At 56.0% G+C, this 57,671-nt stretch carries 47 protein-coding genes (1 of these 47 running past the window's edge); 22 read left to right on the forward strand and 25 right to left on the reverse strand.

The annotated features are described in order from the left end of the window. Positions 1 to 127: 127 nt before the first annotated feature. The 6 genes from ACR0IM_RS17575 to ACR0IM_RS17600 form a co-directional block, all read right to left on the reverse strand. Positions 128 to 1,531 (reverse strand): NAD(P)/FAD-dependent oxidoreductase, encoded by a 1,404-nt coding sequence (locus ACR0IM_RS17575; protein WP_480682698.1) that lies wholly within the window; start codon positions 1,529 to 1,531, stop codon positions 128 to 130. A 37-nt stretch (positions 1,532 to 1,568) separates the two neighbouring features. Continuing rightward, positions 1,569 to 1,955: a nuclear transport factor 2 family protein gene (locus tag ACR0IM_RS17580; RefSeq protein WP_480595686.1), complete on the reverse strand. Its 387-nt coding sequence runs from the start codon at positions 1,953 to 1,955 to the stop codon at positions 1,569 to 1,571. A gap of 26 nt (positions 1,956 to 1,981) precedes the next feature. Continuing rightward, positions 1,982 to 2,476 (reverse strand): universal stress protein, encoded by a 495-nt coding sequence (locus tag ACR0IM_RS17585; RefSeq protein ID WP_480595684.1) that lies wholly within the window; start codon positions 2,474 to 2,476, stop codon positions 1,982 to 1,984. A gap of 18 nt (positions 2,477 to 2,494) precedes the next feature. Continuing rightward, positions 2,495 to 3,835 (reverse strand): TRAP transporter large permease, encoded by a 1,341-nt coding sequence (locus ACR0IM_RS17590; RefSeq protein ID WP_480595682.1) that lies wholly within the window; start codon positions 3,833 to 3,835, stop codon positions 2,495 to 2,497. A 17-nt stretch (positions 3,836 to 3,852) separates the two neighbouring features. After that, a complete protein-coding gene (locus ACR0IM_RS17595; protein ID WP_480595680.1) occupies positions 3,853 to 4,389 on the reverse strand; it encodes a TRAP transporter small permease in 537 nt (178 codons plus the stop codon). A 67-nt stretch (positions 4,390 to 4,456) separates the two neighbouring features. Beyond that, a complete protein-coding gene (locus ACR0IM_RS17600) occupies positions 4,457 to 5,473 on the reverse strand; it encodes a TRAP transporter substrate-binding protein (protein WP_480642687.1) in 1,017 nt (338 codons plus the stop codon). A gap of 155 nt (positions 5,474 to 5,628) precedes the next feature. Here ACR0IM_RS17600 and ACR0IM_RS17605 point away from each other — a divergent pair, with 155 nt between their 5' ends. From ACR0IM_RS17605 to ACR0IM_RS17625, 5 genes are all read left to right on the forward strand, one after another. Next, positions 5,629 to 6,561 carry a LysR family transcriptional regulator gene (locus ACR0IM_RS17605; protein ID WP_480682699.1) on the forward strand — a complete coding sequence of 311 codons (933 nt, stop codon included), beginning with the start codon at positions 5,629 to 5,631 and terminating at the stop codon, positions 6,559 to 6,561. 281 nt (positions 6,562 to 6,842) lie between these two features. Next, complete coding sequence (locus ACR0IM_RS17610; protein ID WP_480595674.1) at positions 6,843 to 7,892, forward strand: patatin-like phospholipase family protein; 1,050 nt, start codon at positions 6,843 to 6,845, stop codon at positions 7,890 to 7,892. Between the two features lie 133 nt (positions 7,893 to 8,025). Beyond that, positions 8,026 to 9,039, forward strand: coding sequence for a catalase (locus ACR0IM_RS17615; RefSeq protein ID WP_480682700.1), 1,014 nt, complete (start codon positions 8,026 to 8,028; stop codon positions 9,037 to 9,039). Positions 9,040 to 9,042: 3 nt separating this feature from the next. After that, on the forward strand, positions 9,043 to 9,759 hold the full coding sequence (locus tag ACR0IM_RS17620) for a hypothetical protein (protein ID WP_480642682.1): 717 nt from the start codon (positions 9,043 to 9,045) through the stop codon (positions 9,757 to 9,759). Further along, the gene (locus ACR0IM_RS17625; RefSeq protein WP_480682701.1) at positions 9,756 to 11,153 is read left to right on the forward strand and encodes a Dyp-type peroxidase; all 1,398 of its coding nucleotides are present in this window, start codon (positions 9,756 to 9,758) and stop codon (positions 11,151 to 11,153) included. Before ACR0IM_RS17620 ends, ACR0IM_RS17625 begins: the two co-directional genes overlap by 4 nt. Here ACR0IM_RS17625 and ACR0IM_RS17630 read toward each other — a convergent pair. From ACR0IM_RS17630 to acdA, 6 genes are all read right to left on the reverse strand, one after another. Then, the gene (locus ACR0IM_RS17630) at positions 11,150 to 14,335 is read right to left on the reverse strand and encodes an ATP-binding protein (RefSeq protein ID WP_480682702.1); all 3,186 of its coding nucleotides are present in this window, start codon (positions 14,333 to 14,335) and stop codon (positions 11,150 to 11,152) included. The genes ACR0IM_RS17625 and ACR0IM_RS17630 overlap by 4 nt on opposite strands. 137 nt (positions 14,336 to 14,472) lie before the next feature. After that, positions 14,473 to 15,396, reverse strand: coding sequence for an SMP-30/gluconolactonase/LRE family protein (locus tag ACR0IM_RS17635; RefSeq protein ID WP_480682703.1), 924 nt, complete (start codon positions 15,394 to 15,396; stop codon positions 14,473 to 14,475). After that, positions 15,387 to 15,788 carry a hypothetical protein gene (locus tag ACR0IM_RS17640; RefSeq protein ID WP_480682704.1) on the reverse strand — a complete coding sequence of 134 codons (402 nt, stop codon included), beginning with the start codon at positions 15,786 to 15,788 and terminating at the stop codon, positions 15,387 to 15,389. The genes ACR0IM_RS17635 and ACR0IM_RS17640 overlap by 10 nt, the downstream gene beginning before the upstream one ends. A gap of 222 nt (positions 15,789 to 16,010) precedes the next feature. Continuing rightward, positions 16,011 to 16,541 (reverse strand): aminotransferase class I/II-fold pyridoxal phosphate-dependent enzyme, encoded by a 531-nt coding sequence (locus tag ACR0IM_RS17645; protein WP_480682705.1) that lies wholly within the window; start codon positions 16,539 to 16,541, stop codon positions 16,011 to 16,013. Between the two features lie 426 nt (positions 16,542 to 16,967). After that, positions 16,968 to 18,590 carry a thiamine pyrophosphate-binding protein gene (locus tag ACR0IM_RS17650; RefSeq protein WP_480682706.1) on the reverse strand — a complete coding sequence of 541 codons (1,623 nt, stop codon included), beginning with the start codon at positions 18,588 to 18,590 and terminating at the stop codon, positions 16,968 to 16,970. A gap of 8 nt (positions 18,591 to 18,598) precedes the next feature. After that, positions 18,599 to 19,816, reverse strand: coding sequence for a 3-sulfinopropanoyl-CoA desulfinase (acdA, locus tag ACR0IM_RS17655; protein ID WP_480682707.1), 1,218 nt, complete (start codon positions 19,814 to 19,816; stop codon positions 18,599 to 18,601). Between the two features lie 95 nt (positions 19,817 to 19,911). Here acdA and ACR0IM_RS17660 point away from each other — a divergent pair, with 95 nt between their 5' ends. Then, positions 19,912 to 20,793: a LysR family transcriptional regulator gene (locus tag ACR0IM_RS17660; protein WP_480682708.1), complete on the forward strand. Its 882-nt coding sequence runs from the start codon at positions 19,912 to 19,914 to the stop codon at positions 20,791 to 20,793. 256 nt (positions 20,794 to 21,049) lie between these two features. Here ACR0IM_RS17660 and ACR0IM_RS17665 read toward each other — a convergent pair whose 3' ends face one another. Both ACR0IM_RS17665 and ACR0IM_RS17670 read right to left on the reverse strand, forming a co-directional pair. Then, complete coding sequence (locus tag ACR0IM_RS17665; protein ID WP_480682709.1) at positions 21,050 to 21,334, reverse strand: hypothetical protein; 285 nt, start codon at positions 21,332 to 21,334, stop codon at positions 21,050 to 21,052. Between the two features lie 133 nt (positions 21,335 to 21,467). Further along, positions 21,468 to 22,424 carry a homocysteine S-methyltransferase family protein gene (locus ACR0IM_RS17670; protein ID WP_480682710.1) on the reverse strand — a complete coding sequence of 319 codons (957 nt, stop codon included), beginning with the start codon at positions 22,422 to 22,424 and terminating at the stop codon, positions 21,468 to 21,470. Between the two features lie 166 nt (positions 22,425 to 22,590). On the opposite strand from ACR0IM_RS17670, the gene ACR0IM_RS17675 reads away from it, so the two are divergent. After that, a complete protein-coding gene (locus ACR0IM_RS17675) occupies positions 22,591 to 24,144 on the forward strand; it encodes a winged helix-turn-helix domain-containing tetratricopeptide repeat protein (RefSeq protein ID WP_480682711.1) in 1,554 nt (517 codons plus the stop codon). On the opposite strand, the gene ACR0IM_RS17680 is transcribed toward ACR0IM_RS17675, so the two are convergent. Further along, on the reverse strand, positions 24,119 to 25,150 hold the full coding sequence (locus ACR0IM_RS17680; RefSeq protein ID WP_480682712.1) for a hypothetical protein: 1,032 nt from the start codon (positions 25,148 to 25,150) through the stop codon (positions 24,119 to 24,121). The genes ACR0IM_RS17675 and ACR0IM_RS17680 overlap by 26 nt on opposite strands. Before the next feature lie 886 nt (positions 25,151 to 26,036). Here ACR0IM_RS17680 and ACR0IM_RS17685 point away from each other — a divergent pair. Beyond that, on the forward strand, positions 26,037 to 26,876 hold the full coding sequence (locus tag ACR0IM_RS17685; protein ID WP_480682713.1) for a bifunctional allantoicase/(S)-ureidoglycine aminohydrolase: 840 nt from the start codon (positions 26,037 to 26,039) through the stop codon (positions 26,874 to 26,876). Between the two features lie 10 nt (positions 26,877 to 26,886). On the opposite strand, the gene bhcR is transcribed toward ACR0IM_RS17685, so the two are convergent. After that, entirely contained in the window at positions 26,887 to 27,735 is an 849-nt protein-coding gene (bhcR, locus tag ACR0IM_RS17690) for an HTH-type transcriptional regulator BhcR (RefSeq protein ID WP_480682714.1), read from the reverse strand. Positions 27,736 to 27,904: 169 nt separating this feature from the next. On the opposite strand from bhcR, the gene bhcA reads away from it, so the two are divergent. The 4 genes from bhcA to bhcD all read left to right on the forward strand — a co-directional run bounded on the left by bhcA (position 27,905) and on the right by bhcD (position 32,352). Beyond that, positions 27,905 to 29,095, forward strand: a complete 1,191-nt coding sequence (gene bhcA, locus ACR0IM_RS17695; RefSeq protein WP_480642663.1) for an L-aspartate--glyoxylate aminotransferase BhcA — start codon at positions 27,905 to 27,907, stop codon at positions 29,093 to 29,095. Beyond that, on the forward strand, positions 29,095 to 30,063 hold the full coding sequence (gene bhcB, locus ACR0IM_RS17700) for a beta-hydroxyaspartate dehydratase BhcB (RefSeq protein WP_480595693.1): 969 nt from the start codon (positions 29,095 to 29,097) through the stop codon (positions 30,061 to 30,063). Before bhcA ends, bhcB begins: the two co-directional genes overlap by 1 nt. A 42-nt stretch (positions 30,064 to 30,105) precedes the next feature. After that, a complete protein-coding gene (gene bhcC / locus ACR0IM_RS17705) occupies positions 30,106 to 31,269 on the forward strand; it encodes a 3-hydroxy-D-aspartate aldolase BhcC (protein ID WP_480642662.1) in 1,164 nt (387 codons plus the stop codon). 117 nt (positions 31,270 to 31,386) lie between these two features. Continuing rightward, complete coding sequence (gene bhcD / locus ACR0IM_RS17710; protein ID WP_480682715.1) at positions 31,387 to 32,352, forward strand: iminosuccinate reductase BhcD; 966 nt, start codon at positions 31,387 to 31,389, stop codon at positions 32,350 to 32,352. Positions 32,353 to 32,900: 548 nt separating this feature from the next. Here bhcD and ACR0IM_RS17715 read toward each other — a convergent pair. The 3 genes from ACR0IM_RS17715 to puuE are packed head-to-tail and all read right to left on the reverse strand — an operon-like array spanning position 32,901 to position 36,274. Further along, positions 32,901 to 34,325 (reverse strand): uracil-xanthine permease family protein, encoded by a 1,425-nt coding sequence (locus tag ACR0IM_RS17715; RefSeq protein WP_480642660.1) that lies wholly within the window; start codon positions 34,323 to 34,325, stop codon positions 32,901 to 32,903. 54 nt (positions 34,326 to 34,379) lie between these two features. After that, complete coding sequence (locus ACR0IM_RS17720; RefSeq protein ID WP_480642659.1) at positions 34,380 to 34,865, reverse strand: ureidoglycolate lyase; 486 nt, start codon at positions 34,863 to 34,865, stop codon at positions 34,380 to 34,382. Continuing rightward, a complete protein-coding gene (puuE, locus tag ACR0IM_RS17725) occupies positions 34,862 to 36,274 on the reverse strand; it encodes an allantoinase PuuE (protein WP_480595627.1) in 1,413 nt (470 codons plus the stop codon). The genes ACR0IM_RS17720 and puuE overlap by 4 nt, the downstream gene beginning before the upstream one ends. 147 nt (positions 36,275 to 36,421) lie before the next feature. On the opposite strand from puuE, the gene uraH reads away from it, so the two are divergent. Further along, positions 36,422 to 36,775 carry a hydroxyisourate hydrolase gene (gene uraH, locus ACR0IM_RS17730; RefSeq protein ID WP_480595623.1) on the forward strand — a complete coding sequence of 118 codons (354 nt, stop codon included), beginning with the start codon at positions 36,422 to 36,424 and terminating at the stop codon, positions 36,773 to 36,775. A gap of 5 nt (positions 36,776 to 36,780) precedes the next feature. On the opposite strand, the gene ACR0IM_RS17735 is transcribed toward uraH, so the two are convergent. Then, positions 36,781 to 37,701 carry a LysR family transcriptional regulator gene (locus ACR0IM_RS17735; RefSeq protein ID WP_480595621.1) on the reverse strand — a complete coding sequence of 307 codons (921 nt, stop codon included), beginning with the start codon at positions 37,699 to 37,701 and terminating at the stop codon, positions 36,781 to 36,783. A 101-nt stretch (positions 37,702 to 37,802) separates the two neighbouring features. On the opposite strand from ACR0IM_RS17735, the gene ACR0IM_RS17740 reads away from it, so the two are divergent. Next, on the forward strand, positions 37,803 to 39,035 hold the full coding sequence (locus tag ACR0IM_RS17740) for a urate hydroxylase PuuD (protein WP_480642658.1): 1,233 nt from the start codon (positions 37,803 to 37,805) through the stop codon (positions 39,033 to 39,035). Between the two features lie 71 nt (positions 39,036 to 39,106). On the opposite strand, the gene ACR0IM_RS17745 is transcribed toward ACR0IM_RS17740, so the two are convergent. Then, positions 39,107 to 40,009: a LysR family transcriptional regulator gene (locus ACR0IM_RS17745; protein ID WP_480682716.1), complete on the reverse strand. Its 903-nt coding sequence runs from the start codon at positions 40,007 to 40,009 to the stop codon at positions 39,107 to 39,109. A 156-nt stretch (positions 40,010 to 40,165) separates the two neighbouring features. On the opposite strand from ACR0IM_RS17745, the gene xdhA reads away from it, so the two are divergent. The 5 genes from xdhA to guaD all read left to right on the forward strand — a co-directional run bounded on the left by xdhA (position 40,166) and on the right by guaD (position 47,920). Beyond that, positions 40,166 to 41,629 (forward strand): xanthine dehydrogenase small subunit, encoded by a 1,464-nt coding sequence (gene xdhA, locus ACR0IM_RS17750; RefSeq protein WP_480682717.1) that lies wholly within the window; start codon positions 40,166 to 40,168, stop codon positions 41,627 to 41,629. A 15-nt stretch (positions 41,630 to 41,644) separates the two neighbouring features. Beyond that, positions 41,645 to 43,963, forward strand: coding sequence for a xanthine dehydrogenase molybdopterin binding subunit (gene xdhB, locus ACR0IM_RS17755; RefSeq protein ID WP_480682718.1), 2,319 nt, complete (start codon positions 41,645 to 41,647; stop codon positions 43,961 to 43,963). 3 nt (positions 43,964 to 43,966) lie between these two features. Beyond that, positions 43,967 to 44,848, forward strand: coding sequence for a xanthine dehydrogenase accessory protein XdhC (gene xdhC / locus ACR0IM_RS17760; protein WP_480682719.1), 882 nt, complete (start codon positions 43,967 to 43,969; stop codon positions 44,846 to 44,848). Positions 44,849 to 44,891: 43 nt separating this feature from the next. Then, positions 44,892 to 46,493 (forward strand): xanthine/uracil/vitamin C permease, encoded by a 1,602-nt coding sequence (locus tag ACR0IM_RS17765; protein ID WP_480642654.1) that lies wholly within the window; start codon positions 44,892 to 44,894, stop codon positions 46,491 to 46,493. Between the two features lie 62 nt (positions 46,494 to 46,555). Further along, a complete protein-coding gene (guaD, locus tag ACR0IM_RS17770) occupies positions 46,556 to 47,920 on the forward strand; it encodes a guanine deaminase (RefSeq protein WP_480682720.1) in 1,365 nt (454 codons plus the stop codon). 607 nt (positions 47,921 to 48,527) lie between these two features. Here guaD and ACR0IM_RS17775 read toward each other — a convergent pair. Together ACR0IM_RS17775 and ACR0IM_RS17780 are read right to left on the reverse strand one after the other, a co-directional pair. After that, positions 48,528 to 48,944 carry a VOC family protein gene (locus ACR0IM_RS17775; RefSeq protein WP_480595601.1) on the reverse strand — a complete coding sequence of 139 codons (417 nt, stop codon included), beginning with the start codon at positions 48,942 to 48,944 and terminating at the stop codon, positions 48,528 to 48,530. A gap of 145 nt (positions 48,945 to 49,089) precedes the next feature. After that, positions 49,090 to 50,334 (reverse strand): MFS transporter, encoded by a 1,245-nt coding sequence (locus ACR0IM_RS17780; protein WP_480682721.1) that lies wholly within the window; start codon positions 50,332 to 50,334, stop codon positions 49,090 to 49,092. A gap of 17 nt (positions 50,335 to 50,351) precedes the next feature. Between ACR0IM_RS17780 and ACR0IM_RS17785 the strand changes: the two genes are divergently transcribed. After that, on the forward strand, positions 50,352 to 51,215 hold the full coding sequence (locus ACR0IM_RS17785; protein WP_480682722.1) for a helix-turn-helix domain-containing protein: 864 nt from the start codon (positions 50,352 to 50,354) through the stop codon (positions 51,213 to 51,215). 269 nt (positions 51,216 to 51,484) lie between these two features. Then, positions 51,485 to 53,983 (forward strand): tetratricopeptide repeat protein, encoded by a 2,499-nt coding sequence (locus tag ACR0IM_RS17790; RefSeq protein WP_480642649.1) that lies wholly within the window; start codon positions 51,485 to 51,487, stop codon positions 53,981 to 53,983. Positions 53,984 to 54,159: 176 nt separating this feature from the next. Here ACR0IM_RS17790 and ACR0IM_RS17795 read toward each other — a convergent pair whose 3' ends face one another. Further along, on the reverse strand, positions 54,160 to 54,789 hold the full coding sequence (locus ACR0IM_RS17795) for a LysR family transcriptional regulator (RefSeq protein WP_480642693.1): 630 nt from the start codon (positions 54,787 to 54,789) through the stop codon (positions 54,160 to 54,162). A gap of 216 nt (positions 54,790 to 55,005) precedes the next feature. Here ACR0IM_RS17795 and ACR0IM_RS17800 point away from each other — a divergent pair, with 216 nt between their 5' ends. Further along, positions 55,006 to 57,468 (forward strand): CoA transferase, encoded by a 2,463-nt coding sequence (locus ACR0IM_RS17800; RefSeq protein WP_480682723.1) that lies wholly within the window; start codon positions 55,006 to 55,008, stop codon positions 57,466 to 57,468. Between the two features lie 88 nt (positions 57,469 to 57,556). Here the strand turns inward: ACR0IM_RS17800 and betA are convergent, their stop codons facing one another. After that, positions 57,557 to 57,671 carry the 3' end of a choline dehydrogenase gene (betA, locus tag ACR0IM_RS17805; protein ID WP_480682768.1) on the reverse strand. 1,622 nt of this gene lie beyond the right edge of the window, so only the last 115 of its 1,737 coding nucleotides appear in the window; its start codon lies beyond the right edge, outside the window; it ends in the stop codon at positions 57,557 to 57,559.

Here is a 57,671-nt window from a genome sequence, read left to right on the forward strand (position 1 = left end):
CATCGCCGAACCAATGATACCAAACGCGTGTTCAATACCGTGAAGCTGCAGAACCTTAACAAAGGCCTCTTCCGTCGTCATTTTCATCTGTTTCTGTCCTTGTTTGAGACGTCAAAGCGTTGGTGAGTTAGAGAATTTCGTCCCTGAGGTAGTAGCCGACATAAGCCATGCGCTGGCCCAATCGTCGGAAGGGTGTGAGGATGCCGTGGCTTGGCAGCGGGGACGTGAAGATTGGCAGGTCAAATGCCTTGTCTTTTTCACCGGCAACCAACTGCGCCATGCGTCGCCCGGCCTGTGCTGAATACATGACGCCATTGCCGCCATACCCCATCGCGTAGAACACGCTTTGATCAGGGTCTGGCTGGAAGATACGGGGCATCATGTCGTGGCTGACATCGACCCACCCCCACCACGAGTAGTCGAGGTTGATATCTTCCAGCGCCGGGAACTTGCGGGCAAGACCTTTTTTCAGCAGTTCCAAGTGCTTGTTGTTTTCGGCATCCCGCCCTGTCACGGCACTGCGGCTGCCGATCTGCATCCGATTGTCCGGCAAAAGGCGATAATAGTGCCGTAACGTGCGGGTATCGGTCAGGGGCGACTTGGTCTGGATGCCACACTCGTCCAGTTCGGACTGGGTCAAGGGCCGTGTGACCATCGAGTTTGACAGGATCGGCATCAAGCGGTGTTTGGTCCGGTTGTTCAAACCGGGCGGCGTGTAACCGGCGGTTGCCAGAGCCACGGTCTTTGCCCGAACAATACCCCCCGGCGTGCGCAGATGATGAACGCCGCTTTTGGTCTCCCACCCCATTACCGGGCTGCCGGTGTGGATTTTCACGCCCAACCGGCGGGCCATGTTGACATAACCAAAGGCCAGTTTGCCAGCATGGATGCAGGTGCCATCAGGCTCCCACATGGCACCTGCTGCCTCCATGTCACGCACGTGGCTTTCGTGCAGCTCATCGCGGTAAATGATGCGCGATCCATAACCGAACACATCATTCAGCAGCTTGCTCTCTTTCTTGAGCGACGGCATCACCTTGTCCCGGTGGGCAATATAATAATGTCCCCCCGGCTGCGGATCGCAGTCGATATCGTCCGAAGCGATCAGATCATTGAAAAGCTCAAAGGCTTCGGTCACTTCTGCGTGCATGCCTTTGGCCACGTCTATGCCCCACCGCTCGATCCACTGCGAGCGTTTCAACCGCCCGGAGGAAATCTGGGCCTGCCCACCATTGCGGGTCGAACAGCCCCAAGCCACGGTGTTCGCCTCCAGAACCACGGCCTGAATGCCATGCTCCTTGGCCAGGTGAATGGCGGTCGACAAGCCGGTATAGCCCGAGCCGATAACAACGACGTCGGCATCCATGTCACTGGACACCGGGCCATCATCCGCAGGCCGTGTGCCCGCAGTGCCAATCCAGTATGTTGGCGCGTGGTCACGATTGTGACCCGGACCCGCATCTATGATGGGGTCATACTTGGGGTCATAGCTGGCCTTGGGCCAGTGACGCGGGATGTTGTTGTCCACCATTCTTGTTACTCTCCGAAGCTACGCGCAGGGCGGCGGATCAGGCTTTGAACATTGGGCGCGTTTTGCGAAGCGCCTGTTTCACTATGATTTTCCCGTCACGCACGGTGAACAAATCGGCGCCCTCGGCCTCGATGCGCATGCCGTTGGCGTCGGTGCCGGAAAAAGTCCACTCCGATACAGCCCTATCACCGTGCACAAAGTGGCTGTGGTGATCCCAATGCGCGTCTTTCATACCAGCCCATACGCCCGAGAACGCAGCAGCGATGGCCTCTGCGCCTTCGACCTTGTTGCCGTATTTCTTGTCACCGGCGACGGTGTAGAACACGCAGTCATCAGCAAAATGGGTCATCACACCGTCGATGTCGTGACGGTTGAACGCGTCGAACGTGTCGGCCAGGTCCTGCGCGGTCAGGGTCTTGCTCATATTGTGTTTCCTTTTCAGAGGGGTTGTTAGGTTTCGTTCGGGTTCGGAACGATCAGTGTCGGGATCTTGGACCGCCGCAAAACGCGTTTGGCGACGGTGCCGAGGAAGGTATGGGAAAAGCCGTGGTCGTGCGCGCCGAGCACGATCAGATCACAGCCCAACTCAACCGAACGGCGCAGGATCACTTCGGCGGGGTGACCGTCGGTGACCTCGACCGAGGTTACCTGTTCACGAATCCTGGCATCATCGCCTTCGAAGCGTGCCCAGAACTTTGCCTGCCGTTCTGCCAATACCTGTCGAACCATCTCGTGGCGGCGCGACAGCGCGGTTTTACGGGTTTCCGCGTTTAGGATGAACATTTCCATCGTGATTTTGGCGTCTTCTGAAAGCGGCTCGTTAACGTGCAGCACGTGAATCTGCGCCCCTGTGGCCTGCGCGATGCTGGCAGCATGGCGCAGGGCGTGGGGTGAGTTCGCCGACAGGTCGGTGGCAAACAGGATGTTGGTGATCAATTGTTTCATGTCGTCATCCTTTCCGGGTCAGTAGCCCAGCAGCCGTGGCAACCACAGCGACAGCTCAGGGAAGAAGGCGATGATGAAGATCGCGGCCGTATTAGCGGCTGCAAATGGCAGCGCCCGCAGTGAGATCTGTTCGATCGAGATGTTCGAAATTCCCGAGGCGATGAACAGGTTCTCACCCAGCGGCGGGGTCTGGAAGCCGATGCCCAGCGTACAGACCATCACCACGCCGAAGTGGATCGGGTCGATGCCCACCGAGTAGGCTACCGGCAACATCACCGGAACCAGGATCAGGATGGTGGCCAGCGTCTCCATGAACATGCCGACAAACAGCAGGAAGAAGATGATCAGCGCCCAGATCACATAGAGGTTGTCGGTAAAGCTGAGCATCGAGTCCGCGATGATCGCCGGGATCTGGTTCTCCACCAGCAGGCGGCCAAACACGGTGGCGGTGAAGAGGATCAACAGAACCCGGCCGGTCAACCATGTGGTGGCTTCCAGCGATTGGAAAAGCGTTTGCCACGTCAGTTCGCGGTAGATCACTACACCCACGACCAGCGTGTAGAAGATCGCAACAATTGCGGCCTCGGTCGGGGTGAAGAAACCGGTGTAAATGCCACCTAGGATCACCAGCGGTGCCATCAATGACCAGAATCCACGGTACATCTCGCAGAAAACATTACGGATGGACCAACCTTCGGCCGATCCTTTGTAGCCGCGCTTTTTCGACATGAAAAAGTTCAGGATCAGCAGGCTGGTGGCGATCAGGAAGGCCGGAACGAAGCCTGCGATGAACAGTTTCGAGATTGAGACCGACTGGAAGGTACCGAATTTCTCGACCGCTTCGACCGGAGGTGCCATGCCGAGCGCGGCAATGCCGAAGATCACCATCGGGATGGAGGGAGGAATGATAATCCCGAGGCCGCCAGAGGACGCAGTGATCGCCGAGGCATAGCCGCGCTCATATCCGCGGTTGATCATCGCGGGGATCATCAGCATCCCCACCGCCGCGGTCGTTGCCGGGCCTGAGCCCGAAATGGCGCCAAAAAACAGACAGGCCATGACAGTTGCCGCCGAGATGCCACCGGTAAAGGGACCGGCGAGACTTTCAGCGACGTTTATCAGCCGTTTTGAGATACCAGCGGCCTCCATCAAGGCTCCGGCCAGGATAAAGGCTGGCAGCGCCATCAGAGGGAAAGCACCCACCGAGGTAAAGGCAATCTGCACGAATTTGATGGGATTCTCGCCCAGATACAGGAACGAAAATAGCGATGCCACACCCAGAGCAACCGTAATCGGTGCGCCGATGAGCAACAGAAGAAGAAACGATCCAAATAGGATTGTGACGATTTCGGATTCCATGACGTTTTCTCCCTGCCTTAGTCGTTCTTGGCTGCTTCAGTGGCAGCTTTGATTTCGTCGAGGTCGATCTGATCGGGGTCGTGGATTTCTTCACCCTTGACCAGGCGGCGGTAGTTCACCTGAATGACGCGGAAGGTCATCAGCGCAAAGGCGATGGGCAGCACCATGTAGATGTACTTCATCTCGATGCCCAAAGTCTGCGACTTCCAGAACTTGTTCATCTTGTTGAAGACAAAATCCGTTGACAGATACAAGAAGTAGACATTGAAGAAGAGCCAGAAGAGATCGGCAAAAGCCTCAATGTATTTGATCGCGCCGTCGGGTAAAAACTTGAACTGGAATGTCACCCGGTTATGTGCGCCCTTCAAAGCGGCGTAACTGGCGCCGAAATAGACGAACCAGACGAACATGTAGACCGAGAGTTCCTCAATCCAGCTGATCGAAAAGCCGAAGACTTCGCGCGCGACGATCTGTACGAACAAAAGGCAGACGAAACCGGATAATAAAACCCGGCATATTACGCTTTCTATATTGTCCAGAAATTTCCAGAACATGTGGGTTCCCTCCTCCCTGAGATGAGAAGAGCGCCGTAGCGCTCTTCCCTGTATCGCTCTACGGCGATTACTGTTGGACCGGGTCGCGGCCGATGGCTTCGAGAACAGCGTTCAGTTTGTCGACGCCACCGATGGAGTCGTAGAACTGCGGCCATACGGCACCGGTTGCCAGTTCAATGAACTCGGCTTCGTCGTTTTCTGGATCGATGATTTCCATGCCCTTGGCGGTCAGCTCTTCTTTGATGGCCGCTTCTGAATCACGAAGGAACTGAGCCGAGGCCAAAGTTGCCTCTTGTCCTGCTTCCAAGATCATCTGTTGTTCTTCTTCGGACAGATCCTGGAAGACAGCTTCGGAAATGATCAGCGGTTCGATCGAGAAAATATAACGCAGGTTGGTTACGTGGTCCTGTACCTCGTAGAACTTCATTGCGTTGATGGTCAGGTATGGGTTGTCCTGGCCGTCGACGACCTTGGTCTGAAGACCGGTGAAGGTCTCTGACCATGCCATCGGGGTCGGGTTGATGCCCCAGGACTTGTAGGTTTCGATCATGATCTCGTTCTTGGGAACGCGGATGATCAGATCCTGTAGGTCGGCAACCGAGCTGACCGGCTTTTTCGAGTTGGTCAGGCGGCGGAAACCGGTATAGGTCCAGCCGATGATGCGCACGCCCGCATCGCGGATCGTGTTTTCGACCAGTTCCTGACCGATCGGACCCTGAGTCAGCGTCTCAGCGTCTTCCAGGCTCAGGATAACGTAAGGCAGCGTGAATACGCCCACCGAAGGCGAGAAGGGTGTGATGTTGTTGATCGCCAGCAGCGACATGTCCAGCGTGCCGATGGCGGCTTCGTTGACGGTGTCCTGCTCAGAGCCTAACTGACCGTTCAGGAATAGGGTCGCAGTATGCTCGCCGCCCGATTTCTCTTCGAGCGCTTTGACAAATGCTATTCCAAGAGCTTCCTGTGCGCTACCTGCGCTGTCGCCAACCGCAATTTTGAAGTTTTTCGCGTCGGCTGCGCCTGCAGCCATCAGCGCCGCCACAGATACTGCAGCGGTGATGGTGCCAAGCTTTTTGATAAATGACATGGATTTCCTCCCATTTTCAGATTTCGAGGTGCGCGCTGACCTGGGGAGAGTTGGCCAGTCCGATTCTACCTCGGCGCGGAAACACTAGCTTGGACAAAGTGTTTCTTCGTTGCTAAACTTTGCGCGATAGGTTTCACATATATCGAACTTGAAAAATGAAACTCGACACGCTTTCCACTCGCATAGGCGACACCGACATACGGCTGTTGCGGATATTCAAAACCGTTGTTGAAAGCGGTGGGCTTTCGGCTGCCGAAGTTGAGTTGAACATTGGCAAATCGACCATCTCCAAGCATATTTCGGATCTTGAACTGCGCCTGGATTTGAAACTCTGCAACCGTGGGCCTTCTGGTTTCTCGCTGACCGAAGACGGCGAAAAAGTGCTGCGCGCCACCGAAGACCTACTGATATCCGTCTCGCAGTTTCGAACCGAAGTGAACGAAATCAAGGAACAACTGGCGGGTACAATTCGGGTGGCGCTGTTCGATCAATGCACCTCGAATCCAGAGGCGCGGCTGGCCCGCTCAATTCATAAATTCAACGAAGCCGCGCCCACAGTTCAAATCGAACTTTCGATGGAACCACCTAACGTGATCGAAACGATGGTCATTACCGGGCATCTGGATATCGGAATCATCGCGTTGCACCGTCCGTCCGCCAGCCTTGATTATGTTCCACTATATGGTGAGGACATGTTTCTGTATTGTGGGAACGAACACCCTTTGTTTGACCGTTCAGAAATTGATCTAAGCACGGACGACCTGCGCAAGTACAACTATGCAGGCCTCAGCGTGAATTCCCCAAATCTTATCGTTGGTCAGCAATTGGGCTTAAGGCGCGCAGCAAAGGTTCAAAGCGAACAAGCACTTGCTATTTTGATCCTTTCCGGCAGGTATCTTGGTTTTTTGCCAGGCCACCTTGCCCAGCAATTCGTTGACCAGAACCTGATGAAGAAGGTTTTGCCGAGCAAAACGCAGTATCGAACGCGTTTTGCGGCTGTGACCCGAAGGCAACCGGCACCAACACGCATCACTAAACTTTTTATGAGTGTTTTGAGCCAACAACACGACAACGGAAATATTGCATAGATTTGACCACGCGGCGTCTCGTCATCGGTCGGATCGGAACTAAACAGCCAGATCACAGAAATGACGCGTAGCATTCAATTCTTCACAACGGATTCCCTTAGAAAAGCTTGCGACAAAGTCGGCAAAACCTCAGATTAATTCCTGCTAGCCCAAATGGTGTCAGGCTATGCACCTTATAACGCTAAGCTTGTTTTTCCCCTTGGTCAGCGTCAAAAGAACAAAAAACTGGCGCCCAGCTCTGACCGGGGCCAGGCTGCGGGCAAGAACACGAGGCACATCAAATGGCATTTAAGTTGGTTTCCTGCGATGGGGGTGGGATACGGGGATACCTGACCTGCCTGATCCTGCAGAGCCTTCACGAAGAAACCGGATTTCTGGATAAGGCGGACGGCTTTGCGGGCACATCGACAGGCGGTCTGATTGCCGTGGCACTGGCGGATGGCCGGACGCAAGGCAAGGATATGAGCGTTCTGGTCGGTGAGTTGGCCGCGCATTACCGCGGCGACGCGGATCAGATTTTTCTGGAGAACGAACGCGGAGTTCTGGACAAAGCGCTCGACAAGGTCATGCGTCGCCTCAGGCTTGGGGGTGGTCCGGGAATTATGGCGTCGCAATACCATGCCTCGGGTCTTGAACGCATTGGAACTTCGCTCGTCGAAGACCGAACCATTGGATCGCTGTCGTCGGATCTGGTTCTGGCCGTCAACACAGTTTGCCTGCATCGCAGCGACAAAATCGGCTGGTCGCCTTTCACGATCACAAACCAGAACCTTGAACACGAGGCCTGGCTGGATATGACAGCGGTCAAACTGCTGGATGTGGCGATGGCAAGTTCTGCCGCACCGTCTTATTTCCCGCCGCATCTGATCGTGGCCGACGGTGTCGACTACGGCTATTTCGCCGATGGCGGGACCTTTGCGAACAACCCGGTGATGAATGGGATCAACGTTGCCATCGCCGCTGATCGGGCCAAGGGGGTTACGGATATCGAAGCGTTGTCGATCGGGACGGGTCAGCAGCCGACGGACATATCCGAGGAAATGATCAAGAATCCCGATGATTGGGGCCTGTTGAAATGGTTCGGGGTGACATCGGGCGCGCCCAAAGGCGCATTGATCGAGTTGCTTCTGACCACCTCGGCGGAAAACCAGTATTGGATGGCGCGTATGGTTTTGAAAAACCGTCTGGTGCGGATAAATCCACCACTGCCAAAGATCGTTGGTTTGGCGACCCACAAACCTGAGTCCTACAGGTTGATGGACGAAGCTTTCCAGGCCAGCAAGCAGAGCAAATACTGGGCGAATGCCGTCGAAATGCTGCAAAAGTGGTGACTCTGTGTACCATTGGAAAACGTACTGCAGTTACAATACCGCCATTGCGTTGTTTTTGTTGCCTTTGAAGGCTTAGCATTTATGGTTAACGCGAAATTTTCAGCGGGTTTCAACGACTGAAAAGGGGAGAGGTATGAGCGATCCCGGCATTGCCGAAAAGCTGGTTGCGGTATTGCAGCGCCCGGATGGCGATACGGCTCTGCGCCCGGTGCACAGCATTGGAATCAGTGCGACGGGGAGTTTTGAACCCTCACCGATCGCCCGCAATTATTGTATCGCAGACCACTTCCGTGCGGAAAAGACGGATGTGATCGTACGGTTCTCGAACGGATCAGGTTGCGCTGCGGTACATGACGGCTGGTCCGACGTGCGCGGCATGGCGGTCCGGTTTCATCTGGATGATGGCACCGATACCGATCTGATCGCGATGACCCTGCCCGAGTTTTTCGCCCCAACTCCCGAGACCTTTCTGGACTTCGCAGAAGCCGCAAAACCAAGGTTGTATAAGGCGGAGTCTCCCTGGCGAAAGATCAGCAATTACCTACAACTGATCCTGCCCAAACGCGATCCCTATCCGGGGGAAACCATAAGCCCGGATGATGGTGCCATCGAGTTCGCAGACCAGAACGCCTATTCCCAATTGGGTATCATGCAAGCCGCCCAGATCGGTGCGCCGACCAGCTATGTCAGGGCGGCGTATCATGCCGTGCATACATTCGTCGTCACCGGTTCTGACAACACACGCCGCTGGGTGCGGTTTTCGTGGCAACCGATTGCAGGAGTTCTTAGGACCGACCCCAACAAAGCACCGGTCGATGATTATCTGAGGGCCGAACTGAAAGACCGTCTTGCCAAAGAGCCCGCGCGGTTTTCGCTGATGATGATGATTGGCGAGGTAGGCGACGATTTCAACAACTCGTCCCGTCCCTGGCCACCACATCGGAAACGGATCATGATGGGCACGCTGACACTGGACGCGGTGCCCGAGGACCAGATCGCCGACTGCGAAAAGCTCAGCTTTAATCCGGGCCTGCTAACCAACGGGATCGAAGCATCGGACGATCCGGTCCTGAAGGTGCGCATAGACACCTACAGAATATCAAGCAATTGGCGTGGCGGATCGCCCTGCCCATTCTCGGAGAGTTAGGTCATGACAAGCCAGAACAGCTGGTTCAACAGCTACGTCAACAGCCTGCCCGAGCGCGGATGGTTCAAGTTCCTGTCGCGTTACATCGTGGTGCCTTATTGGCACTGGCGTGATCCAAAGCCGAAACTTCCTGGCGGTCCGCGCCCCTCGCCCCAGCCCAGCGAGAACGTACAGCGGATGATGAACCTGATCATGCCGCTGAAAGACCCGTCACCGGCTGGGCGTGCACGGGCGACTCTGGCAGTCGCTCAGAATGTTGATGAGATTTTTGCCGGGCTCGACAATGTCGGCACGGTACACTTCGCGCGATTTCTGCTGATCGACAACAATATCTGTATGATCTCGGTCTATGACGGGGATTTCAGCAATTATATCCGCGATTTCATCACCACCATCGGCAGTGTCTTCAATGACGTCATCTCGCTGGTCGACGGTGCCGAACACCTGATCCCGACCGAGCGCAACGTCGAAGAATTTATCGACTGGGTGCACGCGCATGACCTGTTTCAGGCGAATGACTTCCCGACCAACCTGTTTGGCCTGCAGGATGCGGCCAAGGGGCTGCCGCCGAACGAACCGCCGCACAGGCTGGAAACCCTGCCACGGGAATTTGTTCTACAACTGCACGCCAATCGCAATATCTCACTGGGGGGCGGCTATCGCGCTTATCCCGGAGTTTCTGCCGCGCAGGTGCGCCAAAAATTCGGACAGGGCTGGTGACTACAAAACTCGATCTCGCCGACATTCAGGGCAACATTTTGCGCGGATATCGCCGCGATCTGGTGCGCCATCTGATCCTCGAAGTCACCGACCGCGCGGCCGCGCGTCGGTTTCTGGCCACCGCGGTCGATGGTGGCAGCGACACGGTGCCCGAAATCACCCGCGGCCTGTTGTGGGAGGTCAGGCCACCTTTTTGCTTTAACATCGGAATCACCTATGCGGGGCTGCGGGCTTTGGGCACGCCGCCCGAGCATTTGAAGACCTTTCCGACCGAATTCGTTCAAGGCATGACACAGCGGGCGATGAAACTCGGGGATTTTGGGGACAGCGGGCCCGAGAACTGGCCCACCCCTTTCGACCGTCCCGACCGCATACATCTGATAGCATCGGTGCATTCGGATGATCCCGAACACCTCGATACCGTCGAACAACAGGTTGCAGGAGCATTCAGCATTCTGGGCGTACGTAACGGGCGAAACCTACCCGAGGGTAAGGTGTTTTTTGGCTATGTCGACGGGATCTCTCAGCCACGTTTCGAACAGGTCTATGACCCCGACCAAGAAGGCGTGGACGAGCCCATCGACCCGCTCGGCACTGCGCTGCTTGGCTATCCAACGAAACAGGAGGGCGTTCTGTTCCGCGTCCCGTCGCCCCATGCGCTTGGGTTCAACGGATCGTTCAATGCGTTTCGAATTCTGGCGCAGAATGCCGCCGGATTCGAAGCGTATCTCGATCAGGCGGCCGAAGCCCTGATGCTGCACCCCAAACGCGACCAGTTGGCGGACCCCGATAACCTGGAGCGCATCGGTGAAGGATTGGACATGCACGGTGCCCTGCGCGAAGTGGTCGCCGCGCAGATGTGCGGGCGCTGGCGCAATGGCGTACCCTACGAGCTGTCGCCAAATGCCCAGTGGCCCAAGAGCGAGGTGTCACTTACCAATTTTGACTACACGCACGGCTCGCGCTGCCCGGCAGGCTCGCACCTGCGGCGCGGCAATCCTCGGGGCGGTCCGATCGTTCAGCGTATCGCAAATTATACGCGTCGACTGGTGCGGCGTGGCATGTCCTATGGCCCGGATTTTGACCCTCGAAACCCCGATACAGAAGAACGCGGCTTGCTTGGCAGTTTCATCGGCGCCAATATCGGTGCGCAGTTCGAGGCGGTGATGTGCGACTGGATTAATCTGGGCCTCCAGGACCCACGGATTACCGGTGCGAACGATCCCTTGCTGGGTGCCAACACACCGGAAACCAGCTGGTTCGACATGACAGTGCCGGACGGAGACACAATCCGTCTGAACGGTTTCCCTCGCCTGATCCAAACGCGCGGTGGTGCTTACACGTTCCTGCCCAGCCTGACTGCGATCAGATACCTGTCTGATTTGATGGATTAGGCAAGTTCCGCCAGCGCGGTATCAATCCGCGTCAGCATCGGTGACCGCCCGGCGGATTCGACAACAACACGCGCTTTGGTCAGGTAATCCCTGGCCTGTGGTTTCTTTTTCTTTGCCTTGTAGAGCAGTCCCATGATCATGTCACAGCGCGCGATGTAATGGCCATTTTTGTCGAACTGTGGATTACTGCGCACCTGTTCAATCATAGCAATCAACCGCTTTCTTCCAAACAGCATGACCCAGATGATCGAGCGAAAGTTCCTGATCAGAACACTGATTGAGCCGCCACCCTCACCGGTCAAAATGGCCAGATACATCTCGCACAGGAACAACCGTGCCCAGTCTGCCGAAACCTGAGTGCTCTCATCCGTACGTTTCTGAATGGCCCATTCGACCTGCCGCAGTCCAGCGGCGACCTGGCCGTTCAGCGCATAAGCCACGCCCAGCATTGTTGCAGGCCCGAAGGTGAACAAAGTCCAACCTTTCTCTTCGCAGTCCTTGATATGCTTTTGAACGGTTTCAATCGCACCGGGTTTCTCCAACGGTACCATCGCGGCAACCCGGGCCGCCTCGGCTATTGCATGCTCAAACTCAACCTTCGAGTCCTGTCGTGCCTTCTCGGCCATCGTTAGCGCCAGTTCATGGTCATCCGTGACCATTGCGATCAACGCTTTCATTGCGGTTCCATAACCCAGCGCCCGCGGATCGTTCTTGGATTTTCCAAGTGCAATCATCCGATCCGATGCCGCGTGCGCCTGGGCCACGCGGCCACGGGTCAGTTCGTTCCAGCCAACCGTCGCCAGAAAGAAATTGTGGATATAAGCATCGTCGATTCTTTCCAGAATGGTCTCGATTTCGCGCTTTCTGGTCTCAAACCGCTCATTCGGGATCGGAGAATGGTAGATCGAAACCGACAGTTCGTTGACCATGGCATAGGCACTGGAAGAAGGATCCCTCAGGCGTTGAGCCATTTCAGTCAATTCTTGCTGCACCCAATGTGCTTCGCGATACTTACCATTGCACACCAAACACGACACATAATGGTGCAGGAACAAGGCGTGGTGCTGACTGTCCCCTACCTTTTGCAGTATCGGCCGAACCGCGCCAGCCAGCTCGATAATCGTTTTGACCCGTAACGAGATGTTGGAGCAGAGTGCAAAACTGGCCATGAAGGCGGCAAACTGTTCATCCGATGCACAATCGGGGTCGCTTTGATACAGCTCCAGCGCCGCGACAAAGAACCGGTTGGCTTCGTCCAGAGAATACACCCCCAAGCTTTTGTCTCCGGCCATGGAACTATAGCGGAACGCCTGATCGGTACGGTTGGTTTGCCCATAATGGAAGGCCAGTGTTTCGGCCACCTCTTGCACCCGGTTTGCATTGCGCAAAGCCAGCGCATCGGCGATCGCCAAATGCAACTCGGACCGTCGTGACTGAATAAGACTCTGGTACACAGAGTCCCGCAGCAGAACATGTTTGAAGACATAGTCTGAGGAACTCGTCTCGCGATATAGGACATCCTGCGTTTGCAGTCGTTGCAGAGTTGTACCAACTTCATCGGAGTTCGCGACAACTTGGGCCAGCAGGCCGGGATCAAAGCGGCGCCCGATAACAGCGGCGGCCTGCAAGACTTCGCGATCCTCGGGCGCGAGACGTTCAATTCTGGTCGTCAACAGGCTGCGCATCGTAAGGGGCAACCCGCTGTCATTGATATCCGCATTGAAATAGGCGGTGCCGTCATCGACACGTAATGTGCCCTGATCCAGTAGAAAGCTCAGAATCTCTTCGCCAAACAGCGGGTTGCCGCCTGCGCGCTCGGTCAGCTGTTCCGCCAAACCGTTCGGGAGTTCAGGCACACCAAGACGGCTCTGAACCAGATCCTCAAAGTCCGCGACTGGCAATGGTCTCAGCGCGACGGTTGTCACGCCGCTTGTGCCAAGCCATTTCGGCGTATACTCCGGCCGCCGCGTTTGAATGACCAGCAGGTTCGAAATTTCCGGGTCTTCAAGCAGGATCGTTATCAGATCTTCCGAGGAGCTGTCGATCCAATGGCTATCTTCGATCACAAGAATGACCTGGTCGGTCGCGCATTTCTTCTTGAGCAAGGCTGTCAGCAATTCGCGGATGCGCAAGCCGATCAGAACACCATCGAGACCATCCAAAGACCCTTCAGGTGACTTAAGACCGAGAAGGTTCATCAGCAGGCCCAGATTTTGCCAGGAAAACAGTCCGTACTTAGCTAGACCGGTCTCTAGTTTCGCCTGAACGCGCAGCGGGTTGTTTCTGTCGCTGATCTGAAAGGATTTTCGGACGATTTCCAAAATTGGCAGGAACGGAGTCTGTTGACCGTCAGCGTAGCAATTCCCCATCAGAGCGGTGACTTCGCCGGTCGGCATCTGGTGAACAAATTCGTAGATTAGGCGGGTTTTGCCCAAACCCGGTTCCGCCACCAGATCAACAACCGAACACTCGGATTTCGACCTTAGCAAGGCTGTGGACATTGCATCCAGTTCACCCATCCGACCGACATAACTGCTCAACCCTTGCGCGACTGACGCGTCAAAGCGCGTCGCGCCTTCGCGAACAGCTTTCAGTTGCCAGATTTTCTGCGGCGCGGACAGGCCCTTGATCGTGTGTTCACCGAAATAGCTGAGATCGGAGACCCATTCGACCAAATCGCGGGTGGTGTCGCACAGCAGGCTTCCCCCGGGTGGCGCAAGGTTTTCAAGTCGTGCGGCCAGATTCACCGTGCTGCCTACCGCCGTCGTCGGCCCGGTTTGCCCTTGAACCGTAGCCATCAGGACATTGCCTGAGCTGACACCAACGCGCATTTCCGGGCGCACTCCAAAGCGTTTGTCAAAGTCTGTTGCGGCAGAAGCGAAGGCAGCGTGGATCGACAATGCGGCGCGGCAGGCCCGCAGGGCCGGGTCTTCAAGCGCGTCGGGGATACCAAACAATGCCATTATGCTGTCGCCGGCAAAATCGCGGACCGCGCCACCGTTTTCTTCGACCGCGCGGGACAGCGTGTCATAGACTTTGCGTACGAATTCGAGCGCTTTTTCTTCATCCAGACGGGCGACTATGGCGGTATAGCCGACCATATCTGCGAACAGGACAGATACCTGGCGTCGTTGTCCAGGATCCGTCGGTATTCGCGATGGTATTTCCGTCATATCCCCCATGTGAGCAAAGGGTTTACAACACCCGATCCCTCCCCGCCAGAGTTTGTGGGCGAAAAAGTATTTTAGTATACTCAAAAGGCAAGGAAAGTGTCATGCCAGACACAGGCCTATGTGTCTTTTCCTAAATCATTAGCGTGTCACGCGGTGAATGCCAGTTTCAGGCCAGGGCGGGGCCATCGGGCCTTGTATATTTTTCCGGTGCTCGACGCCGTAATCCACAAATCACGCATGTCTTTACCACCGAAGCACATATTTGTGGTGAACATATCGGGTATTTCCACATGCTCGGTGGTGCCATTCAGGTTGAACACCGTGATCCCGCCATTGAACAAGGTTCCGACGCAGACGCGGCCATCCTGCTCAACCTTGAGACTGTCCAGCCATTGATATCCCGGCAGCGTCTGTACAACATTGCCCGGCATGCCTGGGATGGGACCCGGTTCGACCTCACCGAGACCTGTGATTTTCATCGCCCAAAGCCGCCCGAAAACTGTGTCCGAGACATAAACGGTTTTGCCATCCGGTGACAAGCCGACTCCGTTGGGCATGGGAATCGTTGCGGCTTTGATCAGTGTCGTGCCATCTATCGAGGCATAATAAAGACCACCATAACGTGTGGATTCCTCATCTTCTATCCCCGTGTCAGTGAACCAGAAGCCGCCGGATTTATCGAACACCAAATCATCGGGCGCGATCAGCCGCTTGCCGTCATACGAGTCAAACAGTTGCGTCACGGCTCCGGTCTTCAGATCCACCCTGTGCACGGACCCGCCCTTGTAATTGGGCCGGATCGGGGCGGGTACGGTGATCTGTTCGGGACCAAACGGCACAAAACTGTAGACACCGCCGTTGTTGCAGACATAGGCTGCTCCGTCCGGGCCTATCGCTACCCCGTTAGGACCGCCGGGAATCTCCGCCACAACGCGGACATCACCATCGGGTGAAAGGCGTGCCAGGGTCTGATCCTTGATGTCGACGAAAAGAACCGACCCGTCGTTCATAGCAACCGGACCTTCGGGAAAACCCAAACCGTTGCACATCTCTTGCAGTTCTAAGGCCATTCCAAAGCTCCCTGGTTGCGCTGAAGCTGAGAATGCTTCGGCGTCTGCCGATGAAAACCCACTTGCCCGAGGCAATGGACAAATTCGGCGAAGTCTCTGGCAATTTTTGGATGTACTGCCAGAGTTTTACAAGCCTCTGACGGCAGGTTTTGTGGCAAGGTTTCTTGCTCACCGAAAAGACCACTCTGTACCTGCGGGGCCAGCATCCAGTTCGGCAACAGTTTGAAAGGACAGGCTCCGGACGCGAGTTGCCCGTTGCGGATCATTGGTGCCACTTCGATACCTTCCGATGTCCAAGCTGCAAAGGTGAGGGATTTGAAACCGAGGACTGGTCGGTTCCTCGTCTTTATGGTGAAACGATGGTCCTGTTCAATCACCTTGTTATCCGGCATGAATGATCGCGAGGCACGGTCGGTAGATTATGGCACAGTCCAAAAATTTGGTCATGAGCTTTCGAGCACTTCACTAGCTTGCGATACCCCCTGCCGCCTGGCGATTGACCTCGATCATTACAGTTACACGCTCGCCTCGCGCGTTCAGAAGCATGGCGACGAAGCCATAGTCGAACCGGCTTGCACAACCAGTGCGAAAACCGCGCAATTGTATGTCGTTCCTTACGTCGACTGCAACATGCACAACGCTTGCCTATAACATATGGTAGGAAACGGTATTGGGACGCTAATTGCCCTGTCGCGCGCGTACCCGCAAGAAGCTGCGTACCTTTGGGCCCGGCCAGAACTCGGCTTATCCAGCGCTGCGGCAGAGGCCGCTTGCGAGATGGAACAGGCATATGTGCTGCTCTGGCCCTGTATTGCATTCAATGCTGCTATGAGGACCACAGGCCCGGCAGCATATCCGGTCCGCCATCCGTTCATGGCGAATAATTGTGAGACGCCATTGACCAGCGACATTCTGGTTTTCAGGTCGGGGGCGACATTTAGAATCGAGACAAGGCGGTGACCGTCGAACCTCAGATGCTCGTGAATGTCTTCACATAAAAGCCAGACATGCGGATGCCTGCGCAACACATCGGGAAGGGCCGCGAGCTGCGCTTTTGAATAGGCTCCCCCTGTTGGGTCGTCCGGCAAATTCAACATAAGCCATTTCATGCGGGACGAAATCGCCTTCTCGAACCGCTCAGACATGAGCAGAAATCTCTCCTCCTAAGGGCAAGAGTGCCTAGCGCTATGGCGGGCAAGACGACCAGTAGGGTGCTGAAAGGACACTCCATCGCCTTTTGACAGCAAGGCCATGAAGGCGTTGTAGATGACCTGCGTCACACCGAAGGAGACGGTGATGCTCTCCGGCGCGTTCCCAAGAGTGTTTTTCCGGCTGAGCTTAACACAAGCCGAGAACCTCAACGCTGGCGTGCCTGCAACGACCGTATGCCTCGCCCAGTCGCTGTGAATTGCATTGATCGCGGTCGTCTTCAAATGGCTTGGCGTTTCGAAGTCCGGCTCCCCGATCCCGAAATCGATGATCGGGTTCCCTTGGGCCTTCAGGGCAAGGGCTTTCTCCACCTGCCCCATGTTTGTTAAGGGGCCACCGCGACCAGGCGTTTTGCACGCATTTCAGATCCGTCCATCATACGCCCCCCGATCAATCACGGCGGCGATGACCGTGAAACTGTCGGCGGCCTGTGCGGCAGCAAGAGCGGCCTTCAGCTCTACGGCAGAACCCACGGTGCGCCCGATACCACCTAAAGCTTCCGCCAAGCGTGCAAAGTCGTGCCTGCCAAAATCCACGCCTGCGTTCTTAAGCTGCCGCCCGCGCTGTTTGATCTCAATGAGGGCAAGGCTGGCGTCCACGAAAACCACGAAAATCGTTTTCAGACCGAGTTCCGCCGCCGTCGACAGTTCGCCTGCCACCATAAGCATTCCGGCATCGCCAGAGAATGACACAACCGTACGGCCCGGTTCGATCAGCGAAGCGCCCATGGCAAGCGGGACGGCACAGCCCATAGTGCAGAGCGCCGACGATTGCAGCAAGCCCTTCGGGGCGTAGCAGTTCCACTTCTGCGACAGAAGAATGCGGTGCGCACCGGAATCGACCGTGGCGACGGTGTCCTTTGGCAGCACTTCGCGGCAGATGTCGATGACCGTTCCCGGTCCCCAATCCTCCGTCTCGGCAAAAGCCGAGGTCAGGCGTTCCCGCACCGTGTTGATCTTGCCGTCCGGCCAGCGGGATGTCGCCGCGACCCCTTCCGAGATGGCATCCAACGTGCGCCCGACATGCGAGACGAACTGAAGACTCGACTGGTGCATATAATGGGTGTTGGGCTCGGCCGAGATATCAATCACTTTTATTATCTCCGCGTCCCAAGCATCGCGCCAGCCGACCCGCATTTCAATCGGGTCGTAGCCTGCGCAGATGATCAGATCAGCCTCGTGTACGAACGGCAGCAGGATACTATCGTTCTTAGGAGACAAACCGGCGCTGCCCATGCAAAGGGGATGGTCTTCAGGGATGATCCCTTTCGCCTTGTAGGTCGTGATGGCCGGAACGTTCTGCGTTTCGCAAAAACGCAGAACCGCTGCGCTCGCATCGTCTTTGAGCGCATCCAGACCCACGATCAAGACAGGTCTCTTGGAAGTCGCCAACCAAGATCGGGCCAGCGTGAGATCATCTTCCGCAGGAACGACAGCACTCACCTTTGAGCGACGGCGCATCTCAACGGGGCCGGGACGCGCATCGGCTACAGAAATCGGTATATCGATATGGACGGGGCCGTCGCGGCCATCAGTTGCGATAGTAACCGCTTTGTCCGCAATCGTATCTGCTCCCTCAGCGGTCAGCATAAAGCTCGCCTTGGTGATCGGGCGGAACACGGCCTGATGGTCCAGAACCTGATGTGTGTAGGTCAGAGCCTCGGTTGCATCGACACAACCGGTCAGGACGATGAGCGGCACACGATCTTGCTGTGCGTTGGCGACGACATTCACGCAGTTCAAAGCGCCCGGGCCAACTGTTGCCACGAGAATGCCTGGTGCGCCGGTCATGTGATGCGCCCCTTCGGCCATGAAGCCTGCGCTGTTTTCATGTTTGCACAGAACGAATGTGATCCCGGCCTTTTCAAGCGCGTCGACAAGCGTCAACACTTCCCCGCCTGGCATGCCAAAAGCGTGCCGGCAGCCAGCCTCGTAGAGCCGCCGCGCGAGGAGGTCGGCGGCCCGAAGGTCTTCGTCAGTTTTCATGGGGTCCCCTATTCAGCCGCGTAGCGCGTGGTGTCCGTCAGGTGTGCATAACCGTCACGCGTCTGTGGTGTTTTGATGCCAAGAATGTTCCCGGCGACTTGGGTTCGAAGGATCTGTGCGGTCCCGCCACCGATGGTGAACATGCGCACATCGCGATACATCCGCTCCAGAGGTTCGCGATCGCAGTAGCCCCGTGCGCCGAACATTTGCAGCGCGTCGCTGACCACCTTTATGGCCATCTCAGACGCAAAGAGCTTGGCGCGGGCGGCCATTGTCATGTCAGGATACAGACTGCCGTTCGGACCACGCGAGCGCGCCGCTTCATGGAGAAGCAGCCGGGCTGCATGTACTTGCGTGTCCATATCTGCGAGCATCCATTGAAGCCCCTGGAATTCCGCGAGCAAGCGTCCGAATTGTTCGCGTTTGAGGAGATAGCGTTTGGCATGTCCGAGCGCACCTGCCGCGACACCCATGGCAATGGTGCCCGCGCCTACGCGTTGCGTATTGTAGGCGTTCATAAGGTCGGCAAAACCGCGCTTGAGACCTGAAGGCGGTTTGACCAGCCATTTCTCGTCGATCTCGACATTCTCGAACCGCAATTCTGCTTCGGGCATACCGCAGAGGCCCATTGTGTATTCGCGGTCCACCACGGTGAAGCCCTTTGGCATGTTACCCGAGATCGGATCGGCAAACAGAATGAAGCCGCCAATCCCCTGTTCCACGCCTGCCTCATCGAGAACGCGGGCAAAAACCAGGTAGAGCTTCGAAACCCCACCGCCTGTAATCCAGTGCTTGGTCCCATTGACGACATATGTGTTGCCCCGTTTCCTCGCGGTGGTCCGCATTTCAGTCGCGGCACTACCCGCGTCAGGTTCCGTTATGCAGATCGCGGGTTTGTCTCCTGCCAAGACATGCGAAGCGCAAAAAGCCTTCTGCTCGTCATTGCCGTATCCCATGACCGCACTGATGCCGCCCATGTTGCCTTCGACAACGATGCGGGCCGTCAGGGTGCAGGCTTTCGCGATCTCTTCGACCACCATGGCCACATCCAAAAAGCTCGCGCCCTGCCCGCCATATTCCTTTGGAATGGACATACCCATTATGCCAGCATCGGCCAGCTCACCAACGTTTTGCCAGCAATAGACGCGCGATTTGTCCCACTCTGCGGCGCGTTTCTCAAATGCTGGGGCCAGTTCTCTTGCGACGTTCACAAGTGGATGTGTCATGGCGTATCCCTCACTTCCGTTTTAACCAGAATACGCTTGCTAAAATACTACACAATTAAATAAGATTGGTTATCTATTACAATATTGCTTAAGTTATGCAGACACGCTCTCTCAGAACCCTCGTGCGGATCTCGACGGTTGGCTCCTTTGCGAAGGCGGCCGAGCAACAGAACATGACATTGTCCGCCCTATCCATGCAGATGAAGGCGCTCGAGACGGAGCTTGGCGTCGACCTCTTTGACCGCTCCGTACGACCACCGCGACTTACACCAATCGGTCGAACCATCGTCGAGGCAGCGATCCCGCTCCTGCAGCACGAAGATAACCTTCTCGAAATCTGTCGCCCGACGGACACGCTGGTCGGGCATTTCCGAATTGGATTTGTCACAACTGCTGCCGTTCGCCTGCTGCCGGAATTCCTGAAAAACGCAAAGCATCATGCGCCGCAAGCGACCTTCGCGTTTGAAACCGGTCTGTCCAAGACACTGCAGGAGAAGGTCGTGAACGGACAGCTTGATGCCGCCCTTGTCACGGATGCCGATGGTGTTCCCGACGCGCTTGCGGAATTGGTGCTTCGAGAGGAACCCTTTGTCTTTGCGGCCCACAAGAGTTTGCTGAAAGACGGCCTCGCAGGTCTATTAAGTGCCCAGCCCTTCTTTCATTTCATGCCCGACACCGGAATCGGGAAACTCATTGCTGGCGAGATGCTGAAGCACAAAAGACCAAAGAGTTCCGAGACAATCGTCCTCGATAACCTTGAAGCGATCATGGGGTGTGTCTCGGCGGGTTTGGGTTTTACGCTTCTGCCCACCCCCGATGTTGTTCGGTATCGGTCTGCCGACGTCAATACCGTCCGTCATCCGCAGGCGTCGGTCAGAAAACTTGTTCTTGCCACCGTCCGCGAGGGAGCACTGGCTGAAAGGGAAACTGCACTCGCGGCGTTGTTTTCGGCCGATGAGACTCAGCGAATAAGATAGGCCTTTCTTACGCTAGCTGCCTCAGTTGAACAGATGAGAATATAAAAGCTGCTTCGAAAGAAACCATGGATCAGCCTTCAACTGGATAACGCCCCTCGTCAGACAGGCCCCAAAGCTAAGAAAGTCCATGGTCTAGAGCTTTCAAAAAATCTCATCCTTGGCTTGGCTCCTGAGATTTGGTGTGCCCAGAATTTGCCGAGCACACCTCGGGCAATTGGGGAAGCGTTCCCTTTAGACGCGTCCGGTGCCGTTGAAATTACAAGCGCCAGCCCGCATCACGTCCATAACGCAAGTCCCTGTGGTAGAGTTCCGGGTCCAGACCAATGTCATTCAGCATACGTTTATCAAGCTGAGACACATGCCGGAGATCCCGCTTCAAGCGGTATTTACGAATTGTAGAGCTGCGCAAACGCGAAAACAGGCTGGTGAATACCTTAAAAAGGGAATCGCCTCGCTTTCCTCTTCCAATTGGTGCAATAGCATCAATCGCTTGAAATAAGAGGCCGCGTCGGCAGGAAAATAAATTACGTTCCATCGTCATTTTAACTCCTATGTTCGGTGCGATAGCGCCGGATCTGCCGGGACCGTCAGGCCGCAAAATTCTGTGGAATCTTCGTCCAACCGCGATGACTGCGTGATTCTATGATCCGGCCTATTTGAACAAAAAAACCTAGTCAGACGGTTACGGCGGTTGGTTGCTGTGCTGCCTTGCAAACATGCTCGACATGGCGATGGTCAGTACCGCAACACCCGCCAATGACGGTCAAATTGGGAAGAAGTTGTGCAAGCTCCAGATGCAACTCGCCGAACTCTTGCGGGTTCCCGTCATCCAACTCCTCTGCTTCGTCCAGCTCAGCATGTGACAGGCGCGACGCGTTGGCCCGCACACCCATAATCCGCTTCGTCCAATCGCCGCCTTGTTCCAGAACGGAGCGGAAATGATCGGGATGCGCACAGTTGATCATGAAGTACGCCGCAGTGCTTCCCGTGGCTCTGTCGACCTGTTCAATGGCAGAGCGCAGGCCCTGACCTGAAGGCAGTCGGCCGTCGGTTTCGACGGTGAACGAAATCACTACCGGAATATCCGCAGATTGCGCGGCGCGCACGATGCCGGTCGCCTCGTCGGCATAGGTCATCGTGATCGCTGAAACCATGTCTGCACCCATTCCGGCGAACCAATTAACCTGAGTCTGATGATAGGCTTCAGCTTCAGGTACGCTCATTTTTTCCGTCGGGGCGTAACCGTCGCTGTGCGGCCCGATCACTCCGTTGATTACAAAAGGAGAGTCCTGAGTTTCATGGTCCGCCCGCATCCTCACCAGCGTTGCGATAACCTCCCGGTGAACCTCTTTCAGCTGATCACGGTCCACTCCCAATTCTGCCGCCCAGCGGGGACTGGCACGCCAGGTTGGGGTGTCCATTATGAACCCACGACGATGGTTGACGGCCAGCCGAGCGAACCCGCGCATATACCTGTCTATGGCGTCGATACCCTCCTGGCTTTCCAGCGCTTTGAAGGCTGCAAACAGCGGCAGATCGATCCCGTCGTGAAAGACCAGGGTGGTTTCAAGGCCACCATCAGCCACCATCCGAGTGCCATTCAACTGCGGCAGCGCATTGCGATACTTCATTGCTATTCTCCTGTTTCCAGGCCCCTCACTGGGGCCGTTACGTATGAAACGGGAATAGCAACGGCCCGGGCTCGAACCTTGAACCGCATCTGAGCTTTTCCTGAGAAAGTATGAGGGGTAGGCTGTTTCAAACGAGAATTGTTTCAAACATGATCGGTTCCGGGGCATGAAATACGCGTTCAATGATTGTACGATTGATACCGATCTCTTTCAGATATCGCGTGGTGAGGTCTGTAAAAGTCTGACCCCTCAGACCCTGCAAATTCTGGAGTACCTCATTACGAACCGGGATCGGGTAGTGCTGAAGGACGAGCTGGTCGACCAGGTGTGGCAAGGCCGGTTTATCACTGACGCTACTTTGTCGACCGCTATGAAAGAAGCCCGCCAGGCGGTTGGTGACACAGGGCGGGATCAGCACACAATCCGGACAGTGCATGGGAAAGGTTTCCGCTTTGTCGCTGAAATCGACACCGCCGCGACCAACACACAAGACACGCCGGCGCCGGACGGAATTGTTCTTGCGGTTCTTCCGTTCAGAAGTTTGGGTACGAGTTTTAACGACGGGATTCTGGCCGAAGGGTTGACCGAAGATACGATCACCAACCTGTCGCGGTTTCGCGAACTCACACTGTTGTCACATCGCACAACCGCCCAATTGGCCACGGATAAGGTTTCAAACTCCGAGATGTCGGATAGATTTGGGGTCACCCATGTCGTCGAAGGCAGCATCCGAAGGTCTCAAAGCCAGCTGCGGGTGACCGTGCAGGTGACCGAGGCCCGTAACGGCAGGCTGGTCGCCACGGAGCAATTCGATCGCGGTGGCGGACCCGAAGACCTGTTTGACATTCAGGAAGACATTGCCACTTTGATTGCAGGGCGCCTCGGTAGCCGCCACGGCCTCGTTGCGAAACAGGTCGCTCGATCCCTACCGGACGGACGTACGCGTTCCTGGGACACGTATTTTCTCGTTACGCAGTTTTATGAGTATTACCGGTCCTACGATCATTCCATACATGCAGACATTCGGGACAGGTTAAAGGACGCGCTCGAAACTGATCCCCAATCATCAGATGGGTGGGCGGCCTATGCCATGCTGTTACTGGAAGAGTACCGCTATCACGTCAACCAGCGCCCTGACGTAGATGCCTTGGCGCTATCAGCAGAAGCTGCGCGCAAGGCGGTGGAATGCGATGGGCTAAATGCCTTTGCGCAAATGACACTGGCGCTGACTATCTACTATCAGATGGACATTGCCGGATTCAGGGTCGCCGCCGAACGAGCGCTGGAACTGAATTCCGGCCACTGCGATGTTTTGGCCGAGATCGGGTCCTGCCATCTGTTTTTAGGTGAATATGATCGCGCCGTCGAATTGCTGGATAGGGCTATTGAACTAAGTCCGGTCCATCCCGGATGGTACCATTACGCACGATGCTGGCTCTATGCATCTCAAGGTTTTATCGAGGCGGCGCTGGTAGAGATCGAAAAAGTTCCCATGCCCGACTTCTTTTGGTATCAGGCGCACCTTGCTTGGCTTCATGGCGAATTGGGCAACACTGAAAAAGCACAAGCGTCAGTCGAAGTCATGCGAGAGATGTTTCCGATCTTCGAGGACGTCGTCTATGAAGAACTCGCTTTGACCGGAATAACTCCGGAACGCGGAGAGATGGCTGTGCGAGGATGGCGAAAGGCCGGGCTCAGAATTCCGGAATACCCGAATTAGACCGCAGACGCCTCATTGCGGGCACGGCGATCAAACCTGAGACCGCAACGGCGGCGGCCAAAGCCGGATAGCCCCCCACTGCGATTGCGAGGCTCCCGGTTACGCCACCCAATGCAAACCCCAGAAGGTAACGTGCCATACCCGCCGCCGGGGCGTCTGTCCGATCCAGGTACAGCGGAAAAAACAGGAACAAGCCGAATGCGTTGATCAGGATAGTGGCGCCAATCAGCAACTCGGTTTTAGATAAATAGGTAAGCCCGCCGGCAAAGGCGGCGAGTAACAGACCAATTATCCCAGCCTGCAGTCTCAGCCGGTTCGGCATGAGACCAGCAAGGTAAGAACCCAAACCGGACAGCAACAGGCTTCCGGCTAGCCAGGCGCTGAGGCTGCCAAGGTTTAGCTCAACCGAGAACACTTCGAGAAAGGCCCAATAAGCGCCCATACATGCAAAGAACGGCAGCAAGCTAACGTCCTTTTTCCAGTTTAAGTGCCTGATACTGCGCTTGCTTGGTACAGGCATTTTCCAAAACAGCAGGGCCACCTGCATCGCCGCTAGAAGGGCCAAAAAAGGCAGCAATGATAACTCGAATACATGGATACCAACCAGCAGAACAAAGGAAGCGGTACAGCCGATCGCCATTCCATTGCCTATCATTCGCAGAACCTTTGTCTCCGCGAAACTGCGCGACAGGGGCAGAGCTAAAACAATGCCTAACGACAGACCTGTACTGCTTGCCCCGGCAAACAAAATCGTCTTCGGAATAGCCTGTACCATCGCAGCACCAGCAATTCCGCAGAACGCAACAATCCCCGCGGCACGAGGCAATGCTCTATGTCGTGTGTCGGCTCCAATCGCGCATCCCGCCGCAGATGATAATAGGACGATGCTTGCCAACAAGCCTACCGTTATGTCGGAAATACCGCATTTATCAGCCAGTTCAGCCAGCCAAATTGGCATAGTGTTCAGAACGGTAACAGCCAAGGCGATTATGAAAAAACTCGTCAATTTCCCATCCTCGCCAAGTCAGGTTGCTACTCTAGTTCGATGTTTGATCACACTAAGTTACTGGTCAACGTTTCCGAAAACGAACTTTTTGGCTAGCTTGGGTCCTTCAAAATAATCAGAAAACAACCTCTGGTGGCTTTGTCGCAGATTTTTAACCCTGTCTGTCCGAGGGGGGCACCTTTGTTAAATGCGTCTCGGATTTCGAACAAGGCGGGTAGTGGCAATCTCATTCAATGGCACACATTTCTCCACAGGACGCGGTATTTCCGTCGATCATGCATCTTTGAACCGCCGGGTGTTAGGTATTCACCGCTGGTCGCTGACCGAGCACGTCGCCAGAGACGTAGTCGCAATCAATCCTGGCGAATGGATAAGGCTCATGCTCTGACGCAACTTTTTTGTATCTGCATCCGCCACACTGAACTGCATCGAAGTTGCACAGATAATCCGTAAAGGCCGTTCGGGCTCGGAATATGCCCGTTCAAACAGTTTGCGAAGCTGGCCATCTGAACACAGCTTTTTCCGTCTTAAGCATATTTTCCGTCTTAATAGTTCTGCAAAGTATGCGTCACAGCTGCCCGACTGAAGTCCGGAACAAAATCAAGGGCATCACCAACCTCTACTCACAGGTTGCCTGAAAGAGGCATGCTACCCAATCCAGCAACTGATCCAGGCAATGCAACAGTGGCGAGCGAAGAGGTGCTGGTTTTAGGAGTTCAACAGCTTTGCGGAGTATCCTGATCGGCTTGCTAGCATCACCACGGTCGCCGAAAAATTCGTGAGATTATCAAATTTTTCCAGATGGAGCTGTTGTTCCCTTACGACTGGTCCAACCCCTTCAACCGAAGCATATGTTGACGGACACGGTTATTCGTCAGGAGCATACATGAACAACAAATACTTCGCGCCACATGGCGGGCATCCCGGACAAGACCAGTTGTTGACAGATCGCGCCGTTTTTACAGACGCCTATGCTGTGATTCCGAAAGGGACAATGCGGGACATTGTGACCAGTTTTCTTCCGTTTTGGGACCAGACCCGTTTGTGGGTTATTTCACGACCGCTAAGCGGCTTTGCCGAAACCTTTTCGCAATACATCATGGAGGTGCAGCCCGGTGGCGGTTCTAACCGGCCCGAGACCGACCCCGGGGCCGAAGGTGTGCTATTTGTCGTCGAAGGAACCGCGACGCTAAGTGTAGGAGGCCAGACGCACGAGCTAACACAAGGTGGCTATGCCTATTTGCCGCCCGCTATTGAATGGACCTTGCACAATCGGGCAGATGAGACACTGCGGTTTCACTGGATTCGAAAGGCTTACGAAGCTGTAGACGGGTTGGAAAAACCCGATGTTCTGATACTCAACGAAAACGACATAGCGCCGACACCAATGCCCGGGACCGATGGCAAATGGGCCACGACGCGATTTGTCGACCCAAGTGACCTGCGTCACGACATGCATGTCACGGTGGTGACCTTCGAGCCCGGCGCCGTCATCCCCTTCCTTGAAACCCATGTTATGGAACATGGCCTATATGTTCTGGAAGGAAAGGCTGTCTACCGGTTGAACAGTGACTGGGTCGAAGTCGAAGCCGGCGATTACATGTGGTTGCGCGCATTCTGCCCTCAGGCCTGTTATGCAGGTGGTCCGGGCAAGTTTCGCTACCTGCTCTACAAGGATGTGAACCGGCACATGGCGCTGCGACCGGCTTCGGTCGCCTGTCGGTAGCACCGACGGCTCAGGACGGCGGTGGAATAACAGCCCCACCGATTGCATGGGTCAATTGATGTGCCGCCTCAATTACGGGGCGGCTCAGCTGTTCAATCTCGGCTTCGCCGATCCGGCTTGTCGGCCCAGAAACCGAGATCCCGGCAACCGCCTCGCGATTGATGTCGAAAACCGGGGCTGCAATACATCGCATGCCCGAGTTTTTTTCCTCGTTGTCCACCGAAAAGCCTTGCGCTCTGACAACTGCAAGGTCGGCTTTCAACGCCTCTGGATCGGTAATTGATCTGTCCGTGAAAGATTGCAAGTCCACGGTGCTCAACAGTCTGTTCAGCCGATCTTCATCCATGTGAGCCAGCAACGCTTTGCCTATCCCCGATGCGTGCATTGGCGAAAGTGTACCCGGCGGAAAGAATGCTCGAATGCTGGCATGCGTCTCAACCTGGCTCAGAAAAAGGACAGAGCCTTCCTTCTCGACACCAAGATTGGCGGTCTCACCCGTTACTTCCATCAGCTTGCGCATGATCGGTCTGGCCCGGTCGACAAGACTAGTGCGGCGCAGAAAGCGTGAACCAATGACAAACGCACGCGGGCCGATATGCCAGACCTGTTCGTCGTGATCGAACTCGACAAGCCCCCTGCCCTCCAACGTCACGAGGATACGGTACACTGTCGCCGGGGATTGGCGCATTTCGTCGGACAGCGTGGTCAACGCCTTGCCTTGCGCCTTGCTCAGGTATTCGAAAACCTCCATCGCACGATCCAGAGATTTGATCGTGTTCTGAGCGGTTTTGTCATCCCATCCCCGCGGTCTTCCCCGGGATTTGCGGCGGGATTTTGGGTCATTATCTTGAGAATTCATAAAAACCCTCTGATCATATGTGAAAGACGAATTCAACATATGAAAAATATAAGGCACTGACAACTATAAGTTAAATTTCTTAAGCTGTATTTTGAAATGCGTTTTCAAAAAAATTTCGAACTGAATGGCTTGGCTCTATTGTGTCAGCAACGACCGAAGGAGACCATCCATGAGCTTTCAAAACCCCGTTTTCATCCCGGGCCCGACCAATATTCCTGAAAGCCTGCGCAAGGCCTGCGATATGCCGACGATCGACCATCGCTCGCCGCTGTTCGGGCAGATTCTGCATCCTGCGCGCACGGGCGTTCGTAAAATTCTGAAAAGCGAAAGCGCCGAAGTCTTTATTTTCCCCTCAACCGGGACCGGTGGTTGGGAGACGGCTTTGACCAATACCCTGTCAGCGGGTGACAAGGTTCTGGCTGCCCGTAACGGCATGTTCAGCCACCGCTGGATCGACATGTGCCAACGCCATGGGCTGAATGTCGAGATCGTCGAGACCCCTTGGGGCGACGGGCTGCCCGCCGACCGCTACGAAGAGATTCTGACCGCCGACACCAACCACGAAATCAAGGTCGTTCTCGCCACGCATAACGAAACGGCAACCGGCGTAAAGTCGGACATTGCCGCCGTACGCAAGGCACTGAATGCCGCCGGGCACCCTGCCATGCTGTTTGTCGATGGTGTCTCATCGATCGCTTCCATGGACTTCCGTTTTGACGAATGGGGCGTCGACGTCGCCGTCACGGGTTCGCAAAAAGGTTTCATGCTGACTGCGGGCCTTGCCATCGTTGGCTTTAGTCAGAAGGCGATGGAAGCGACCGAGACCGGTACCTTGCCCCGTACCTTCTTTGATGTGCATGACATGGCCAAGGGTTACGCCAATAATGCCTATCCCTACACGCCCGCTGTTGGCTTGATGAATGGCCTCAACCAGGCCTGCGACATGCTGCTGAGTGAAGGTCTGGAAAACGTTTTTGCCCGACATACCCGTATCGCCGAAGGTGTCCGCGCCGCCGTGGGTGCCTGGGGGCTGGAGCTGTGTGCAGCAAACCCGTCAGTGTATTCTGACACCGTAAGCGCGATCCGAACACCGAACGGGTTCAACGCGACGGATATCGTTACCCATGCCGCAGACAAATATGGCGTCGCCTTTGGCGTTGGCCTTGGCGAAGTTGCCGGCAAGGTGTTCCGCATCGGACACCTGGGCAGCCTGACGGATGTCATGGCTCTGTCCGGCATCGCCACCGCTGAAATGTGCATGGCTGATCTGGGCCTGAACATTGAGCTTGGCTCGGGCGTGGCGGCCGCACAGGAATACTACCGTGGTCATCCCGCTGCCGTTCAGAAGGACGCTGCATGATGAAGGATTGCAACATGTACATCCCAACTTATGAGGACATGCTGGCGGCGCATGATCGGATAGAACCTTTCATCCGCCGCACTCCGGTCCGCACTTCGGACCACCTGAACGAACTGACCGGGGCGCAGCTGTTCTTCAAATGTGAGAACTTTCAGGAACCGGGTGCGTTCAAGGTACGAGGCGCCACAAATGCGGTGTTCGGGCTGGATGAGGAGCAGGCGAAAAAGGGCGTTGCGACTCATTCCTCGGGCAACCACGCCTCATGCCTGTCCTATGCGGCGATGAAACGGGGTATTCCCTGTAACGTGGTAATGCCGCGTACGGCACCGCAGGCCAAGAAGGACACGGTTCGTCGCTATGGCGGGAAGATCACCGAATGTGAGCCATCCACCTCATCTCGAGAAGCGACATTTGCCGAGGTGCAGGCGGCCACGGGTGGGGATTTTGTTCATCCCTACAACGATCCGCGCGTAATCGCCGGGCAAGGTACCTGTTCACGTGAGTTTATTGAGCAAACCGACGGGCTGGACGCAGTCGTCGCCCCCATTGGTGGCGGTGGCATGGTGTCCGGCACGTGTCTGACTCTGTCCACTCTAGCCCCGGAAACAGCGATCATAGCGGCAGAGCCCGAACAGGCCGACGATGCTTATCGCAGCTTCAAGGCTGGCCACATCATCGCGGACGACGCGCCAAAGACGATTGCCGACGGGCTGCTGGTTCCGCTTAAAGACCTCACCTGGCATTTCGTGTCAAACCACGTCACCGAAATCTACACCGCATCGGAACAAGAGATTATCGATGCGATGAAGTTGACGTGGAAACACCTGCGGATCGTGATGGAGCCATCCTCGGCCGTACCGCTGGCCACGATCCTGAAGAACCCGGACGCTTTCAAGGGTAAGCGTGTCGGTCTGATCATCACCGGGGGCAATGTCGATCTGGACAAGCTGCCTTGGCTGAATGCCTGACCGCAATCCAACAGACATCAATCCCGACATAGGAAGACGGAAATGAAAGATATGACCAATCTCGACCAATTCGAAGTAGGCTATGACATTCCGGCCAAGCCCGGAATGGATGAAGCAGATATCCAGACCCCCAGCCTGATATTGGATCTCGACGCGCTTGAGCGCAACATCAAGAAAATGGGCGATTACGCCAAGGCCCATGGCATGCGTCACCGCGTGCACGGGAAAATGCACAAGTCGGTCGATGTGGCCAAGCTGCAAGAGAAAATCGGCGGTGCGGTCGGTGTTTGCTGTCAGAAAGTCTCGGAGGCTGAGGTGTTCGTGCGCGGCGGCATCAAAGACGTCTTGGTGTCGAACCAGGTGCGAGACCCAGCCAAGATCGACCGTCTTGCCAGCCTGCCAAAACTGGGCAGCCGCATCATCGTATGTGTTGATGATCTGGACAATGTCGCGGATCTTTCGGGCGCGGCGGTGGATCACGGGACACAGCTTGAGGTCTTCGTCGAAATCGACTGCGGCGCCGGGCGCTGCGGCGTAACCACGACGCCCGAAGTAATCGAGATCGCCAAAGCGGTAGAAGCCGCCGACAACCTGAAATTCACCGGTATTCAGGCCTATCAGGGAGCCATGCAGCACCTCGACACCTACGAGGCGCGCAAGGAAAAGCTCGACACCGCCATCGCGATGGTAAAAGACGCCGTTGAGGGACTTAAGGCCGAAGGCATCGAATGTGAGCTGGTCTCGGGTGGTGGCACCGGTTCCTACTACTTCGAGTCCAATTCGGGCGTGTACAACGAACTGCAGTGCGGGTCCTACGCATTCATGGATGCAGACTATGGCCGCATCCTCGACAAGGACGGCAACCGCATCGACCGGGGCGAATGGGAAAACGCGTTCTTCATCCTGACCAGCGTCATGAGCCACGCCAAGGTCGACAAGGCCATCGTCGATGCAGGTCTTAAGGCCCAGTCGGTTGACAGCGGTCTGCCGGTTGTCTTCGGGCGCGACGATGTCGAATACATCAAATGCTCGGACGAGCATGGGGTTGTGATGGATCCGAACGGGGTGCTGAACGTCAACGATAAGCTCAAGCTGGTTCCCGGTCACTGCGACCCGACCGCAAACGTGCACGATTGGTATGTTGGCGTCCGGAACGGCAAGGTTGAATGCGTTTGGCCCGTCTCCGCCCGAGGTCACGCTTATTGAGCCAGAGCCTATATAAAACAGGAAAGTCCGGCTCGGACGTAGCCGGATAGCCGCCCGTGTGCACTCCCTCCCTTCGGGAAAAGCACGCGGGCGCACGAATTCTGAACGGAGAAAGACATGTTGATCGTACCCGAGCGTGAAATCGCTGACCTCATGACCCGTGACGCGGCCTTTGATGCCGTGGAACAGGTCTTTGCTGCCATGGCGTCGGGTGACGCCTATAACTTTCCGGTCGTGCGCGAAGCCATCGGACATGAAGATGCACTTTATGGATTCAAGGGCGGGTTTGACCGCGCGGGGCTAACACTTGGTCTTAAGGCGGGAGGCTACTGGCCGAACAATCTGGAAAAGCGCGGGTTGATCAACCACCAGTCCACCGTGTTTCTGTTCGACCCCGACACTGGCAAACCCTCGGCAATGGTCGGCGGCAATCTACTGACAGCTCTGCGCACTGCGGCGGCATCTTCCGTGTCAATCAAACACCTTGCCCGCCCAAACGCCAAGGTCATCGGCATGATTGGCGCCGGTCACCAAGCCGCATTTCAGCTTCGCGCGGCGCTGGAACAGCGCGCATTTGAAAAGGTTATTGGCTGGAATTACCATCCCGAGATGCTGCCGAATATCGAAAAAGTCGCCAACGAAGCCGGCATTCCCTTTGAAGCCGTCGAACTGGACGGCATGACAGAGGCGGATGTGATCATCTCAATAACCTCGGCATTTGCTCCATCGCTGATGGCGGATCATGTCAGCCCCGGAACTCACGTTGCATGCATGGGGACGGACACCAAGGGCAAGCAAGAGGTGGAAGCGGCGCTGTTGGCCAAAGCAAAAGTCTTCACGGACGAGGTCGCGCAATCCGTCACCATCGGCGAAGCACAGCACGCCGTTGCCCAAGGCCTGATCGAAGAAAGCGACGTTGCCCAGCTTGGTGCGGTCATCAACGGCACAAATCCCGGTCGGACATCCAATGATCAGATCACACTGTTCGATGGTACCGGCGTGGGTCTTCAGGATCTAGCCGTTGCGGCGTCAGTGGTCGATCTCGCTGTTCAGAAAGGGATCGCGATCCAAGTAGAATTCTAAAGAAAACCGGGTGCGGCCAGTCTTTGCTGACAGGCTACACCCGCTTTGTGATTTCCTGTCTGGCGAACACTTGAAGCCCCCAGCCACCTTGCCATTTCCGCCATTCGACATTCGACATTGGTGGAATGATACGGCTTGAGCGCCTTGAAGCTGTATTTCGTGATGGCCGGTCCGGCGCATCCGGGAAACAGTTTTTACCAGGTGGATACTGCCTCGGCTTTGGGCGTGTCAAAAAAGGATATCGGACGAAACCCGCAACCTCTTGAAAAGCGAGTCAGAGTGTCTTGATGTTGGACTAATCCTACTGGGGGTTAAAAATCGCGCCCACATTGTGACGCTGCGCGTGACACTGCGTGGATTGTTCAAAACTGAAGCGTTTTTTGGCACTGACGTGCCGACCTTCGGTTAAGAAATAGCCAGGCCAATTTCGAATTCATCGGTCAGGCTGGTAGCCTTGCCTCGGCGGTTGGGTATCTCGAAAAAAAGCGGCGAGCCCAGGCACGCCGCTTTTTTGTTGCAGTGACGCTCAGAGATTCACCTTCACCTCATCAGACGTGATCGTCATGGCCAATAGACCCCAGACCGTGGCCAGCCATACCGCCTGAAACTTCTTCTGTCGCTTCGTCCGAAAGCTCCTCGGGAAGAACCAAGTTCAGTATAATTGCGATGACCGCAGCAGGCAGGATACCCGAAGTGGCCAGAACCTTGAGTGTGCCGGGCAGATACTGAAGCGCGCCGGGCTCCAATTGCAATCCCAAACCAAGGCTTAGGGAAATCGCAAAGATCACCATATTGCGCCGGTTCCAGTTCACATCCGACAGCATCGAAACACCCGCCGCGACCACCATGCCGAACATCACGATCACACCGCCGCCCAGAACTTCGATCGGGATCGACGAGATGATCGCACCGATTTTCGGAATAAGCCCGCATACGATCAGGAAAAGAGCCCCGATGGTAACCACCATGCGGCTCATGACGCCGGTCATGGCAATCAAACCGACATTCTGACTGAACGAGGTGTTCGGCAATGCGCCGAAGAGACCGGAGATCGCGGTGCCGATACCATCGGCGTAGGTTGCGCCCTGAATCTCCTTGTCGGTTGCCTCACGTCCGGCGCCGCCTTTGGTGATACCGGACACGTCCCCTACCGTTTCAACGGCCGAAACAAAGGACATCGCACAGAAACCGATGATGGCTGCGACCGAGAATTCGAGACCGAAATGCAGCGGGTTTGGCAGAGCGAACGGTGCTGCACTACCGACATTACCCAAATTTACTTGGCCAAGTACAAATGCCAATGCGTAACCGACCAACAAGCCGATCAATACCGCTGACACGGACAGCATGCCTCGCGCAAAGAACTTCAGGCCGAGCGTCACCACAATTACGCTTCCAGCCATGAACCAGTTAAGGCCCGAACCATACTCCTCGGTACCAATGGCAGGCACACCGCCGGCAGCATACTGAACCCCAACCTTTACAAGCGCCAAACCGATCATGGTCACCACGAGGCCTGTGACCAAGGGTGGAAGTGCAAATCGAAGACGGCCTATGAACAGCCCAAGGAAGGCATGGAACAGACCGCCGACGACCACGCCGCCCATCAAGACGGCAATGGCATCGACACCCTTTCCGACCACCAGTGGGATCATGATTGGGATGAAGGCAAACGACGTTCCCTGAACAATTGGTAACCGGGCGCCAACCGGGCCTACACCAATGGATTGGAACAAAGTCGCGATGCCTGCAAAGAACATCGACATCTGGATCATGTAGATCATTTGAGGAAAGTCGGGGCTGTTCGAACCAAATCCGAACCCGGCCGCGCCGCACACGATAATGGCTGGCGTGACGTTGGAAACGAACATCGCCAGCACGTGCTGAATTCCCAGTGGTACCGCTTTCAGAAGCGGCGGCGAGTAATTCGGATCGCGGAGCTGTTCCGGCGTTCCGATGGATGCATCTGACATTGTGTCTTTCCTCCCTTGAGGAACATTGTCCGGCTCCTCTTCCGGCAAGGTCCCTCATTCCGTGATTGTAAAGGCCTCCTCGAACCAATGCTCTTCGAGGTTGGGCCCGGTTCCTATTCGATCCACCACCGCAAAAAGGCCAGGCGCATAAAGTGGGGTCAGCACCCCGTGCCAAGTATTGCGGAAGTAGTTCACGCCCTGCCCCGGAGCTGTTTTGAATGCGATCGGTTGACCCGGTGCCCCGCCTTCGTCGGGGGCTACAACCACAACGAAGGGTTTGTCTGACATGGGCAGGAACGCTTGGCTGCCATCCGGGTGACGTTCAACCATCTCCAGTTTGATAGGAAAGCTGAAAGCTTCGGATTTAAAAACGCTGATCCCCGGACGTCCATCGTGAAAATCGAGCACGGCACGGTCATGATATCGTGCGCATCTTCCTTGGTTGATGTATTTGTCAACGTCGCCTGACACTTCGATGATATCGCCAAACGACGCAAAAGCCTCCGCAGTCAGAGGTTGAGTTTTCAAGACCGTCGTCATGCCCCGAACTTCTCAATCAGGCGCAATTCGGCGATCCGTTCAACCTGGCGGCAGGCCTCAGCAAATTCGGTGTCGCGGTCGCTGTCGATCCGGCGTTTGAAAGCTTCCAGGATGCTGGCCTTTGTGTTGTCTTTAACCGCAATGATGAAAGGAAAGCCGAACTTGGTTGTGTAGGCCTCGTTCAGCGCTGTGAATGTTGCGCGTTCTTCATCGGTCAGCATATCCAGACCGGCTCCGGCCTGTTCAGCGGTGCTTTCCTTTGTCAGGCGACCAGCCGCGGCAAGCTTACCCGCCAAGTCCGGGTGGGCGGTCAGGACACCGAGGCGTTGGTCCCCAGTTGCAGACCGGAACACCCTCGCCAACGCGTTGTGAACACCGGCGGCATTATCGTGCGTCGGCCCAAGCTCCAGATCATACGCGCCTTCAGCAATCCACGGGCTGTGTTCGAATACACCACCGAACTCAGTAACAAAGGTTGACTGATCCATTTCGGACGGGGTCAGACGTTGCATTGGTGGGTGCTCCATTGTCCAGTGATCAGCGATCTGTTCGCGCGTAGCGAACCAGACACCGTCGTGTTTTTTGAAGTGTTCCAGCACGCGCTTCAGCGCCATCGCGCGACCCGGGCGACCAATCAACCTGCAGTGCAGGCCAATCGACATCATTTTGGGCGCACCGGCCTCACCCTCGGCATACAGCATGTCGAAACTGTCTTTCAGGTAACTCTCGAACTGATCGCCATTGGTGTAGCCCGCCTGAATCGCAAAGCGCATGTCGTTACAGTCCAGCGTGTACGGCACAATCAACTGATCCTTGCCGCCAGCCTTTACCCAATAGGGCAAATCGTCGGCATAGCTGTCCGCGATGTAGGCGAAGTCACCTTCCCCAGCCGCAAGGTCGATGGTGTTCATCGAACAGCGCCCCGTGTACCAGCCACGTGGTGGCTGCCCCGTGACTTCGGTGTGCAGTCGGATGGCTTCACGGATCTGAGCACGCTCTTCTTCGGCGCCCATGTCCTTGTGCTCAATCCATTTCAGGCCATGGCTTGCGATTTCCCATCCGGCGCGTTTCATCGCTGCCACCTGTTGTGGCGCGCGCGCCAGGGCGGTAGCGACGCCGTAAACGGTGACGGGCACGTCCTGCAAAAGGTGGAGCACCCGCCAGAATCCGGCCCGGCTGCCGTATTCGTAGATGGATTCCATGTTCCAATGCCGTTGCCCCGGCCATGGGGCAGCACCCGTGATTTCGGACAAGAACGCCTCAGAGGCGGCATCGCCGTGCAAGATATTGTTTTCGCCACCTTCTTCGTAGTTCAGCACGATCTGAACCGCGATCTTCGCCCCGTTTGGCCAGTTCGCCACTGGCATTTGACAACCATAGCCGGTCATGTCTCTTGGATAACGCGTCACATCACTTTCCTTCTTCTTGAGGTGATGAATAACCCGAATAATCAGAGATGTTTTTCAAAAAGAATGCGAAGGAGCCTTCGGGCAGACTACCTTTGCTTCTCGCGAAGTAATCGGAATATTAAAACCCAAAATTGAGGAGAGGTGCAAATGACCGGTTATCTTACAACGCACGTACTGGATACGGCTCGAGGGTGCCCTGCCGAGGGTTTAAAAATCGAGTTGTTCCGCATTGACGGCGCGGATCGCACATTGCTGAAAACTCTGGTCACAAATGATGATGGCCGCACCGATGAGCAGATTTTGCCAACGGCAGAGTTTTCAACAGGTGAATACGAATTGGTTTTTTATGCCGGAGAATACCTCGATGCCTCGGGCACGCCTCCCGAGACTCCGCGTTTCTTGGATGTGATCCCAATCCGTTTCGGGATGTCAGAACACTCGCATTACCATGTCCCTTTGCTTCTGTCGCCTTTCGGCTTTTCGACATATCGAGGTAGCTGAGCGACCTAAGAGGACGTGTTAGTCGCCGCAATCGTTGACCCTATGCGCTCGATTATGAACTCCATAAAGAGGCGCGTTTTGGGGTCCTGCATTCGGCGGTGCGTAAATAAACATGCCATCTGAATCGGTTCGGGTGGCGTTTCCTTTGCCACCGGAACCAAAGTTCCGGCTTTCAGATGCTGAGCAATCTCAAATATTGGCTTCATCGCAATACCATGGCCAGCAAGCGCCCAGTCCGTCAGGACGTCGCCATCGTCCGACTCATAACGCCCGGAAACGCGAAATCGCTTGGGTCCCAGTTGGGTTTTTAGAAGCCACTGAAACTCGGTGGCGCCTGGAAAGCGCAGACTTAAACACTCATGCGCATCGGCGATAATATCGTCTCCGCTTTCAGGCATCCCACGTTTTTTTATATATTTGGGGGATGCACAAAGCACCCTCTCGACATCGGCAATCTTGCGAATTCGCAAGTTACTGTCTTCCGGTTGGCCTAAGAAAAACGCGAGATCGAGACCTTCGGTCGTCAGGTCGACCTTTCGATCAGTCAGCCTCAATCTAACGTTCACTTCAGGGTACTCTGCAAGGAATTTTGGCACTTGCGGTGCTATCAAACGTCTGCCAACTCCTAAAGGCGCTGCAACATATAGTGAGCCCTTCAGGTTCTCAGTGATATTGGCGATTTGGGCTTCAGCATTCTGGACAGCTTCCAGAATATCTGTTGCTCCGCGATAGAAGGATTTCCCCTGTTCTGTCGGGGCGAGACTGCGCGTGGTGCGCTGAAACAATCGTACGCCAAGGTGTTCTTCCAGTTGGGAAATTCTTGCAGACGTGACCGCTGGCGAGACGCGCAGATCGCGGCCTGCTGCGGACATGCTTCCCAATTCGTAGACACGGACAAAAGTGCGGATGTTATCTAAGTAGGACATTTTTTTGCATTTTTTGATACTGCTTGGTCTTTCGTAGCAATACCAGAGGAAAACTCTATCGCATAGAGTGCCCGGGAACTTAGAATCTTAGGAGCAATGCCATGTACGACTTGGCCGTAATGTGGGAGTGGATCGCCTTTTCTATCCGCTGGCTGCATGTGATCACCGCGATGGCGTGGATTGGTGCGTCATTCTACTTTATCGCACTCGATCTTATGCTGAAGCCGAACCCTGCCCTGCCAGAAGGGGCCTACGGTGAAGAATGGGAGGTGCATGGGGGCGGATTCTATCACACCGTCAAATACCTGGTGGCGCCTGCACGGATGCCTGAACACCTGACCTGGCATAAATGGCAAAGCTACACGACGTGGCTTTCGGGTGCGGCTTTACTGATGATCATCTACTGGGTCGGCGGCGAGCTGTTCCTGCTCGACCCAACCAAAGTGGACCTCTCGCTGTGGCAGGGTATCCTGATCTCTGGCGGATCACTGACCATCGGCTGGCTGCTTTACGATCAGATGTGCAAATCGAAGCTGAGCGATCACCCGACCGTACTGATGCTGCTGCTGTTCGTGATCCTTGTGATCATGTCCTGGGGCTACAACCAGATATTCACCGGTCGTGCCGCGCTTTTGCATCTTGGTGCGTTTACCGCGACGATCATGACCGCCAACGTTTTCTTCCAGATCATGCCAAACCAGCGGATCGTGGTCGAAGACCTCAAGGCTGGTCGAACACCCGACGCCAAATATGGAAAAATCGCCAAGGTGCGTTCCACGCATAACAATTATCTGACCCTGCCGGTCGTGTTCCTGATGCTGTCGAACCACTACCCGCTAGCCTTCGGAACAGAGTACTCGTGGATCATCGCCAGCCTGATCTTTCTGACAGGCGTGACCATCCGGCACTATTTCAACACGATGCACGCAACCGGAAAAGGTCCGCACTGGACCTGGGGGGTCACCGTTATTCTCATGGTTGTTATCGCCTGGCTGTCTTCGGTCAGAACCGGTGAGACATGGGAAGACGCAGAAGCACGGGAGCTGACGCCATACGAGCAAAAATATGCGTCGGCTGCCGGATTCGAGGAAGCGTATGACACGGTCCTTGGCAATTGTTCCATGTGCCACGCGCGTGAGCCGGTTTATGGCACAATGAAGTGGGCCCCCAAGAAGGTGTATCTTGAAACACCCGGTGATGTAGCCCGTCAGGCCGACCAGATATATCTGCAGGCCGGGATCAGCCACGCAATGCCGCCACCATCGGCGGTTCAAATGGATGAAGAATCGCGCCAGACAATCATTGCGTGGGTACGTGAAGTCAGGGATCAATAGACGCGAGACGCTCGTTTAAATGGCGGGATAGGTAAACTGGGCTAGTACGCCCAGTTTTTTGCCCTTTTTCACTAAGCAAAAAAGCGTTTGCTGTGCTGCGCAACATGCTCGACGAACAGACGCACCTTGGGGTCCTGCAGCTTTTTGTGCGGGTAAAGACAGCCGAAAATCGTCGGCACAGGGGGCGTCTCAGGTAGAACTTCGATCAGTCGGCCATTCTCGAGATACTCGCGCACGTCGAAACGCGGTTTGTTTACGATCCCCGTGCCCGCCAAGGCCCAGTCGGTCAGCACGTCACCATCATCAGCGTCGTATTTGCCACGCACTTCAAGTTTCCGCGGTCCCATGTCGGTCTGGAGTGTCCAGAAATATTCGGGAGATCTGGGATAGCGCAGCAACAGACAATTGTGTGGCGTATGCAGCAAGTCATCCGGTGTTTTGGGCACCCCAGATTTCGACAAGTATTCCGGCGATGCGCACAGCACACGATCACAATCGGCGAACTTCCGTAGCTTCATGGTTGAATCACCGGGCTCGCCGACGAAAAACGCGATGTCCAAGCCGTCGGCCAGAATATCCACCTTGCGATCGGACAGACGCATGCGAATCTCTGTTTCCGGGTAGCGATCCGAAAACTCAGGGACCAACGGAGCAACGATTCGCCGCCCAACACCCAGCGGCGCGGTGATGCGGATTGCACCTCTGGGGGCGTCGGAAAAGCTGGCGACACGCGCTTCGGCATGATCGAGCGCCAACAAAACGGCCTTGGCCTCATCGTAAAAAACCGATCCAACTTCGGTTGGGGTCATTGACCGGGTCGTTCTGTTGAACAGCCGCACGCCCAAATGGTTCTCAAGCTCTTTCAACCGTTTGCTGGCCACCGCCGGGGTTAACCGCAGGTCGCGCCCGCCGGATGTAATGCTGCCCAACTCCATCACTCTGACAAAGACACGCAGGCTTTCGATGTATGACATTCGATCCTCTCCTTGCGGAAAGACTGCGCCACGGCATTTTCTTTTTCAACGCTCTGTTGAAAGTATTTGCCGTTTCCGACGATTTTAAGACTCAATCGTTGCGCCTATGGTCCCCCCGATCACCCACCTGAAAGGCAGGGGCATAGGGAGAATACCATGACGCATCGCACCGACATCCAATTTGTCCTGAATGGCAAGGATGTGTCCGTTCCAAACGTATCAGCAGACCAGACGCTTCTGGACTTCCTGCGGTTGGAACGTCGGCTGACAGGCACAAAAGAAGGTTGCGCCGAAGGTGACTGCGGCGCGTGCACCGTGCTTGTCGGTCGGCTTGGCAATGCGGGGCTGGCCTATGTTCCCGTGAACGCCTGCATCCGGTTTCTCGCCTCGGTCGATGGCTGTCATGTCGTAACGGTCGAACACCTGTCCGGCCCTGACGGTCGCCTCCACCCGGTTCAACAGGCGATGATCGATCATCACGGCAGCCAGTGCGGGTTCTGCACGCCGGGCTTCGTCATGGCGCTTTATGCGCTGTGGATGCAAACACCCGAACCAACCGAAACACAGGTTGAAACAGCACTGCAGGGCAATCTATGCCGCTGCACCGGATATGAGCCGATCATCCGCGCCGCCGTTGCCGTCAGCCGCTATGGCACTCCAGCGTCGGATTATCTGAATACCGAGCGTGAAACCATGACCGCGCGTTTGGCCGCCCTCAAAGACGGACGGCGCGTTGTGTCCGGGCCCGAAGACAACTTGAGCATTCTTCCATCCAGCGTTGATGATCTTGCTGCGTGTCTGCAGACCTACCCCAGCGCCACAATCGTGGCGGGGGCGACAGATGTGGGTCTTTGGGTCACCAAATTCCTGCGCAACATCGGGCCTGCCATCTTCACCGGTAATCTCGAAGACCTGAAAACAGTCGAAAGACAGGGTTCCCTCCTCCTGATCGGTGCTGGCGCCAGCTACACCGATTGCCAGGAACTTCTGTCTGAACACCTGCCACACCTGTCCTCCTACTGGGATCGCATCGCAGGGTGGCAGGTGCGGAATATGGGAACCGTCGGCGGCAACATCGCCAATGGCTCGCCCATCGGGGACACACCGCCGGTTCTGATCGCGCTTGGTGCAGAAATCACGCTGCGGCGCGGTTCCGACAGCCGGACGCTGCTTCTGGAAGACTTCTTCATCGACTATGGCAAACAGGATCGCCAGCCCGACGAATTCGTCGTAAGCATCCGCATCCCCTTGCCCGGTGCCAACGATCTGAACGCGGCCTACAAGATTTCCAAGCGCCGCGACGAGGATATCTCTTCCGTCGCTGCCGGCATCCATATGACAGTCGCAGACGGGGTCATCAGCAATACACGCATCGCGTTCGGCGGCATGGCCGCCACGCCCAAACGTGCCGCTGCTGCCGAGGCCGCGTTAAACGGTCAACCCTGGACGCGCGAAAGCTTTGAAGCCGCCGCCGTAGCGCTGGCAGAGGATTTCAGCCCTCTCACCGATTGGCGTGCATCGTCCGACTACCGAATGCTGTCCGCCCAGAACCTTCTGCGTCGGTTCTTCCTTGAAATGGACGCCCAAACCGACACTCCCGTTCAACTGGCTTGTGCTTAAAAAGGAGACGAGACAATGAAAGATAACGTTTCCATCACCGGGGCGGCCCACACCAACGTCAAACATGACAGTGCGATCAAGCATGTCACCGGGCGGGCCGATTATACCGACGATATAGCCCAGCCCGAAGGCACGCTGCACGCGTATCTCGGCGTCTCTGACGTCGCGCACGCCAAGCTATTGGGCGTCGACTTCACCGACGTTCTGGCCGCGCCCGGCGTTGTCGGCGTGTTGACCGCAGATGATGTGCCGGGGGCCAATGATATCAGCCCGACACATCTGAACGACGAACCGGTTTTCCCGACCGATGCCATTCAGTTTCATGGGCAGCCTTTGTTTGCTGTTGTTGCCGAAACCCGCGACATCGCGCGCCGGGCCGCCGAACTGGCAAAGATCGACTACGAAACCCTGCCCCACGCGCTGGACCCGATTGCGGCGCAGGAAGCTGGATATCCCCATGTTACGGCACCGCTCAAGCTGGAGCGCGGCGATGTCGCCCAAGCTCAGGCCGCTGCACCAAACCGAATTAAAGGCCGTATGAACGTTGGCGGACAGGATCACATGTACCTTGAAGGTCACATCGCATTTGCCATTCCAGGTGAAGACGATGATGTGGTCGTGCATTGTTCGACGCAGCACCCGTCCGAGGCGCAGCATATGGTGGCGCATGTCTTAGGCGTGCCGTCCAACGCAGTCGTGGTCAATGTGCGCCGCATGGGTGGTGGATTTGGCGGCAAGGAAAGCCAGATGAACCTGTTCTGCGCGGTCGCAGCCATAGCCGCCAAAAAGTGGAACCGCGCTGTCAAAATCCGCCCCGACCGGGATCAGGACATGACAGCGACCGGCAAACGCCATGACTTCGTGATCGACTATGACGTCGCCTTTGACAACGATGGGCGCATTCAGGCGGTGGAAGGCAGCTTTGCCGCGCGGTGTGGGTTCTCGGCAGACCTGTCGGGCCCAGTGACCGACCGGGCGCTTTTCCACGCGGACAACGCCTATTTCTATCCGAATGTGCGCCTGAACAGCCATCCGATGAAAACCAACACGGTGTCCAACACCGCGTTCCGTGGGTTTGGCGGCCCGCAAGGTGTAATCGCCGCTGAGCGGATGATCGAAGAGATTGCCTATGCCACCGGGCAGGATCCACTGGATGTGCGCAAGGTCAATTTCTACGGCACTGAGGAGCGCAACATAACCCCGTATCATCAGGAGGTCGAAGACAGCATTCTCGGCCGGTTGATCGGAGAGCTGGAAGAGACATCGGAATACCGCCAGCGCCGTCAGGCCATCATCGAGTTCAATAAGACATCACCGATCCTGAAAAAGGGAATCGCGCTGACACCGGTTAAGTTCGGTATTTCTTTCACCGCGACTTGGTACAATCAGGCTGGCGCTTTGGTGCATGTCTACAATGACGGCTCGATCCATCTGAACCATGGCGGCACCGAAATGGGGCAGGGCCTCAACACCAAGGTCGCGCAGGTTGTGGCCGAAGCGTTTCAGGTCGATTTCAGCCGGATCAAGATTACCAAGACAACGACGGAGAAGGTTCCAAATACCTCGGCCACCGCAGCCTCCAGCGGAACAGATTTGAACGGCATGGCGGCGTTGAACGCGGTTGAGCAGATCAAAGCGCGTCTGGTGAAATTCGCCGCTGAAAAATGGGATGTCACACCTGAGGATGTGGCCTTCCACGCCAATCAGGTACATATCGGGCAAGAGGTTCTGCCCTTCGATGCGTTCATCAAGCAAGCCTATCTGGCGCGTGTGCAACTGTCGGCAGCCGGGTTCTACAAAACGCCGAAAATCCACTGGGACCGGACCAAGGGACAAGGTCGCCCGTTCTACTATTACGCCTATGGTGCGTCCTGTTCGGAAGTGACGATTGACACTCTGACCGGCGAGTACCGCGTAGAGCGCACGGACATTTTGCATGATGTTGGGCGCTCGCTGAACCCGGTTCTCGACAAAGGTCAGGTTGAAGGCGCGTTTATTCAGGGCGTGGGGTGGCTGACCACCGAAGAGCTCTGGTGGGATGATGCCGGTCGTCTGCGCACGCATGCGCCGTCGACATACAAGATCCCGCTCGCGTCGGACAGACCGCGCACCTTCAACGTCAACCTTGCCGATTGGTCGGAAAACCGCGAGTTGACGATCAAACGTTCCAAGGCTGTTGGCGAACCGCCATTCATGCTGGGGATTTCGGTGTTCGAGGCGCTGTCGATGGCCGTGGCCTCTGTTGCTGACTACCGCAAATGCCCACGTCTGGACGCCCCAGCGACGCCCGAGCGCGTCCTGATGGCTGTAGCGCGTCTACAAGCGGGTTCTTGATCGATGGCACGGTCCCCGCGTTCTCTGACCGAATTTCTTGCCGCACAGCGTTGCGTGATCCGCGTTTCGCTAACCCGCGTGCGCGGATCCTCTCCACGCGACGAGGGGACAGAGATGTTCGTGGCTCCAAAGGCACTTTGGGGAACCATCGGCGGTGGTCAGTTGGAATTCTTGGCCATCAACGCCGCGCGGGACATGCTGCATGATGGCACGTTGCAACAGGTTTTGGATGTACCGCTTGGCCCTGAAATCGGTCAATGCTGCGGTGGACGCGTCGAGATGAACCTGACTCGCATGCGGGTGTCAGACAAATGGGCCGCAACAGAACGCGCAACCAAACGCGAAGAGGCTTTGCCCCATGTCTATGTCATGGGCGCGGGCCACGTGGGGCGCGCTCTGGCCAATCAGTTTCAGCACTTGCCGGTACGTTGCATCCTCGTCGACACACGGGCAGACGAAGTCGATCTGTGCACGGCAAATGTCGAAACCCGGGTAAGCGCTATCCCGGAAGCCGATATCTGGGGTGCTCCAACTGGCAGCGCATTTATTGTTCTGACCCATGATCACGGGCTGGATTTCCTCCTGACGTCTGCAGCATTGGAACGTCAGGACGCTGTTTATGTGGGGATGATCGGATCTGCCACCAAGCGCGCAAAACTTAAAAACTGGGCACACAAAAACTGTGATGGACAGTCTATCGAACATTTGAATTGCCCCATTGGGGCAAGCGGTAGCCGCGACAAGCGGCCCAGCGTCATCGCCGCCTTCGTGGTGGCCGAGGTGATGGCTGAATTGACCTCTGAAACTGCCGCGACAGCCCTGACCGGGGCAACCCAAGCGCCCCAAGGGGGCCACCATCACGACCGGAAAGGGAGAACGGCCTGACATCAGTCTGGCAAATCCGGTCACATCAGAGGAGGAGACCGTCATGGACGGGAGGACCTACGAATACAAGCTGTTTACCCGCAGCGATTTCAGCGCTTTCTGGGCGCTGTTTACCGACAACCTGGTGAACCTGCTGATCCTTTCCGGGGTCTGCCAGTTCGTGTTTCAGATGCCCGCGGAAATCGTCTTTGGCCGCATCGTTCCCGGTGCCGCTATCGCGATTTTGGCAGGTGTAGCTGTTTACACATACCTCGCCAAATGGGCGGCAACCACTCAGGGTAAAGATGTAACCGCCCTGCCCTACGGCATCTCGACGCCGGTCATGTTCGTCTACCTGTTCGGCGTGATCGGACCCATCTATTGGGCGACCAATGATCCTATGCTCGCGTGGCAAGTAGGTATTGGTGCAGGCTTCATGGGCGGCATAGTGGCCGCTCTGGGCGCGGTGGTCGGACCGTACCTCAAGCGGATAACCCCACGCGCCGGGATGCTTGGCACGCTTTGCGGTATAGCTTTGGTTTTCATTGGCTCCGTACCGCTGGCCGAAGTATTCGAGAATCCAATCATCGGCTTTACGTCGCTGCTGTTTATCCTCTGGGGCCTGATCGGTCGTTTCCGCCTTCCGGGCAACATCCCCGCCGGTCTTTTAGCGATTGCGGCCGGTACTGTAATTGCCCTTGTCCTTGGTGAATCCAAAATCGACGTGAGCGGTATCGGTTTCTACCCCCCGATCCCCTATTTCGGCGACCTGATCGCCGGCGTGCAGTACCTGTTCGCGAACCCCGAACTGTTCTTGGTGCTGATCCCGGTACAGATCTACAACTTCATCGAAACGATGAACAACGTGGAGTCGGCTGAAGCGGCAGGTGATCATTACCCGGTTGGATTGTGCCAGGTGACAGATGGCGCTGGCACCATGCTGGGTGCGCTGTTTGGATCACCCTTCCCAACCACGGTTTACATCGGTCATCCGGCCTACAAGCGGCTTGATGCGCATGCAGGATACATTGTTGGTGTGGCCGTTGTGATCGCTGCAGCTGCCTTTCTCGGATTCTTGTCCTTCCTTGCGGGCCTGATCCCGATTGCCGCCGCGGCACCGGTGCTGGTCTTTGTCTCGGTAAGCCTGATCACCAATACCGCATGGGCTGTGAAGCCGATGCACATGGCTGCGGTTTCATTTGCGATCCTGCCCCATATCTCGGCCTTCCTGATGGTCAAATGGGGTTCGCTTATGAATGCGCTGCGCAGCACCGGAGTCGAAGGATTGCCCTCGCTCGGTGACGAAGGCCTGACCGCGGCTCTTCTGATGGAGGGTGCGCATTACGAAGGTCACCTTGCGCTGAGTCAGGGCGCGATCCTCACGGGTCTGATCTGGGGTGCCATTGTGGCAGATGTGATCGATGGCCGTTTCCGGATGGCAGGGGCGTTTGCGGTGGCTGGCGGGTTGATGTCTTCCTTCGGGATCATTCACTCTTACACGCTGCAGATGCCTCAGTTCGACGGGATCACAATCGGTTATCTGATTGTCGGCGCATTCCTCTATATCTACCCGATGCTCGCGCCCAAAGAGGATCTGGAGCATCGTGTGATCGTACCGGATGAGCCGGATCTCATCGACGACGACTCACCTGCACAACAGGCTTGATCCACAGTGGGGCAGTCACAAGGCTGCCCCACCATTTCCCTACCGTAAAAACGAGATCTTTCATGACTCAGAGATTGCTCCGCGGTCGTCTGCTGACCTTTCACCGCGAACCGCAGAACGGCGAAGATTCCGGCGCCTACACCTATCTCGAAGACGGCGCACTGCTGATCCGGGACGGGATCATCCAGGATACCGGACCTTTCGCAGAGGTGAGCGCAAAAGCCGGGAGCACGCCGGTGACAGACCATCGTCCCAATCTGATGATGGCTGGGTTTATCGACACGCATATTCACTTCCCGCAAGTACAGGTGATCGCCTCGTGGGGCGCGCAGCTTTTGGACTGGCTTAACAATTATACCTTCCCGGAAGAAACCCGTTTTGCCTCGGACGAGCACAGCGCGCTCATGGCGCGGGCGTTCTTTGATCAGCTCGTCACCCATGGCACGACAACTGCAGTTGCCTATTGCTCGGTCCATAAGACATCGGCTGACGCGTTCTTCACAGAGGCAACCAGACGAAACATGCGAATGCTCGGTGGCAAGGTTCTGATGGACCGCAACGCGCCCGAAGGTCTGCGGGACACGCCCCAAACCGGATACGACGACACCAAGGCGTTGATCTCGGACTGGCATGGCAAAGGCCGGAACGGCTATGTCATCACACCTCGTTTTGCCATCACGTCCACGCCCGAACAAATGGCGATGGCGCAAGCCTTGGCGCAGGAACACCCGGACTGTCACATCCAGACCCATCTGTCAGAGAACAAGGATGAGATCGCCTATACCAAGCAGCTTTATCCGCAAGCGCGCGATTATCTGGACGTCTACCAGTCTTATGGCCTTCTAGGCCAAAAGACGCTGCTGGGTCACTCTATCCACCTTGAAACACGCGAGATCGACGCCCTTGCGGAAACCGGAGCGCATCCGGTGTTCTGCCCGACCTCGAACCTGTTTCTCGGCAGTGGCCTCTTTGACCACGCCGGTCTGAGCGCACGCGGTATTTCCAGCGGCATCGCGACGGATGTCGGTGCGGGCACCAGCTATTCGATGCTCCAGACCCTCAACGAGGGCTACAAGATCCTGCAATTGCAGGGGGCCGCACTGCATCCGCTACAAGCATTCCATTGGGCGACACGCGGCAATGCCTGTGTTCTTGGACTGGAAGACAAGATCGGAAATCTCGACCCCGGTACTGAAGCAGACGTTGTCGTTCTGAATGCACGCAGCACACCGGCCATGGCTCTGCGTATGGATCGCGTGGGCAGCCTTGCAGATGAACTGTTCGTCCTGCAGATGATGGGGGATGATCGCGCTATTGAGGAGGTTTATGTTTCAGGAGCGCCGTGTAAATCAACGGCTTCTTCGCGGTCTGACGTAAGCCGGTTTTGTCGGGAGTTTTCCGATAGACCGGAAACACCCGCTCGCTAGACCCAATTATCCCGCGATTTCGGCAAATTGGCGAGAACCCAGAGGTTCTGAGCGAATCAAATTGCTGCTTTCGGATCTTGGTGACAACTGCGATACCAACCAGGATAGCGGACACAGATACGAAGGATTTTGACCCAGACCCCTGATCCGGGCCATTTGGATGGAGAACCCGTTCCTGTTTCATTCTTGTGATTTGGTTGCGGTCAAGGCCTGCTGAGCGGCGCCCTTGCGTTGCTCAAGCAAGGCAGACCGGGCGGCACGCTTGAAGTTGGCGTAAACGAAAAAACTGCTTTTTGCGAAGTGTTATCCAAGGAAGACACAGTTTTTGGTTCTTTCTAAACCGCTAAAGGGCTGACGCGGAGAAATGGGTTTGATCGACGGTGAAACGCCGCATCTGAACTGGACCACTGTTGTGTTTAGGAAACAGGGAACAGAGAATGGCAAACAAACGACACAAGCCAGAGGAGATAGTTCAGAAGCTTGAGCAGGTTTAGCTCTCCGAAAGGAGCAGCGACGCCTTGGTAACTGCCGACCGTGGAGGAGACATAGCAGGACACCTGACCACAGCCACGGCGGTCGTCGCACAGCTTTTCCCATCTCGCTTCCGTCATCCGTCTCGCCCTGGGTCGCTCGGATTGCTGGAAAACAATGCTATCTTGTTGCCTTCAGGATCGCGAAGGTATCCAACGAAAAAGCTCGGCCCATAGGCCTGTCGAAATCCTGGCTGGCCCTCGTCGGACCCGCCCGCTGCGAGTGCGGCGGCGTGAAGGTCACGGACCTGTTGTTGACTGCGTGCCTCAAATGCAACCATTGTTCCGTTCCCGGCCGAGGCAGACTGACCGTCAAAAGGGGATTTGACATAGAACTCGGGCAAGTTCGGTGATCGCCCGGGTTTAGAAGGCAACGCGTAGCTCAAATCACCGTGATACTTTTCCAAGTGGTAGCCAAGGTCTGGTAGGAATGCGGAGTAAAATCGCTCTGCACGCTTTATATCATCAGCGCCGAATGTGACGTATGCAATCAATGTTTGGGCTCCTTTCCGGTTTACTGGTTACTCTAGCCCGAGACTCATCATGCCTTGCTTGGCGGCCCCCAGGCACCCGCCTAGTGCAGCCAGTACCGATACGCGTGTTCAGCAGCCGTGGCTACTTCCATCGTCATACCTCTGCCTACGGTAAGAAACATTGTTTCTTGGTCCATTCCTTTCCAGCTCTCTCTTGCCTTTGCTTGGGTAGCTTAGCAGTGGGTTCGTTGCCGTTTCGCGGTGACTTGCAGGGGCATCTGACACTTAGAATCGCGGCACTACCTGCGAGTGCGGCGGCCATGCCAAACATGGCACTCCAAGAAATGGCCGCAGCCATCCCGGCCAGAACCGCTCCAAACGCACCGACACCATCCAAAAGGGTAAACGCGAAGCCCAACGTGGTGCTTTCGCGGTGCCCGGAGTGATCGACAGCCGCTGCAAGCATTGCCGCACGGATCGCGTCCAGCGCCGCAACCCCAAGCGCCATCATGGCAATCATGATCCAAAATGGCGGGTCGAATACCAGTGTCGCGATTGCCAAGGCAGCAATCCCGTTTCCGGCTGCGACTACCGGCCTGCGACCGAGCGTGTCGGAAATCGATCCAACCCATGGCTGAGCAAGCGCGCCGGTTATGAGAATGGCCGCGAAAACGATCCCAATGGCTAAGGGGGCAAGGTTGTGAGCCGTCGCCAGGTAGAGTGGGATCATGCTCAGCAACGCGATCAGAGACATGTTGTACAGGGAAATCGTTGCGACGATGCGCAACCCATTTCGACCGCACCACGCGCGCACCAGATCCATCAGTTTACTTCGATCAACAAGCGGTTTTTCGAAGGCAGGGACCGCCGGCAACACCCGTAAGAAACAAAGCCCCATCAAAACCGCGGGAAGCACCGAGACCACCAGCACCCCGCGCCAGTCAAGGACCGAAAGAAGCAATCCGACCGACAGCGGGGCTAGAACCTCGGCGAACGAGCCACCCACGGCATGAACACCCAAGGCATGGGCACGAGTGTTCTTGTTGGCGCACGCAAGTACTCCCGTCGCAATCGGATGCCAAGCCGCGTTTCCCATCCCCGCAATTGCCAAAAGACATGCCAGGCTCCAAAACCCCGGAGCTGAAGCAGCCAGCGCGTAGCCGAGAGCAACCCAGAAAAACGTGCCGACGAGAAGACGGCCTGGGTTCGAGACACGATCCGCCAAGAGCCCAGCCGGAACATATGCGAGCGCACCTCCAACAGTAAACAGCGTGATTAGCAGCCCAACCTCGGCAGGCGAGAGGTTCATTGCAAGACCCGCCGCAGGCACGATCAGCCACAGGGCGGCAATCGGCCAGTCATTGGCGAAGTGGCCCAAAGCGAACCAGGCCGTTAAACTTCGGTCGGTCATGGTGATATCACCGTCAGATGCAACAATACGGACCCAGTGCCCGTTTGACTGGAAAAACCTACTCAGTGCCGATATGTCTGTCTGTCGAAAGAAAGGCAATTTTCATCGAGGATTCGTCATTGAAAGGCACGCAACCAAACCAGACAGATCGCCCTCGATATCTTGGAGAGACGATCAAGCCGGAGCTGGGAGAAAGCTACGATTGGCATACGCACGATTTTGGTCAACTCATCTCAGCGGCCTCAGGCTCGATGTATGTAGGAACTCCCGACCGCGTCCTGCTTCTAAGCCCGGCGATGGCGATCTGGATTCCACCAGATACCCAGCACTGGATGCGATACGGGGCCAACAATGTCATGCTCTACGTAGACGTAAACCGTGCCGAGGCTGAAAAACTTGGCAGTGACTGCCGGGTCATGAAGATGACGCCACTGCTTGGGGCATTATTTGATGCAACAATGCCGGCACGTAGGAATGCGCGCAGGAAGAAGCATAATATGGCGCTGCACACATTGCTTCGACATGAGCTGATCTCGGCAAAGGATGTGCCGCTGATCCTGATCCTGCCTAAGGACGCCCGCCTCCGCGGGGCCGCTCAAGCTGCGCTGGATGATCCCGGCAACGCGCGTTCTGTGGAGGCTTGGCTTTCAGATGTGCCAGCGAGCCGAAAAACGATTGAACGGCATTTCGTTGCAGAAACGGGCCTGCCGCCGTCCAGGTGGTTACGGCATGTGCGGGTCATGCACGCCGTCTCGCTCCTTGCTTCTGGCCAGAGCGTGACATCGGTCGCGTTTGATATGGGGTACGAATCTTCCAGCGCATTCAGCTACATGTTCCGACAAACCCTCGGTGTCAGCCCGAGTGAGTTTCTGAAGAACTGATCGGTTGCCCCAAGATGACAGTGAGATCGAGCAGCGGCATGCTGACTTTGAACGCATTCAATCGCTCAGAGGTGTATTCTCGAAGACGGGCCTTCATGCTTCTTGCAGCCCTTAAATCTCTCGCTGGGCAGGTCAAGCTGTCGCGAGGAAATCACAGGCGGGTTTGCTTTAACGCCTTGGTTCACACTATTGCTTGTGTATCATGCAAAAAGCTGTGCTGCCGCGCAGAGTTATTCAACTCTTGACGGCACTTTTGCGGAGTGTTGCCAATGCCCGCCATAGATGACCTTTCTTGGCCTGAAGCGTATATCGAGTTTCTGCCGCTAATAACTGACAAGTGGTCAGTAAAAGATGAAGTCTACTTTCACCGTCAGCTAAGTGCCGGCAAGTCCGGTGCCCTTGTCTATATTGTCGACATTACTTGCGACGATTTCAGCGGTCAGGCCATTCTCAAATTTGACGCCCTTCCCGATCCGGATTGGAAGGAAAAGACCGAAAACCAAAGACATCTGGAGGCGTTTGAGGCGGTTCCCGCATTTGGATCAAAGCATCTGGCACGCATAGTTCACTCTTTGGAACACGACGGCAAGATCGCGATCCTTTCAACAGTTGTGGCGCAAGGGCTGGAATACTCTCTTCCTTGGAACGACTGCGGCTACGAGTTGGCCTTGAATGTTCTTCAGCGGCTGTCGAGAAGCCTTCTTGATGATTGGAACGTCGATTATGAAATGGCGCCCGGATTGCACTCGCCCAGGGAACTGCTTTCCGGATGGCTTGGCTACAGACTAAATCCTGAGTCAGGTCGGCTCCACCATTTCCTTTCGGATGTTTGCGGTCATGACCCCAGCGAACGTTGCCTAATGTTTGAAGGGCATTGGTACCCGAACCCGCTGGCCTTTGCCTACGACGAGAACCTGCCAAGCCGATTGAGCATAAGAGCGGCAAAAGGACGGGTGCATGGGGATCTCCATGGGTACAATGTATTGGTTCGATCGCACCAAAGCCGTGATCCCGATTACTATCTAATTGATCTGGCGCTGTACGAAGACAAGCAGTTCTTGTTTTACGACCACGCGTATTTCGAATTGGCATACCTTCTGGCGCGGCGCGGAAACTGCATACCTGCGCAATGGGATGCCATCCTTGATGATCTTGGCCTCTTTCATTCAAAACACCACACATTGGGGCTTTGGCAGGATGATGTAGGGATCGTCGAGTTTGTTAGAACTCTGCGGCGTGGGGCGATGAGTTGGGTTGAACGTCACGAAAGTCATCGGCTCAGCTTTATGGAAAGCCAATACTTGCTGGCCCGGGTCGCAGTGGGCCTAAATTTCGCAAATAAGCAACTCAACGTCGGCGCTCGCAGCCACGCATTCTTGTATGCAGCTCACAATCTCAAAGACTACATGACGCTCAACAATGTTGACTGGCCCAGACATGGGCCGGTGTTCCAAATACCGACAACACATGAACCTTTGCCCGACTCTCAACCTGAAACCGTAACACTTGCACCAAAAACAGAGCCACCAGCCGAAAAAGACCGTCTGTTTGATAGGATAGTGACCCAGCTTCCAACGCCACAAAAGCCAGTAATCGCAGTGCTACCTTTTGACTGTCTCAGCGGACAAAACGACAACAATGGATTTGTGGCTGGCATCAACCATGAACTTGTGACTGAACTTGCAAAAGTGGATTGGCTGTCGGTGGTCTCACCTACTTCCACCAAGCTTCTCAAGGATGCTTCTTTAGCCGGCGAGGAGATCGCACAACGTCTCGGCGCCCACTATTTGGTAGAGGGCAGTGTGCGTTATGACGATCAGCGTGTTCGCGTAACTGCCCATCTTGTAGACACATCAAATGGGCATGATCTTTGGGCTGATCGCCTGGACCACAAAACAGAAGATGTTTTTTCCTTGCAGGAGGAAATCGCGTCAGCCGTAGTCGGACACATAGACTGGGAATTGCGGTTCGATGTGCGCGAACAAGCCCGACTAAAACGAGGTGAGGTCAACGTTTGGGACAGAGTTCAAAAAGCACTGTGGCATCTATATAAGTTCACCGATGATGACACACAAAAGGCCAAAGATATTCTAACCAGAACCATTGAGATTACGCCAGACTATGCACTTGCGCACGCAGTGATGGCAAACGCTGAGCTTAGGAAACTGTTCTTTGTCCAGGTTAAGGATCGGGAAGAGGCCAAACGACGCGCACTCTACCACGCAGAGCGCGCCGTGGCCCTGGATGAGCAAAGCAGTTTCGCGCACGCCAGTCTCGCCCGTGCCTACACCCAGTTCAACAAGCACGATGCCGCGATTGCAGAGGCACAACTTGCAGTCAGTCTCAACCCAAGTGCGGCAAACGCTCATTTGGTTCTTGGATATGCGCATCTCGCAAATGGGCAGGCCAAGCTTGCGCTACCGCATTTTGACACCGCAACTCGGTTTGGGCCATCAGGTCCATATTTCAAGGTGAAATTGTTGGCCAAAGCCTTTTGCCTTTATGTTCTCGACAAGCATGAACAGGCCGAAACCTGCGCAAGAACAGCATTGGAGGGAAAATCGGTTGATCCATTCGGTCGCTTTGTGTTGGCGGTCATTCTGATACGGCAGAAAGCCACAAACGAGGCGATACAAGTAATCCGTCAGAGCAAAGAAAAACGGCCCGACATGACATGTTCGCGCGTCCGTCTGGCATTCGAAAACCTGCAACAACTCGATCTTGACAGATTTGTCGGAGATCTTCGGAAAGCTGGTTTGCCGGATTGAACTTCGTCTCATACGGATTGGTCAGTGCGGTAAAGGGGCTCTATTCTATTTGTTTGCGAACCCACAATGGCGCATTGAGGCCAGCGGGGCGTCTACACCTTCATACCCATCTCCACTGATCTGCTCCATTCCGCGAGGGATACCATAGTACTTTGGGGCTTAGCTTGAATTCACCACTAAACATGAAGTGTTCGGCCCCACCCAAGTGGTCCAGCTTGAATGTCAGTGCATGACTGGCCTTTGGTCCGTTGGGGCGACGGTTTCCGGCGCAGGTGGGCGATAGCGCAGAGCATTATGCGGTCGTTTCCCTCACATCGAAACGCAGAAAATGACGGCGATAGCTGCGAGATATCGTCCTTTGCTTCAGGGTAGGACGCCAGGAATTCGTGGCTGCAGATGGGAAACACCTCGAGTTTGATCAGAGGAATGAACGGCCGGTCCGGCAATCCGTCAGTGTCCCAGACCATGGCCGCATCCGATCGGCTCAAATCAATATCGTCCAATTGGTCAGTGGTCACCACTCGGACTTTTGACTCATCAAGATGCTCACGAAGGCTCGAAAAGCGCGGCATCAACCGTTGGTCGGCGATACCGAATGAGCGAGCCAGCGGCACTTCCTGCCGATCAGGCGGCCCCGAAATCTTGGTCCAAACCTGATCCAGATGACCGACACCCAGAGCCACTACATCGGACAGCCGCACAGCAGCGGGTGAAGAAACGATCTGGTTGTTGTTGCGTTCAAACAGCGCCTGTCCCAGCCAGTTTTTCAGCGTTGAGATACGCCTGGAAACAGCGGGTTGGCTCAGCCCCGTTTCCTAGGCGACGCTGGACAGGCTGGCATGGCTCACCGCGACCTCAAGAACCAGCAAGGCGTTCAGCGAACCAAAGATGGGGCGTGTCACCCTGACCAAAACAATTTGCTATACGGTGCATCATATTTTGGCCAGTGTACTTTGATCAGGAGTGCCGTTCATCTGTGCTGGAAGTGCAAGCCGCTAACAAAAAATCTGTGTATAACTCTCATGACTGATCGTCCACTGTCTCACATTCGCGTCCTTGATTTCGGGCAATACCTGGCCGCACCTCTTGTCGGCATGATGCTTGCCGACATGGGGGCCGAGGTCATCCGGATCGATCAGCCAAATGGCCCCGCCTTTGACAAGCCGGCCTTTCGGATGATCTCGCGCGGAAAGAAAACTCTGACGCTGAATCTGAAAACGGATCAGGGGCGGGAAACCGCGATCGAATTGGCCAAACGCGCCGATGTGGTGATCGAGAACTTCCGACCGGGGATCATGGATCGCCTTGGGTTGGGGCCGGATGCTCTTCGGGCTGCAAATGATCAACTGATATACCTTTCCATGCCCGGGTTTGCGTCTACCGATACGGAACTGGCCGCACTGCCCGCGTGGGAGGCCGTAATCGCCGCCTACGCCGGGCAATTCACCGATATGGGCCTGAACCGGCGGCTGATGGGCATCAACCCGTCCTTCACGCCGCTGACGCTGGCCTCAGCCTATGGCGCAAGCTTCGGGGCCATGGCGGTTCTGTTTGCCCTGAACGCGCGCGCGCGCAACGGTGGGGATCATATCGAAGTCCCTTTGGCCGCCGCTCTGCTGGAAGGTCTGATCTACAATTGCGAGCAGATCGAGGATTACCCGGAGCGCTACAAGTCCCCGCGCGAGGTCGAACTGGATCGGCGCGCAGCCGAAGGCCTGCCGATGAACCTCAAGTTCGATGAGCTGTCCGAATTCCTCGACCCGTTCTATCGCACATATACCTGCGCCGACGGGCGGGGGTTCTATGTCGTCTCGGGCTCAGTTGCCACGCATCCCCGGCGTGTACTGGAGACGTTGGGGCTCAAGGATCTGGCGGATGCGCTGCCCGATTTCTCGGCTTATCTAGACACAAAGGACTGGCCAGCGGAATGGTCGATGCGCAACTACCCCGTCGGCGCCTCTGATCGAGCGCGCGTGTCCTCGGCGATGAAAGAGGCATTTTTGACCCGCCCCGCGCATGAGTGGGAAGAGCTGTTCGGAACCGCCAAAGCCCCTGCCACGGCACAGCGGTTCAGCAAGGAATGGTTAGCCGACTCGCATGCTCTGGCCTCGGGTCTGATTCTGCGAGTCGAAGATGCCGACTACGGAGAGATGCGCCAGATGGGCAACGTGGCCTGGCTGTCCGGGGATGAGGCGGCAGTGGACAAGACCGGCCCGACGGTTGCGAACTTGGACGCGTTGCTGGCCGAAGCCCCACGCGCCAGCGGCACGACAGGCAGTGGTGGTTGGTTGGAAGGTTTGAAGGTTCTGGACCTCACCAATGTTATTGCAGGCCCAACCATCAGCTCAACTCTGGCGCGTTATGGGGCTGAAGTAACGCTGGTGCAGCCGGTTGAGCCCTCGGTCGATCCCTGGAACACGGTTGTTTTTGGCATTCACGCGCAACGGGGCAAGGAGAGCATCCTGCTGAACCTGCGCAGTGACGAAGGTCAAGAAGTTCTAGCCAAGCTCATTGCCGAAGCCGACGTGATCACGGTGAACGGCACGGATGAACAGCGCGACAAGTTGGGGCTTGCACCCGAACAACTTAACGCGCTCAACCCGCGCCTCATCCTGGTTCAACTGGATGCGTTCGGCGGACCGATGCGGGGGCCGAAATCTGATCATCTGGGTTATGACGATCTGGCGCAGGCGGCCACTGGTGTCATGGTGCGATTTGGTGGCGGCATGGATACTCCCGAAGAACACGCACATTTCGGCACCATCGACGTTCTGACCGGTTTCTGCGCCTGCGTGGCATTGGGAGGTGCGCTGTTGCGACTGCGCGAAACCGGAATCGGCGGCGTTGCACGGGCATCTCTGGCGGCGACCGGCAACCTCATTCAGGCACAGTTCATGTATGATTATGACGGCCGTGCGCCCTTTGACGAACCTTCTGGCCGCGAGGCGCTGGGTTGGGGTCCGTTCTACCATTGCTATGAAGCGGCGGATCAGTGGATGTTCTTCGCCGCCCCGACCGAACGGCAAGCCGCCCTTGCCCGTGTCCCCGATCTTGCCGATCTTGCAGAGGCACCATCTGATGATCTGCATGACGCCTTGGCGGAGCGTTTCAGGACGCAGCCCCTTTCTTACTGGCAAAAGGCATTCTCGGTTGGTCAGAGCACGGTTGCCCCGCTCGCATCCCTGCACGAAACACGCGAAAAGGCACTAGAGCTTGAAAGCGCAGGTGGCATCGACCTTTCCGATGCGACCTTCCGCGTTATTCGCCATGATCAACACCCGATGGGGCGCTGGTGTGATCTGGTCGCCCCGAATGCGGTGCGGCCAAAGTCCGGACGGATCAGTATTCCGAGGCCCATGCCGAAATATGGGCAACACACGCGGACCATTCTGGCGCGGCTGGGTTATGCGGGTCAGCAGATCGACAACCTAATCGCTACCGGTGCTGCAGGAACAAGCTGGTCGGAAAAATACCTGCCCGAATAATCTGGCCTAAAGCGGCGTCTCCACGCTGAGCTACTTGCCAATAGAAGGCAATGCCTGATTTCCTCAACTGCCAGTTCTCGGCAATTGGTTATGGATACGTTGTGCCACTTAAATGGTTTCGTTCTTCGGCAAACAGCGCACAGGTATCCCTGCCGCTCAGGTCCAAATCGATAGTCTGTGACCGCTGACAGCTCTGCCAATTG

The sequence above is a fragment of the Ruegeria sp. BF6 genome (assembly GCF_056538665.1).

Coding starts and splice junctions, on each gene's coding strand:
- ACR0IM_RS17605 (WP_480682699.1), top strand. CDS start 5,629: ATGAAACTCGACACGCTTTCCACTCGCATAGGCGACACCGACATACGG.
- ACR0IM_RS17580 (WP_480595686.1), bottom strand. CDS start 1,955: ATGAGCAAGACCCTGACCGCGCAGGACCTGGCCGACACGTTCGACGCG.
- ACR0IM_RS17740 (WP_480642658.1), top strand. CDS start 37,803: ATGTACGACTTGGCCGTAATGTGGGAGTGGATCGCCTTTTCTATCCGC.
- ACR0IM_RS17670 (WP_480682710.1), bottom strand. CDS start 22,424: ATGAAGTATCGCAATGCGCTGCCGCAGTTGAATGGCACTCGGATGGTG.
- xdhB (WP_480682718.1), top strand. CDS start 41,645: ATGAAAGATAACGTTTCCATCACCGGGGCGGCCCACACCAACGTCAAA.
- xdhA (WP_480682717.1), top strand. CDS start 40,166: ATGACGCATCGCACCGACATCCAATTTGTCCTGAATGGCAAGGATGTG.
- ACR0IM_RS17600 (WP_480642687.1), bottom strand. CDS start 5,473: ATGTCATTTATCAAAAAGCTTGGCACCATCACCGCTGCAGTATCTGTG.
- ACR0IM_RS17720 (WP_480642659.1), bottom strand. CDS start 34,865: ATGACGACGGTCTTGAAAACTCAACCTCTGACTGCGGAGGCTTTTGCG.
- ACR0IM_RS17585 (WP_480595684.1), bottom strand. CDS start 2,476: ATGAAACAATTGATCACCAACATCCTGTTTGCCACCGACCTGTCGGCG.
- ACR0IM_RS17650 (WP_480682706.1), bottom strand. CDS start 18,590: ATGAAAACTGACGAAGACCTTCGGGCCGCCGACCTCCTCGCGCGGCGG.
- bhcB (WP_480595693.1), top strand. CDS start 29,095: ATGAAGGATTGCAACATGTACATCCCAACTTATGAGGACATGCTGGCG.
- ACR0IM_RS17595 (WP_480595680.1), bottom strand. CDS start 4,389: ATGTTCTGGAAATTTCTGGACAATATAGAAAGCGTAATATGCCGGGTT.
- uraH (WP_480595623.1), top strand. CDS start 36,422: ATGACCGGTTATCTTACAACGCACGTACTGGATACGGCTCGAGGGTGC.
- ACR0IM_RS17665 (WP_480682709.1), bottom strand. CDS start 21,334: ATGACGATGGAACGTAATTTATTTTCCTGCCGACGCGGCCTCTTATTT.
- ACR0IM_RS17715 (WP_480642660.1), bottom strand. CDS start 34,325: ATGTCAGATGCATCCATCGGAACGCCGGAACAGCTCCGCGATCCGAAT.
- ACR0IM_RS17745 (WP_480682716.1), bottom strand. CDS start 40,009: ATGTCATACATCGAAAGCCTGCGTGTCTTTGTCAGAGTGATGGAGTTG.
- bhcR (WP_480682714.1), bottom strand. CDS start 27,735: ATGAATTCTCAAGATAATGACCCAAAATCCCGCCGCAAATCCCGGGGA.
- ACR0IM_RS17800 (WP_480682723.1), top strand. CDS start 55,006: ATGACTGATCGTCCACTGTCTCACATTCGCGTCCTTGATTTCGGGCAA.
- ACR0IM_RS17685 (WP_480682713.1), top strand. CDS start 26,037: ATGAACAACAAATACTTCGCGCCACATGGCGGGCATCCCGGACAAGAC.
- bhcC (WP_480642662.1), top strand. CDS start 30,106: ATGAAAGATATGACCAATCTCGACCAATTCGAAGTAGGCTATGACATT.
- ACR0IM_RS17765 (WP_480642654.1), top strand. CDS start 44,892: ATGGACGGGAGGACCTACGAATACAAGCTGTTTACCCGCAGCGATTTC.
- xdhC (WP_480682719.1), top strand. CDS start 43,967: ATGGCACGGTCCCCGCGTTCTCTGACCGAATTTCTTGCCGCACAGCGT.
- bhcA (WP_480642663.1), top strand. CDS start 27,905: ATGAGCTTTCAAAACCCCGTTTTCATCCCGGGCCCGACCAATATTCCT.
- ACR0IM_RS17615 (WP_480682700.1), top strand. CDS start 8,026: ATGAGCGATCCCGGCATTGCCGAAAAGCTGGTTGCGGTATTGCAGCGC.
- ACR0IM_RS17590 (WP_480595682.1), bottom strand. CDS start 3,835: ATGGAATCCGAAATCGTCACAATCCTATTTGGATCGTTTCTTCTTCTG.
- ACR0IM_RS17635 (WP_480682703.1), bottom strand. CDS start 15,396: ATGGCCTTAGAACTGCAAGAGATGTGCAACGGTTTGGGTTTTCCCGAA.
- ACR0IM_RS17640 (WP_480682704.1), bottom strand. CDS start 15,788: ATGCCGGATAACAAGGTGATTGAACAGGACCATCGTTTCACCATAAAG.
- ACR0IM_RS17610 (WP_480595674.1), top strand. CDS start 6,843: ATGGCATTTAAGTTGGTTTCCTGCGATGGGGGTGGGATACGGGGATAC.
- ACR0IM_RS17645 (WP_480682705.1), bottom strand. CDS start 16,541: ATGTCTGAGCGGTTCGAGAAGGCGATTTCGTCCCGCATGAAATGGCTT.
- ACR0IM_RS17790 (WP_480642649.1), top strand. CDS start 51,485: ATGCCCGCCATAGATGACCTTTCTTGGCCTGAAGCGTATATCGAGTTT.
- guaD (WP_480682720.1), top strand. CDS start 46,556: ATGACTCAGAGATTGCTCCGCGGTCGTCTGCTGACCTTTCACCGCGAA.
- ACR0IM_RS17630 (WP_480682702.1), bottom strand. CDS start 14,335: ATGGGGGATATGACGGAAATACCATCGCGAATACCGACGGATCCTGGA.
- ACR0IM_RS17575 (WP_480682698.1), bottom strand. CDS start 1,531: ATGGTGGACAACAACATCCCGCGTCACTGGCCCAAGGCCAGCTATGAC.
- ACR0IM_RS17675 (WP_480682711.1), top strand. CDS start 22,591: ATGAAATACGCGTTCAATGATTGTACGATTGATACCGATCTCTTTCAG.
- bhcD (WP_480682715.1), top strand. CDS start 31,387: ATGTTGATCGTACCCGAGCGTGAAATCGCTGACCTCATGACCCGTGAC.
- ACR0IM_RS17620 (WP_480642682.1), top strand. CDS start 9,043: ATGACAAGCCAGAACAGCTGGTTCAACAGCTACGTCAACAGCCTGCCC.
- ACR0IM_RS17785 (WP_480682722.1), top strand. CDS start 50,352: ATGCAACAATACGGACCCAGTGCCCGTTTGACTGGAAAAACCTACTCA.
- ACR0IM_RS17735 (WP_480595621.1), bottom strand. CDS start 37,701: ATGTCCTACTTAGATAACATCCGCACTTTTGTCCGTGTCTACGAATTG.
- ACR0IM_RS17660 (WP_480682708.1), top strand. CDS start 19,912: ATGCAGACACGCTCTCTCAGAACCCTCGTGCGGATCTCGACGGTTGGC.
- ACR0IM_RS17780 (WP_480682721.1), bottom strand. CDS start 50,334: ATGACCGACCGAAGTTTAACGGCCTGGTTCGCTTTGGGCCACTTCGCC.
- acdA (WP_480682707.1), bottom strand. CDS start 19,816: ATGACACATCCACTTGTGAACGTCGCAAGAGAACTGGCCCCAGCATTT.